The sequence below is a fragment of the Streptococcus equinus genome (assembly GCF_900104225.1).
Lineage (GTDB): Bacteria > Bacillota > Bacilli > Lactobacillales > Streptococcaceae > Streptococcus > Streptococcus equinus_D.
In genome coordinates this window covers 1-56604 of sequence record NZ_FNJK01000006.1, presented here as the reverse complement: position 1 = coordinate 56604, position 56604 = coordinate 1, and the positions used below count along the sequence as shown (strand labels likewise).

The 56604-nt window shown below is 38.0% G+C and carries 53 protein-coding genes, 1 tRNA gene and 1 rRNA gene; 50 read left to right on the top strand and 5 right to left on the bottom strand.

Annotation, left to right across the window (positions count from 1 at the left end; all coding sequences use genetic code 11):
- Positions 1 to 118: 118 nt before the first annotated feature.
- The 6 genes from rrf to BLP98_RS08025 all read left to right on the top strand — a co-directional run bounded on the left by rrf (position 119) and on the right by BLP98_RS08025 (position 3400).
- Positions 119 to 234, top strand: a 5S ribosomal RNA gene (gene rrf / locus BLP98_RS08050).
- 5 nt (positions 235 to 239) lie between these two features.
- Positions 240 to 313: transfer RNA gene (locus tag BLP98_RS08045), tRNA-Asn, on the top strand.
- A 197-nt stretch (positions 314 to 510) separates the two neighbouring features.
- Positions 511 to 1359 (top strand): 4-(cytidine 5'-diphospho)-2-C-methyl-D-erythritol kinase, encoded by an 849-nt coding sequence (gene ispE / locus BLP98_RS08040; protein ID WP_074482779.1) that lies wholly within the window; start codon positions 511 to 513, stop codon positions 1357 to 1359.
- Positions 1360 to 1438: 79 nt separating this feature from the next.
- The gene (locus BLP98_RS08035; RefSeq protein WP_074482778.1) at positions 1439 to 1885 is read left to right on the top strand and encodes a zinc-dependent MarR family transcriptional regulator; all 447 of its coding nucleotides are present in this window, start codon (positions 1439 to 1441) and stop codon (positions 1883 to 1885) included.
- Positions 1882 to 2592 (top strand): metal ABC transporter ATP-binding protein, encoded by a 711-nt coding sequence (locus BLP98_RS08030; RefSeq protein ID WP_074482777.1) that lies wholly within the window; start codon positions 1882 to 1884, stop codon positions 2590 to 2592. The genes BLP98_RS08035 and BLP98_RS08030 overlap by 4 nt, the downstream gene beginning before the upstream one ends.
- Positions 2582 to 3400 carry a metal ABC transporter permease gene (locus BLP98_RS08025; RefSeq protein WP_074482776.1) on the top strand — a complete coding sequence of 273 codons (819 nt, stop codon included), beginning with the start codon at positions 2582 to 2584 and terminating at the stop codon, positions 3398 to 3400. Before BLP98_RS08030 ends, BLP98_RS08025 begins: the two co-directional genes overlap by 11 nt.
- A gap of 76 nt (positions 3401 to 3476) precedes the next feature.
- Here BLP98_RS08025 and tyrS read toward each other — a convergent pair whose 3' ends face one another.
- On the bottom strand, positions 3477 to 4733 hold the full coding sequence (gene tyrS, locus BLP98_RS08020; RefSeq protein WP_074482775.1) for a tyrosine--tRNA ligase: 1257 nt from the start codon (positions 4731 to 4733) through the stop codon (positions 3477 to 3479).
- A gap of 161 nt (positions 4734 to 4894) precedes the next feature.
- Between tyrS and pbp1b the strand changes: the two genes are divergently transcribed.
- The 16 genes from pbp1b (at position 4895) to BLP98_RS07940 (ending at position 22965) form a co-directional block, all read left to right on the top strand.
- A complete protein-coding gene (pbp1b, locus tag BLP98_RS08015) occupies positions 4895 to 7216 on the top strand; it encodes a penicillin-binding protein PBP1B (RefSeq protein WP_074482774.1) in 2322 nt (773 codons plus the stop codon).
- A gap of 345 nt (positions 7217 to 7561) precedes the next feature.
- Positions 7562 to 11134: a DNA-directed RNA polymerase subunit beta gene (gene rpoB / locus BLP98_RS08010; RefSeq protein WP_074482773.1), complete on the top strand. Its 3573-nt coding sequence runs from the start codon at positions 7562 to 7564 to the stop codon at positions 11132 to 11134.
- Positions 11135 to 11308: 174 nt separating this feature from the next.
- Positions 11309 to 14947 carry a DNA-directed RNA polymerase subunit beta' gene (gene rpoC / locus BLP98_RS08005; RefSeq protein ID WP_074482771.1) on the top strand — a complete coding sequence of 1213 codons (3639 nt, stop codon included), beginning with the start codon at positions 11309 to 11311 and terminating at the stop codon, positions 14945 to 14947.
- Between the two features lie 167 nt (positions 14948 to 15114).
- Positions 15115 to 15483, top strand: a complete 369-nt coding sequence (locus BLP98_RS08000) for a DUF1033 family protein (protein WP_074482770.1) — start codon at positions 15115 to 15117, stop codon at positions 15481 to 15483.
- 70 nt (positions 15484 to 15553) lie between these two features.
- A complete protein-coding gene (comGA, locus tag BLP98_RS07995; RefSeq protein ID WP_074482785.1) occupies positions 15554 to 16495 on the top strand; it encodes a competence type IV pilus ATPase ComGA in 942 nt (313 codons plus the stop codon).
- Positions 16419 to 17462, top strand: a complete 1044-nt coding sequence (gene comGB, locus BLP98_RS07990; protein ID WP_200795919.1) for a competence type IV pilus assembly protein ComGB — start codon at positions 16419 to 16421, stop codon at positions 17460 to 17462. Before comGA ends, comGB begins: the two co-directional genes overlap by 77 nt.
- Positions 17462 to 17755, top strand: a complete 294-nt coding sequence (gene comGC / locus BLP98_RS07985) for a competence type IV pilus major pilin ComGC (RefSeq protein WP_074482766.1) — start codon at positions 17462 to 17464, stop codon at positions 17753 to 17755. Before comGB ends, comGC begins: the two co-directional genes overlap by 1 nt.
- Complete coding sequence (comGD, locus tag BLP98_RS07980) at positions 17739 to 18170, top strand: competence type IV pilus minor pilin ComGD (protein WP_074482764.1); 432 nt, start codon at positions 17739 to 17741, stop codon at positions 18168 to 18170. Before comGC ends, comGD begins: the two co-directional genes overlap by 17 nt.
- A complete protein-coding gene (comGE, locus tag BLP98_RS07975; RefSeq protein WP_074482762.1) occupies positions 18124 to 18417 on the top strand; it encodes a competence type IV pilus minor pilin ComGE in 294 nt (97 codons plus the stop codon). Before comGD ends, comGE begins: the two co-directional genes overlap by 47 nt.
- Complete coding sequence (comGF, locus tag BLP98_RS07970) at positions 18401 to 18838, top strand: competence type IV pilus minor pilin ComGF (protein ID WP_074482760.1); 438 nt, start codon at positions 18401 to 18403, stop codon at positions 18836 to 18838. Before comGE ends, comGF begins: the two co-directional genes overlap by 17 nt.
- The gene (comGG, locus tag BLP98_RS07965; protein ID WP_074482758.1) at positions 18810 to 19160 is read left to right on the top strand and encodes a competence type IV pilus minor pilin ComGG; all 351 of its coding nucleotides are present in this window, start codon (positions 18810 to 18812) and stop codon (positions 19158 to 19160) included. Before comGF ends, comGG begins: the two co-directional genes overlap by 29 nt.
- Positions 19161 to 19213: 53 nt before the next feature.
- On the top strand, positions 19214 to 20170 hold the full coding sequence (locus BLP98_RS07960) for a class I SAM-dependent methyltransferase (RefSeq protein ID WP_074482756.1): 957 nt from the start codon (positions 19214 to 19216) through the stop codon (positions 20168 to 20170).
- Positions 20171 to 20223: 53 nt separating this feature from the next.
- Positions 20224 to 21423 (top strand): acetate kinase, encoded by a 1200-nt coding sequence (locus tag BLP98_RS07955; protein ID WP_074482754.1) that lies wholly within the window; start codon positions 20224 to 20226, stop codon positions 21421 to 21423.
- 160 nt (positions 21424 to 21583) lie between these two features.
- A complete protein-coding gene (locus BLP98_RS07950) occupies positions 21584 to 21781 on the top strand; it encodes a helix-turn-helix transcriptional regulator (protein ID WP_074482752.1) in 198 nt (65 codons plus the stop codon).
- Positions 21782 to 21866: 85 nt separating this feature from the next.
- Positions 21867 to 22319 (top strand): ABC transporter permease, encoded by a 453-nt coding sequence (locus tag BLP98_RS07945; protein ID WP_074482750.1) that lies wholly within the window; start codon positions 21867 to 21869, stop codon positions 22317 to 22319.
- A 10-nt stretch (positions 22320 to 22329) separates the two neighbouring features.
- The gene (locus tag BLP98_RS07940) at positions 22330 to 22965 is read left to right on the top strand and encodes a CPBP family intramembrane glutamic endopeptidase (RefSeq protein WP_074482748.1); all 636 of its coding nucleotides are present in this window, start codon (positions 22330 to 22332) and stop codon (positions 22963 to 22965) included.
- A 51-nt stretch (positions 22966 to 23016) separates the two neighbouring features.
- Here the strand turns inward: BLP98_RS07940 and proC are convergent, their stop codons facing one another.
- Both proC and pepA read right to left on the bottom strand, forming a co-directional pair.
- The gene (proC, locus tag BLP98_RS07935; RefSeq protein ID WP_074482783.1) at positions 23017 to 23787 is read right to left on the bottom strand and encodes a pyrroline-5-carboxylate reductase; all 771 of its coding nucleotides are present in this window, start codon (positions 23785 to 23787) and stop codon (positions 23017 to 23019) included.
- 61 nt (positions 23788 to 23848) lie between these two features.
- On the bottom strand, positions 23849 to 24916 hold the full coding sequence (gene pepA / locus BLP98_RS07930; protein ID WP_074482746.1) for a glutamyl aminopeptidase: 1068 nt from the start codon (positions 24914 to 24916) through the stop codon (positions 23849 to 23851).
- Positions 24917 to 25033: 117 nt separating this feature from the next.
- Between pepA and BLP98_RS07925 the strand changes: the two genes are divergently transcribed.
- The 21 genes from BLP98_RS07925 to BLP98_RS07825 all read left to right on the top strand — a co-directional run bounded on the left by BLP98_RS07925 (position 25034) and on the right by BLP98_RS07825 (position 48874).
- Positions 25034 to 25327, top strand: a complete 294-nt coding sequence (locus tag BLP98_RS07925; RefSeq protein WP_074482745.1) for a DUF4651 domain-containing protein — start codon at positions 25034 to 25036, stop codon at positions 25325 to 25327.
- Positions 25320 to 25637, top strand: coding sequence for a thioredoxin family protein (locus tag BLP98_RS07920; RefSeq protein ID WP_074482743.1), 318 nt, complete (start codon positions 25320 to 25322; stop codon positions 25635 to 25637). The genes BLP98_RS07925 and BLP98_RS07920 overlap by 8 nt, the downstream gene beginning before the upstream one ends.
- Positions 25638 to 25645: 8 nt before the next feature.
- Positions 25646 to 26272, top strand: a complete 627-nt coding sequence (gene ytpR / locus BLP98_RS07915; RefSeq protein WP_039697427.1) for a YtpR family tRNA-binding protein — start codon at positions 25646 to 25648, stop codon at positions 26270 to 26272.
- Between the two features lie 89 nt (positions 26273 to 26361).
- Complete coding sequence (locus BLP98_RS07910; protein WP_074482742.1) at positions 26362 to 26757, top strand: single-stranded DNA-binding protein; 396 nt, start codon at positions 26362 to 26364, stop codon at positions 26755 to 26757.
- A gap of 175 nt (positions 26758 to 26932) precedes the next feature.
- Positions 26933 to 27733 carry a Cof-type HAD-IIB family hydrolase gene (locus BLP98_RS07905; protein WP_074482740.1) on the top strand — a complete coding sequence of 267 codons (801 nt, stop codon included), beginning with the start codon at positions 26933 to 26935 and terminating at the stop codon, positions 27731 to 27733.
- A 205-nt stretch (positions 27734 to 27938) separates the two neighbouring features.
- Entirely contained in the window at positions 27939 to 31778 is a 3840-nt protein-coding gene (locus tag BLP98_RS07900) for a GH32 C-terminal domain-containing protein (RefSeq protein ID WP_074482738.1), read from the top strand.
- Positions 31779 to 31914: 136 nt separating this feature from the next.
- Complete coding sequence (locus BLP98_RS07895) at positions 31915 to 32880, top strand: sugar ABC transporter substrate-binding protein (RefSeq protein ID WP_074482737.1); 966 nt, start codon at positions 31915 to 31917, stop codon at positions 32878 to 32880.
- Positions 32880 to 34196 (top strand): sensor histidine kinase, encoded by a 1317-nt coding sequence (locus tag BLP98_RS07890; protein ID WP_074482736.1) that lies wholly within the window; start codon positions 32880 to 32882, stop codon positions 34194 to 34196. The genes BLP98_RS07895 and BLP98_RS07890 overlap by 1 nt, the downstream gene beginning before the upstream one ends.
- Positions 34193 to 34876 (top strand): response regulator transcription factor, encoded by a 684-nt coding sequence (locus BLP98_RS07885; RefSeq protein ID WP_074482735.1) that lies wholly within the window; start codon positions 34193 to 34195, stop codon positions 34874 to 34876. The genes BLP98_RS07890 and BLP98_RS07885 overlap by 4 nt, the downstream gene beginning before the upstream one ends.
- Positions 34863 to 36176: an ABC transporter substrate-binding protein gene (locus BLP98_RS07880; RefSeq protein ID WP_074482734.1), complete on the top strand. Its 1314-nt coding sequence runs from the start codon at positions 34863 to 34865 to the stop codon at positions 36174 to 36176. The genes BLP98_RS07885 and BLP98_RS07880 overlap by 14 nt, the downstream gene beginning before the upstream one ends.
- 146 nt (positions 36177 to 36322) lie before the next feature.
- Positions 36323 to 36751 carry a PTS sugar transporter subunit IIA gene (locus tag BLP98_RS07875; protein ID WP_074482733.1) on the top strand — a complete coding sequence of 143 codons (429 nt, stop codon included), beginning with the start codon at positions 36323 to 36325 and terminating at the stop codon, positions 36749 to 36751.
- Between the two features lie 17 nt (positions 36752 to 36768).
- Positions 36769 to 37263, top strand: a complete 495-nt coding sequence (locus BLP98_RS07870; RefSeq protein WP_074482732.1) for a PTS sugar transporter subunit IIB — start codon at positions 36769 to 36771, stop codon at positions 37261 to 37263.
- A gap of 272 nt (positions 37264 to 37535) precedes the next feature.
- Positions 37536 to 38384: a PTS mannose/fructose/sorbose/N-acetylgalactosamine transporter subunit IIC gene (locus tag BLP98_RS07865; RefSeq protein ID WP_074482730.1), complete on the top strand. Its 849-nt coding sequence runs from the start codon at positions 37536 to 37538 to the stop codon at positions 38382 to 38384.
- Between the two features lies 1 nt (position 38385).
- Positions 38386 to 39219, top strand: a complete 834-nt coding sequence (locus BLP98_RS07860; protein ID WP_074482728.1) for a PTS system mannose/fructose/sorbose family transporter subunit IID — start codon at positions 38386 to 38388, stop codon at positions 39217 to 39219.
- Between the two features lie 26 nt (positions 39220 to 39245).
- A complete protein-coding gene (locus BLP98_RS07855; RefSeq protein WP_074482727.1) occupies positions 39246 to 39530 on the top strand; it encodes a PTS fructose transporter subunit IA in 285 nt (94 codons plus the stop codon).
- Between the two features lie 605 nt (positions 39531 to 40135).
- The gene (locus BLP98_RS07850) at positions 40136 to 42109 is read left to right on the top strand and encodes an ABC transporter substrate binding protein (protein WP_074482726.1); all 1974 of its coding nucleotides are present in this window, start codon (positions 40136 to 40138) and stop codon (positions 42107 to 42109) included.
- Entirely contained in the window at positions 42109 to 42912 is an 804-nt protein-coding gene (locus BLP98_RS07845; RefSeq protein WP_074482724.1) for an ABC transporter ATP-binding protein, read from the top strand. Before BLP98_RS07850 ends, BLP98_RS07845 begins: the two co-directional genes overlap by 1 nt.
- 152 nt (positions 42913 to 43064) lie before the next feature.
- The gene (locus BLP98_RS07840; protein ID WP_074482722.1) at positions 43065 to 44096 is read left to right on the top strand and encodes a hypothetical protein; all 1032 of its coding nucleotides are present in this window, start codon (positions 43065 to 43067) and stop codon (positions 44094 to 44096) included.
- Between the two features lie 169 nt (positions 44097 to 44265).
- Positions 44266 to 44550, top strand: a complete 285-nt coding sequence (gene groES / locus BLP98_RS07835) for a co-chaperone GroES (protein WP_074482720.1) — start codon at positions 44266 to 44268, stop codon at positions 44548 to 44550.
- Between the two features lie 76 nt (positions 44551 to 44626).
- Positions 44627 to 46255 carry a chaperonin GroEL gene (gene groL, locus BLP98_RS07830; protein WP_074482718.1) on the top strand — a complete coding sequence of 543 codons (1629 nt, stop codon included), beginning with the start codon at positions 44627 to 44629 and terminating at the stop codon, positions 46253 to 46255.
- 1002 nt (positions 46256 to 47257) lie between these two features.
- Positions 47258 to 48874: a zinc ribbon domain-containing protein gene (locus BLP98_RS07825; RefSeq protein ID WP_074482716.1), complete on the top strand. Its 1617-nt coding sequence runs from the start codon at positions 47258 to 47260 to the stop codon at positions 48872 to 48874.
- Positions 48875 to 48904: 30 nt separating this feature from the next.
- Here the strand turns inward: BLP98_RS07825 and BLP98_RS07820 are convergent, their stop codons facing one another.
- Both BLP98_RS07820 and BLP98_RS07815 read right to left on the bottom strand, forming a co-directional pair.
- Entirely contained in the window at positions 48905 to 49765 is an 861-nt protein-coding gene (locus BLP98_RS07820) for an RluA family pseudouridine synthase (protein WP_074482714.1), read from the bottom strand.
- A 57-nt stretch (positions 49766 to 49822) separates the two neighbouring features.
- Positions 49823 to 50020, bottom strand: a complete 198-nt coding sequence (locus tag BLP98_RS07815; protein ID WP_074482713.1) for a hypothetical protein — start codon at positions 50018 to 50020, stop codon at positions 49823 to 49825.
- Between the two features lie 174 nt (positions 50021 to 50194).
- Here BLP98_RS07815 and pbp2a point away from each other — a divergent pair, with 174 nt between their 5' ends.
- From pbp2a to BLP98_RS07780, 7 genes are all read left to right on the top strand, one after another.
- Positions 50195 to 52519 carry a penicillin-binding protein PBP2A gene (gene pbp2a / locus BLP98_RS07810; protein ID WP_074482781.1) on the top strand — a complete coding sequence of 775 codons (2325 nt, stop codon included), beginning with the start codon at positions 50195 to 50197 and terminating at the stop codon, positions 52517 to 52519.
- Between the two features lie 51 nt (positions 52520 to 52570).
- On the top strand, positions 52571 to 52723 hold the full coding sequence (gene rpmG, locus BLP98_RS07805; RefSeq protein ID WP_003067827.1) for a 50S ribosomal protein L33: 153 nt from the start codon (positions 52571 to 52573) through the stop codon (positions 52721 to 52723).
- 64 nt (positions 52724 to 52787) lie between these two features.
- Complete coding sequence (secE, locus tag BLP98_RS07800) at positions 52788 to 52964, top strand: preprotein translocase subunit SecE (RefSeq protein WP_074482712.1); 177 nt, start codon at positions 52788 to 52790, stop codon at positions 52962 to 52964.
- 203 nt (positions 52965 to 53167) lie between these two features.
- Positions 53168 to 55039, top strand: coding sequence for a glycohydrolase toxin TNT-related protein (locus tag BLP98_RS07795; protein WP_074482711.1), 1872 nt, complete (start codon positions 53168 to 53170; stop codon positions 55037 to 55039).
- 11 nt (positions 55040 to 55050) lie between these two features.
- The gene (locus BLP98_RS07790) at positions 55051 to 55452 is read left to right on the top strand and encodes a hypothetical protein (protein WP_074482710.1); all 402 of its coding nucleotides are present in this window, start codon (positions 55051 to 55053) and stop codon (positions 55450 to 55452) included.
- A complete protein-coding gene (locus tag BLP98_RS09490) occupies positions 55412 to 56236 on the top strand; it encodes a DUF6572 domain-containing protein (RefSeq protein WP_074482709.1) in 825 nt (274 codons plus the stop codon). Before BLP98_RS07790 ends, BLP98_RS09490 begins: the two co-directional genes overlap by 41 nt.
- Before the next feature lie 16 nt (positions 56237 to 56252).
- Positions 56253 to 56600 (top strand): hypothetical protein, encoded by a 348-nt coding sequence (locus BLP98_RS07780; RefSeq protein ID WP_074482780.1) that lies wholly within the window; start codon positions 56253 to 56255, stop codon positions 56598 to 56600.
- Positions 56601 to 56604: the final 4 nt, after the last annotated feature.

Below are 56604 nucleotides of genomic sequence, written 5' to 3'. Positions count from 1 at the left end.
AGCGGACTAATACTAATAGCTCGAGGACTTATCCAAAGTAACTGAGAAAGATTGACAGCGATTCGGAAACTTGTTAGAATATATAGGTATTCAATTTTGATTGGATAATCAATCATAGTTAAGTGACGATAGCCTAGGAGATACACCTGTTCCCATGCCGAACACAGAAGTTAAGCCCTAGCACGCCTGATGTAGTTGGGGGTTGCCCCCTGTTAGATATGGTAGTCGCTTAGCATTTATCCGCCATAGCTCAGTTGGTAGTAGCGCATGACTGTTAATCATGATGTCGTAGGTTCGAGTCCTACTGGCGGAGTTTTAAAGCGGTAGACGTAGAGAGCAACCTTCGGGTTGCTTTTTTTCTGTCTTAATAATTGTTTAGATAATACCTAATTAGCTTAGCCTATATTTTTCTGAAAATATTTTTTCTTTTTCAATGAACTAAGTTTATTATGGTGGGTTCTTTTCGAATTATTTGTTATAATAGATGTAATATTTTTAAAGGAATGTTTAATGGTTATTATTGAAAAGGCTCCTGCTAAGATTAATTTAGGATTGGATATTGTAGGAAAAAGACCTGATGGTTATCATGATTTGTCGATGGTTATGGTCAGTGTCGATTTGAATGACTATGTTACGGTATCTGAGATTTCAGGTTCAGATATCGTAGTTGAATCTAATAGTCACAAGATGCCTTTAAATGCTAAGAATGATGTTTTTAAGGCTGCTCAGCTTATTAAGGATAGATATGATATAAAGTCTGGTGTGAAGATTGAATTGGAAAAAAAGATTCCTATCTGCGCTGGTTTGGGTGGGGGGTCTACCGATGCTGCTGCGACCATTAGGGCTTTGGATAAATTGTGGAAATTGGGATTATCTAAGTCTGAGATGATTGAGATTGGATTTCAGGTGGGAAGCGATGTTCCTTATTGTCTTGGTGCAGGCTGTGCTTGTATTTCTGGTAAGGGAGAAATCGTAGAGTGTTTGAATACTTCTTTGTCAGCTTGGGTTGTTTTGGTTAAACCTGATTTTGGTGTGTCTACTCGCACGGTTTTTCCTGAGATTGATTGCGAGACAATTTCTCGTGTTGATATCGAATCTTTAAAGAAAGCTGTTTTGGCTAATGATTATGATCAGATTATTTCGCATATGGGAAATTCTTTAGAAGATATTACTATTAAGCGCAAGCCATTTATCCAAAAGATTAAGGATCGAATGATGAAATGTGGCGCTGATGCAGCTTTAATGACTGGAAGTGGCCCAACGGTTTTCGGATTATGTCGTTCAGAGAAGAAGGCAGATCGTTTGGTGAATAGTATGCGTGGCTTCTGTAAAGAAGTTTATAAGGTTCGGATATTATGATAGAAGAGAATCAGGTAATTGATTCTTTTTTTTCTTTTTGATATAATTAACTGGTTAATGATATGAGAGGAGTGTTGATATGCAGCTAGAAAAACAGATTGATTGTCTAGTGAATGAGATTTTATTAAAAGCCGAAAATCAGCACGAGTTATTATTTGGTGCTTGTCAAAGTGGTGTTGAATTGACTAATACACAGGAGCATATTTTGATGCTTTTGTCCCAAGAACGATTGACAAATTCAGCTTTGGCAAAGCGTTTAAATATTAGTCAGGCAGCAGTGACTAAAGCGATTAAGTGTTTAGTAAAAGAAGGGATGCTTGCTCCTGTAAAAAATAAGGATGACGCTCGTGTAACTTATTTTGAGCTAACTGAGATTGCTAAACCGGTCGCCGATGAACATAGTCATCATCATAATGCGACATTATCAGTATATAAAAAAATGATTAGTGAGTTTTCAGATGAAGAGCAAGCTGTTATTTCGAAATTTTTGACTGCTTTTTCAGATGAGCTAGAAGGGTGTAAATGAGATATATTACAGTAGAAGACTTATCTTTCCAATATGATAGTGAACCTGTTTTAGAGGGAATTAATTATCATTTAGATAGTGGGGAATTTGTTACTTTAACCGGTGAAAATGGTGCGGCTAAATCAACTTTGGTAAAAGCTACGCTTGGTATTTTGACACCAAAGAGTGGTCAGGTGACAATTTCTAAAACAAATAAAGATGGTAAGAAATTACGCATTGCTTACTTACCACAGCAGATTGCTAGTTTTAATGCTGGCTTTCCATCAACAGTACATGAATTTGTACGATCTGGTAGATACCCTAGAAATGGCTGGTTCCGTCGTTTAACTAAGCACGATGAGGAACATGTCAAAGTGAGTTTAGAATCTGTTGGCATGTGGGAAAACCGCAATAAGCGTATCGGAAGTTTATCTGGAGGTCAGAAACAACGTATTGTTATTGCTCGTATTTTTGCTTCAGATCCAGATATTTTTATTTTGGATGAACCAACAACTGGTATGGATGCTGGGACAACCGAAAGATTTTATGAATTGATGCATCATAGTGCACACACACATGGAAAATCTGTCTTAATGATTACGCATGATCCAGATGAGGTGAAACGTTATGCTGATCGCAATATTCACTTGGTTCGTAGACAACAGGCACCTTGGCATTGCTTCGATCTTCATGCTCTAACAAAGAAAGGAGCTAATGATGCTGACTGAGATTTTTTCATATGATTTTATGCAACGTGCGATTATGGCAGTGGTTGCTATTAGTATTTTTGCTCCCATTTTAGGGATTTTTCTAATTTTACGTCATCAAAGTTTGATGAGTGATACGCTTAGTCACGTTTCTTTAGCTGGTGTAGCCTTAGGAATTTTGCTTGGCAAATCGACAACGTGGTCTACGGTAATTGTAGTGACGATAGCTGCAGTTGTCTTAGAATATTTGCAGACGGTTTATAAGCACTATATTGAAATTTCAACGGCTATTCTCATGTCACTTGGTCTAGCAGTTGCTTTAATTGTGACAAGTAAGTCAGAGAATGCTGGTAGTGTGAACTTGGAACAGTATTTATTTGGTTCAATTGTGACCATCAATATGGGGCAAGTTATTGCTCTATTTGTCATTGCGGTTATTGTTTTGATTTTGACTGTGCTGTTTATTAGACCAATGTATGTTTTGACATTTGATGAGGAGACTGCATTTGTTGATGGCTTACCTGTTCGTCTAATGTCATTGTTATTTAATATTGTGACTGGTATTGCGATTGCTTTGACTATTCCAGCAGCAGGAGCTCTTTTGGTATCAACGATTATGGTTTTACCAGCAAGTATTGCAATGCGATTAGGAAAAAACTTTAGATCGGTAATTTTTATTGGTGTTTTAGTCGGTTTTGTTGGTATGGTAACTGGGATTATCACATCATATTACTGGGAAACACCGGCAAGTGCGACGATTACGGTTATCTTTGTAGCAATTTTCCTATTGGTAAACTTATTTAATGTTGTTATGCGTCGTCATCGTTAAAAAGAGGGGAATTTCCCCTCTTTTTTAATGCTAAAAAAAAACAGGCACTTGATAGTGTCTGTTTTTGTGGTATTCATTAGTATGTTAACACGAAGTATTTTTTCTTACCACGACGGATAACAGTAAGTTCGTTATCAATTTTATCGTCATCAGAAAGTGTGTAATCTAAATCTTGAATACGTTCACCGTTGATGTAGATAGCGCCATTTTGAACATCTTCACGTGCTTGGCGTTTTGATGGTGAGATTTTAGCGGCAACAAGCATTTCAACAATATTGCGGTTATCTTCATCTTGAACGGCGTAGTTAGGAACGTTGTTAAGACCTTGTTTCAATTCTTTGGCTGAAAGGCTCTTAATGTTTCCAGCGAAAAGTTGTTCAGTGATTTTAAGAGCTTCTTTGTAAGCTTCTTCACCGTGAACAAGTGTGACAACTTCACGTGCTAGGACTTTTTGTGCCAAACGTTCGTGACGTGCAGCGTTAAATTCTTTTTCGATTTCAGCGATTTCATCTAGTGAAAGGAATGTGAAGATTTTCAAGAAGCGAACAGCATCGTCGTCCATAACGTTGAGCCAGAATTGGTACATTTCGTATGGAGATGTTTTGTCAGCATCAAGCCAAACCGCATTTCCTTCAGATTTACCGAATTTTTTACCTGTAGCGTCAGTGATAAGTGGCACTGTCATCACGTGGCCAGTTTTATCAGCTTTACGACGAAGAAGTTCTGTACCAGCAGTCATATTACCCCATTGGTCAGAACCACCAATTTGCAAAGTAACGTTGTATTTATCGTTTAATTCGTAGAAGTCGTAACCTTGCATGATTTGGTAGGCAAACTCAGTGTATGAGATACCTGTTTCAATACGTTTTTTAACTGATTCTTTACTCATCATTGCATTGACAGTAAAGTATTTACCGACATCACGTAGGAAGTCGATGAAGCTAATGTTACCAAACCAGTCATAGTTGTTAACCATAACGGCTTTGTTGTCGCCATTTTCGAAATCAAGGAAACGTGACAATTGATTTTGAATTTTAACAACCCATCCATCAACAGTTTCTTTTGTTTGAAGACTGCGTTCAGCGTCTTTAAATGATGGGTCACCGATAAGTCCTGTAGCTCCTCCAACAAGAGCATATGGTTTATGTCCTGCCATTTGAAGGCGACGTGATGTTAGAATGGCAACCAAGTGACCAAGGTGAAGACTATCAGCTGTAGGATCATAACCAGTATAATAGGATACTTGCCCTTCTGTTAATGCTTTGACAAGGGCTTCTTCATCAGTTGTTTGAAAAACTAAGCCACGTTCTTTGAGTTCTTCGAATATGTTCACGAGCTTTCTCCTTACTTAAAATTTTGAGGGTGATATTTGTGTCTTCTAGCTGGGCTAGATTTTCCCTCAATGATATTGTAGTTTACAGGCTATTATATCAAAAAGCGGTGCCTCTATGCAAGCTTTATCAAAGTTTGGTATAATATTATCGAGGTATTAGAATGAGTAAGAGAAATAAAAATAAGAAAAAAGCAGATCATCAGAAGCTGAACTTGCTTGATTTTGGTTCAGTTTTTTTGAGGACTGTTAAGCTATTAACCGACTTTTTTTATATTGTTGTCATTTTATTTGGCATGCTAGGAGCTGGTTTAGCTTTCGGTTATCTTGCTAGTCAGATAGATGCGGTTAAGATTCCTGATAAGGAGAGCCTAGTTAGTCAGGTAACTTCTTTGACGCGTGTGTCACAGATGTCTTATTCTGATGGTAGTTCGATTGCTGCTATTGATACGGATTTGTTACGTACTCCAGTTGCTAGTGAAGCCATCTCAGAAAATGTTAAACATGCCATTGTGGCAACTGAGGATGAAAATTTTGAAGGTCACGATGGTGTTGTTCCTAAGGCTGTTTTCCGTGCGACTTTGGGATCTGTTCTTGGTTTAGGCGAAACTAGCGGTGGGTCAACATTGACTCAACAGTTAATCAAGCAACAGGTTTTAGGTGATGATCCAACCTTTAAGCGTAAATCACGTGAAATTATCTATGCTTTGGCATTAGAACGTTATTTGAATAAAGATGAGATTCTGACGGATTACCTGAATGTATCACCTTTTGGTCGTAACAATAAAGGAGAGAATATTGCCGGAATTGAAGAAGCGGCGCAAGGTATTTTTGGGGTGTCTGCAAGTGATTTAACCATTCCGCAAGCAGCATTTTTAGCTGGTTTGCCTCAAAGTCCGATTGTTTATTCTCCATATACAGCAGCTGGTCAGCTAAAAGATGCTGAGAATATGGCTTATGGTATTTCGCGTCAGCAAGATGTACTTTATAACATGTATCGTTCGGGCTATTTAACTAAAGATGAGTACAACGAGTATAAGTCTTATGATATTAGCCAAGATTTTATTCAACCAGCATCTGCAACTACAAGCTCTCATGATTTCCTTTACTATTCTGTCCTAGAAGAAGCACAAGAGATTATGTATAACTACTTAATTGAAAAAAATGGTGTTTCTGAACAAGAATTAAAAAATGATGCTACTAAAGAATCTTACCGTAAGTTAGCCTCAGAAACTTTGCAACAGGGTGGTTACACGGTTAAGACAACGATTGATAAGAATGTCTACAATGCGATGCAAAATGCTGTAGCACAGTATGGTGGTGCGCTTGATCAAGGAGGTTCTCAACAGGTCGATGTTGGGAATGTCTTGATGGATAATTCTACTGGTGCTATTTTGGGATTTATTGGTGGACGAGATTATTCAACTAACCAAAATAACCATGCATTCGACACTGCGCGTTCACCGGGGTCAAGTATTAAACCGATTATTGCTTATGGTATTGCTATTGATCAAGGGCTTCTTGGTAGCGCAAGTATTCTTTCTAATTACCCAACGAATTTCTCAAGCGGTCAACCGATTATGCACGGTAATGATGTCGGAACTGGCATGATTAATCTTCAAGAAGCACTTAATGTGTCATGGAATATTCCAGCCTATTGGACTTATCAAATGTTGCTCAATCATAATGTTGATGTTGAGTCTTACATGAAGAAGATGAATTATAGCGTTGATAATTACGCGATTGAAAGTTTGCCTTTAGGTGGGGGGATTGAGACAACTGTTCTCCAACAAGTAAATGCTTATCAGATGATTTCAAATGGTGGTGTTTATCAAAAAGGTTATATGGTCGATAGCATTACTGACAGTAAAGGTAATGTCATTTACCAACATAAGGCAAATCCAGTACGTGTCTTTTCAGAATCAACAGCTAGCATTTTGAATCAACTATTAAAAGATGTTGTCAAAGGCGGGGCAACGACTGAGTTTTATAAAGACTTACAAGGTTTGAATGGTCAAGCAGCGCAAGCGGATTGGTCAGGAAAAACAGGGACAACCGACAATTATACGGATGTTTGGTTGATGCTTTCAACACCAAAAGTAACTTTAGGTGGTTGGGCAGGTAATGACGATAATACTTCGTTAAATCCGATGGCCGGATACAAATACAATGCTCAATATATGGCTGATTTGGTGAATAGTATTTATAATGCTAATTCTAATACGTTTGGAACAAATAAATACAATCTATCTTCAAATGTTATTAAGTCAACGGTTCTTAAAGCAACAGGTTTACAGCCTGGTACAGTAACGGTTAACGGTCGCTCACTTAATGTAAGTGGTGAAACCACAACCAGCTATTGGGCTAAAAATGGTGCGGGTAATATGACTTATAAATTTGCTATTGGAGGAACGGATAGTGACTATGCAAAAGCATGGGATACCTTGCTTCACAATCCTTCGATTAAAACCAATAGCAGTAATTAAAAATACTTGCAAAAATTGAAAAAATAAGGTATAATACTAATAACTATTTGTCGTCTGCTTTAGTTGAAATATTGTCCAACTAAGGTTTGCAGCAGTTAAATCACACTTTTTATGGTCAGATTTAGCTGCTCTTTTTGTGCCTAATTTTAGAAAAAATGCGGTTTGTAACCTATATTTAAAGATTCTAAAAATTCACATCAACGACACACTTGGCGGGGTGTTTTGATAAGCATCCTAACTATAAAGGTCAAAATGAAAAAGTAATGATTGTTCTCGTCGTATGAAGAGAATTGTGGTTATGATGGAGTTTATAGACCTCTGTATTTTAATGAAGGAGTAAAAAACTTGGCAGGACATGAAGTTCAGTACGGGAAACACCGTACACGTCGTAGCTTTTCAAGAATCAAGGAAGTTCTTGATTTACCTAACTTGATTGAAATTCAAACGGATTCTTTTAAAGACTTCTTGGATAACGGATTGAGAGAAGTTTTTGAAGATGTACTTCCGATTACAAACTTTACGGATACTATGGAGCTTGAATTTGTTGGTTACGAATTGAAAGAGCCTAAGTATACGCTTGAAGAAGCTCGTATCCACGATGCATCTTACTCAGCACCTATTTTTGTAACCTTCCGTTTGATTAACAAAGAAACAGGAGAAATCAAAACTCAAGAAGTTTTCTTCGGTGATTTCCCAATTATGACTGAAATGGGTACATTCATCATCAATGGTGGTGAACGTATTATCGTTTCTCAGTTGGTTCGTTCTCCTGGTGTTTATTTCAACGATAAAGTTGATAAAAACGGTAAAGTTGGTTATGGTTCAACTGTAATCCCTAACCGTGGAGCTTGGCTTGAATTAGAAACAGATTCAAAAGATATTGCTTACACACGTATTGACCGTACACGTAAAATTCCATTTACAACACTTGTACGTGCTCTTGGTTTCTCAGGTGATGATGAAATCATGGATATCTTTGGTGACAGCGAACTTGTTCGTAACACTATCGAAAAAGATATTCACAAAAACCCAGCAGACTCACGTACTGACGAAGCACTTAAAGAAATTTATGAACGCCTTCGTCCAGGTGAACCCAAAACAGCTGATAGCTCACGTAGCTTGCTTGTAGCTCGTTTCTTTGATCCACGTCGTTATGACTTGGCTGCTGTTGGTCGTTACAAAATCAACAAAAAACTTAACATCAAGACTCGTCTCTTGAACCAAACAATTGCTGAAAACTTGGTTGACGCTGAAACTGGTGAAATCCTTGTTGAAGCTGGTACAGTAATGACACGTGACGTTATCGATTCAATTGCTGATCAATTGGATGGTGATCTTAACAAATTTGTTTACACACCAAACGATTACGCTGTTGTCACTGAACCTGTTGTTCTTCAAAAATTCAAAGTTGTGTCACCAATTGACCCAGACCGTGTTGTTACAATCGTTGGTAACGCAAATCCAGATGATAAAGCGCGTGCTCTTACACCTGCTGATATCTTGGCTGAAATGTCATACTTCCTTAACCTTGCTGAAGGTCTAGGTAAAGTTGATGATATCGACCACCTTGGTAACCGTCGTATTCGTGCCGTTGGTGAATTGCTTGCTAACCAATTCCGTATTGGTCTTGCACGTATGGAACGTAACGTTCGCGAACGTATGTCAGTTCAAGATAACGAAGTGTTGACACCACAACAAATCATCAACATCCGTCCTGTAACTGCAGCAGTTAAAGAATTCTTCGGTTCTTCTCAATTGTCACAGTTCATGGACCAACACAACCCACTTTCTGAGTTGTCTCACAAACGTCGTTTGTCAGCCTTAGGACCTGGTGGTTTGACTCGTGACCGTGCTGGTTATGAAGTTCGTGACGTGCACTACACTCACTATGGTCGTATGTGTCCGATTGAAACTCCTGAAGGACCTAACATCGGTTTGATCAATAACTTGTCAACATACGGACATCTTAACAAATATGGTTTCATCCAAACACCATATCGTAAAGTTGACCGCGCTACAGGTGTGGTTACAAACGAAATCGTTTGGTTGACTGCCGATGAGGAAGATGAATACACAGTAGCACAGGCTAACTCAAAACTTAACGAAGATGGTACATTTGCTGAAGACATCGTTATGGGACGTCACCAAGGTAATAACCAAGAATTCCCATCAAACATCGTTGACTTCGTAGACGTTTCACCTAAACAAGTAGTTGCCGTTGCGACAGCATGTATTCCTTTCCTTGAAAACGATGACTCTAACCGTGCCCTTATGGGTGCCAACATGCAACGTCAAGCGGTGCCATTGATTGATCCACACGCACCATATGTTGGTACTGGTATGGAATATCAAGCAGCCCACGATTCAGGTGCTGCCGTTATCGCTAAACACGATGGACGCGTTGTCTTCTCTGATGCTGAAAAAGTTGAAGTTCGTCGTGAAGATGGTTCACTCGATGTTTACCACATCACTAAATTCCGTCGTTCAAACTCAGGTACAGCTTATAACCAACACACACTTGTTAAAGTTGGCGATATCGTTGAAAAAGGTGATTTCATCGCTGATGGTCCTTCAATGGAAAAAGGTGAAATGGCCCTTGGTCAAAACCCAATCGTCGCTTACATGACTTGGGATGGTTATAACTATGAAGATGCCATCATCTTGAGTGAACGTCTTGTTAAAGAAGATGTTTATACATCAGTTCACTTGGAAGAATTTGAATCAGAAACACGTGATACTAAGTTAGGCCCTGAAGAAATCACTCGCGAAATTCCAAACGTTGGTGAAGAAGCTCTTAAAGATCTTGACGAAATGGGTATCATCCGTATCGGTGCTGAAGTTAAAGAAGGTGACATCCTTGTAGGTAAAGTAACACCTAAAGGTGAAAAAGATCTTTCTGCTGAAGAACGTCTTCTTCACGCAATCTTCGGTGATAAATCACGTGAAGTTCGTGATACATCACTTCGTGTACCACACGGTGGAGATGGTGTCGTTCGTGACGTTAAAATCTTCACACGTGCTAACGGTGATGAATTGCAATCAGGTGTTAACATGCTCGTTCGTGTTTACATCGCACAAAAACGTAAAATCAAAGTCGGAGATAAAATGGCCGGTCGTCACGGTAACAAAGGGGTTGTATCTCGTGTTGTTCCAGTTGAAGACATGCCTTACCTTCCAGACGGAACTCCAGTCGATATCATGTTGAACCCACTTGGGGTGCCATCTCGTATGAACATCGGACAAGTTATGGAACTTCACCTTGGTATGGCTGCTCGTAACCTTGGTATTCACATTGCAACACCAGTCTTTGATGGAGCAACTTCTGAAGACCTTTGGGAAACTGTTAACGAAGCTGGTATGGCTAGCGACGCTAAGACAGTTCTTTATGATGGACGTACTGGTGAACCATTCGATAACCGTGTATCAGTTGGTGTCATGTACATGATCAAACTTCACCACATGGTTGATGATAAACTTCACGCACGTTCAGTTGGTCCTTACTCACTTGTTACACAACAACCTCTTGGTGGTAAAGCACAATTTGGTGGACAACGTTTCGGTGAAATGGAAGTTTGGGCTTTGGAAGCTTACGGTGCATCTAATGTTCTTCAAGAAATCTTGACTTACAAATCAGATGACGTGACTGGGCGTCTTAAAGCTTATGAAGCCATCACTAAAGGTAAACCAATTCCAAAACCTGGTGTACCAGAATCATTCCGAGTTCTTGTTAAAGAATTGCAATCACTTGGTCTTGATATGCGCGTGCTTGACGAAGACGATAACGAAGTTGAACTTCGTGACCTTGATGAAGGTGAAGATGACGACGTAATGCACGTTGATGATCTTGAAAAAGCTCGTCAAAAACAAGAAACTGAATCAGCAGAAGTAGCTGAAGTTTCTGCAGAAGAAAATAAATAATAGGAAAAAACAATTTGATATGAGAGCTGCAAGTAAATCTTGCCTCTCTTAGTCGGATTGTTTGGATGAGTCCTATAACGATAAATAGTGTCTTGCAGATTAATATTTGTGAGTCATGATAACTAGGAAGTAGCTCAGCTATTTTCAAAAGTACAATAAAGAAAGGTAAAACTAGTGGTTGACGTAAATCGTTTTAAAAGTATGCAAATCACATTAGCCTCACCAAGTAAGGTCCGTTCATGGTCTTATGGTGAAGTTAAAAAACCTGAAACAATCAACTATCGTACGCTCAAACCAGAACGTGAAGGTCTTTTTGATGAAGTTATCTTCGGACCTACAAAAGACTGGGAATGTGCTTGTGGTAAATATAAACGTATTCGTTATAAAGGAATTGTTTGTGACCGCTGTGGTGTTGAAGTAACACGTGCTAAAGTTCGTCGTGAACGTATGGGTCACATCGAATTGAAAGCTCCAGTATCACACATTTGGTACTTCAAAGGAATTCCATCACGTATGGGACTTACTTTGGACATGAGCCCACGTGCACTTGAAGAAGTTATCTACTTCGCTGCTTACGTGGTTATCGATCCAAAAGATACTCCGCTTGAACCAAAATCACTTTTGACTGAACGCGAATATCGTGAAAAAATCCAAGAATATGGACAAGGTTCATTCGTTGCTAAAATGGGTGCTGAAGCCATCCAAGATCTTCTTAAACGCGTTGATTTGAAATCTGAAATCGCTGAACTTAAAGAAGAATTGAAAACAGCAACTGGTCAAAAACGTATCAAAGCTGTTCGTCGTTTGGATGTTCTTGATGCCTTCTACAAATCTGGTAACAAACCAGAATGGATGGTACTTAACATCTTGCCAGTTATTCCACCAGATCTTCGTCCAATGGTTCAATTGGATGGTGGACGTTTTGCTGCATCTGACTTGAATGACCTTTACCGTCGTGTTATCAACCGTAACAACCGTTTGGCTCGTTTGCTTGAATTGAATGCCCCTGGTATCATCGTGCAAAACGAAAAACGTATGTTGCAAGAAGCTGTCGATGCTCTTATCGATAACGGTCGTCGTGGTCGTCCAATCACAGGTCCTGGTAGCCGTCCTCTTAAATCTTTGAGCCACATGCTTAAAGGTAAACAAGGTCGTTTCCGTCAAAACTTGCTTGGTAAACGTGTTGACTTCTCTGGACGTTCAGTTATCGCCGTAGGTCCAACACTTAAAATGTATCAATGTGGTGTGCCACGTGAAATGGCTATCGAATTGTTCAAGCCATTTGTAATGCGCGAAATCGTTGCTCGTGATTACGCAGGTAACGTTAAAGCAGCTAAACGTATGGTTGAACGTGGAGATGAACGTATTTGGGATATTCTTGAAGAAGTTATCAAAGAACACCCAGTACTTCTTAACCGCGCACCGACTCTTCACCGTTTGGGTATCCAAGCCTTTGAACCAGTCCTTATCGATGGTAAAGCACTTCGTCTTCACCCACTTGTTTGTGAAGCCTACAATGCCGACTTCGATGGTGACCAAATGGCCATCCACGTACCTCTTTCTGAAGAAGCACAAGCAGAAGCACGTCTTCTTATGCTTGCCGCAGAACACATCCTTAACCCTAAAGATGGTAAACCAGTCGTAACACCATCTCAAGATATGGTTCTTGGTAACTACTACCTTACTATGGAAGAACCAGGTCGTGAAGGTGAAGGAATGGTCTTCAAAGACCGTGATGAAGCAGTAATGGCATACCGTAACGGTTATGTTCACTTGCACACACGTGTTGGTATTACAGTAGATAGCATGCCAAACAAACCATGGACTGATGAACAAAAACACAAAATCATGGTTACAACTGTTGGTAAGATCCTCTTCAACGACATCATGCCTGATGATCTACCTTACCTTCAAGAACCAAATAATGCTAACTTAACTGAAAAAACTCCAGATAAATACTTCTTGGCACCTGGACAAGATATCCACACTGTTATTGATAGTCTTGATATCAACGTTCCATTCAAGAAGAAAAATCTTGGTAACATCATTGCGGAAATCTTTAAACGTTTCCGTACAACTGAAACATCAGCCTTCCTTGACCGCTTGAAAGACCTTGGTTATTACCATTCAACTCTTGCTGGTTTGACAGTGGGTATCGCCGATATCCCAGTTATCGATAACAAACAAGAAATTATCGATGCAGCCCACAGCAAAGTTGAACAAATCAACAAAGCCTTCCGTCGTGGTTTGATGACTGATGATGATCGTTATGTTGCTGTTACAACAACATGGCGTGAAGCTAAAGAAGAACTTGAACAACGTCTGATTGAAACACAAGATCCTAAGAACCCAATCGTTATGATGATGGACTCAGGAGCTCGTGGTAACATCTCTAACTTCTCACAACTTGCCGGTATGCGTGGTTTGATGGCCGCTCCGAACGGACGTATCATGGAATTGCCTATCTTGTCTAACTTCCGTGAAGGTTTGTCTGTTTTGGAAATGTTCTTCTCAACTCACGGTGCTCGTAAAGGTATGACAGATACAGCCCTTAAGACTGCCGACTCTGGTTACCTTACTCGTCGTTTGGTTGACGTTGCCCAAGACGTTATCATTCGTGAAGACGATTGTGGAACTGACCGTGGTCTTGTTATCCGTGCAATCACTGATGGTAAAGAAGTTACAGAAACTCTTGAAGAACGTCTTGTTGGTCGTTATACTAAGAAATCTGTTAAACACCCTGAAACTGGTGAAGTTATCGTTGGCCCTGACGTATTGATTACTGAAGATATGGCCGCTGAAATTGTTAAAGCTGGTGTTGAAGAAGTAACAATCCGTTCAGTATTTACATGTAACACTCGTCATGGTGTATGTCGTCACTGTTATGGTGTCAACCTTGCTACAGGTGATGCGGTTGAAGTTGGTGAAGCAGTTGGTACAATTGCCGCTCAATCTATCGGTGAACCTGGTACTCAGCTTACAATGCGTACCTTCCACACGGGTGGTGTTGCGTCAAATACCGATATCACACAAGGTCTTCCTCGTATCCAAGAAATCTTTGAAGCTCGTAACCCTAAAGGGGAAGCAGTTATCACTGAAGTTAAAGGTACAGTTGTTGACATCGAAGAAGATGCTTCTACACGTACTAAGAAAGTTTACGTTCAAGGTAAAACTGGTATGGGTGAATACGTGGTACCATTCACTGCCCGCATGAAAGTTGCTGTTGGTGATGAAGTACACCGTGGTGCCCCACTTACTGAAGGTTCTATCCAACCTAAACGTCTCCTTGAAGTTCGTGATACATTATCAGTTGAAACTTACCTTCTTGCTGAAGTACAAAAAGTATACCGTAGCCAAGGGGTAGAAATCGGTGATAAACACGTCGAAGTAATGGTTCGTCAAATGCTTCGTAAAGTTCGTATCATGGATCCAGGTGATACAGATCTTCTTCCAGGTACACTTATGGATATTGCAGACTTCACAGATGCTAACAAAGATGTTGTTATCTCTGGTGGTATCCCTGCAACTGCACGTCCAGTACTTATGGGTATTACTAAAGCTTCGCTTGAAACTAACTCATTCTTGTCAGCTGCATCATTCCAAGAAACAACTCGTGTTCTTACAGATGCTGCTATCCGTGGTAAGAAAGATCACCTTCTTGGTCTTAAAGAAAATGTTATCATCGGTAAAATCATTCCAGCTGGTACAGGTATGCAACGTTACCGCAACCTTGAACCACAAGCTGTTAATGAACTTGAAACAAGTGAAGAAGCTGAAACAGTTGAAGCACCTGAATCAACAGACGCTGAATAATCTGATTTCACATTTGAGTTTAATAAATGAAAAGGCCTAGGAATATTCCTAGGCCTTTTTGCTTGGGAAATATAAGGCTTATTTAGATGATAATGGTTATAAATAAGCAAATCCTTTTTAAAATCCTTTTAATTTTTATATAATAAAGGCCATAAGGAAGTGAAAAAATGTATCAAGTAATCAAAATGTATGGGGACTGGGAACCCTGGTGGTTCTTGGATGACTGGCAGGATGATATCATCGAAGAACAAGTTTTTGAATACTTTGAAGAAGCTGTGTCATTTTATAAATCAGAATGGCAGTCGTTGAGAATGAACCTGCCAAGTTGTAAGTGTCATGATAATTTTCAAGCTGCTTTCTGGGATCAATCAGAAAAACGTTGGTGTGAAAATTGTGGTGACTATCTGCAACAGTATCATTCCCTTTTAATTCTAAAAGATGGGCAAGAATTGTCTCAAGAACATTTTGCTTATCATTTTAATGTTCGAAATGACGAACCTAGTCCCAGACCTCGAAATTGCAAATTCAAACCTTAATCATGGAAATTTTTCCATGGTTTTTTCTTTTTATCAAGATTTTTACGAATATAAGAGTGAGGAGGTTAAAATGATTCAGGAAAAAGCAAAGCAGCTTATTAGGGACGCTGTTGAAAAGAATGCACAAGATATTTATATTGTTCCCAAAACCAATCATTATGAAATATATCAGCGTATTGGAGATGAACGTCAATTTATCCAAGAAGTTGCTATTGATGAGATGACGAGTCTGATTAGTCATTTTAAATTTGTAGCGGGGATGAATGTGGGTGAGAAACGTCGTAGTCAGTTAGGCTCTTGTGATTATGTATTTGCTGATGATGAAGAAATCTCATTGCGTTTGTCTACAGTTGGTGATTATCGTGGACATGAAAGCCTGGTCATTAGACTTCTTTATTCAGGGCGCCATGATTTGCAATATTGGTTTGATGGGGCTAGAAATATTTTAGAAGCGATTGATAGTAGGGGACTTTATCTTTTTTCCGGGCCAGTAGGGAGTGGGAAAACCACTCTCATGTATCAATTGGTTCGGGAAAAATTTCCGGATAAACAAGTCATTACAATAGAAGATCCTGTTGAGATTAAGCAAGAGAATATGTTGCAGTTGCAACTCAACGATGAGATTGGTATGACTTACGATAATCTGATTAAACTTTCGCTCCGTCATAGACCAGATATTTTGATTATAGGTGAGATTCGGGATAGTGAGACAGCACGTGCGGTTATTAGAGCAAGTTTAACAGGGGTTCTAGTTTTTTCAACGATTCATGCTAAGAGTATCCCGGGTGTCTATGCAAGATTATTAGAATTAGGAGTTAGTAGGCAGGAGCTAGAAAATAGCTTACGAGCTATTATTTATCAGCGGTTAATTGGCGGTGGAGGTGTAGTTGATTTTGCCAAAGGAGATTTTGAACATTACTCACCAAAAAGGTGGAATGAGCAAATTGAAAGCCTTGCTAGAGACGGACATATCAGTGCTGAGGAAGCGAAAATCGAAAAAATTGCCTTTTAAAAAACAGCAGAAGGTTATTCAATTATTTAATAATTTATTTAACAGTGGCTTTAATTTAACTGAAATTGTTTCTTTTTTAAGACGAAGTCAACTATTAGCAGAAGTTTATGTGGATACCATGCAGGAATCTTTGTTAAGTGGTGCAAGCTTAGCTGATATGATGACGAAACTCGGCTTTTCAGATACGATTGTAACTCAGATTGCTCTTGCTGATGTTCATGGTAATTGCCAGCAGAGTTTGCTAAAAATTGATGGTTATTTGGCTAGTATGTCAGTTGTTCGAAAGAAATTGATTGAAGTGGCGACTTATCCTTTGATTTTGCTCAGCTTTTTAATTCTGATTATGTTGGGCTTGAAAAATTATTTGCTGCCGCAATTAGAAAATCAAAATATTGCCACTCAGATTATTAGTCATTTTCCTATGATTTTTTTGGGTGGTTTTGCCTTACTAGGCTTAGGAAGTTTTTTAGGATTTTTGTACGCAAAGCGTCTATCACCGATTTACCTTTATAGTCAGCTAAGTCGTTTTCCGATTTTGGGACGCTTTGTCCGCCTTTATTTGACAGCTTATTATGCGCGTGAATGGGGGAATCTGATTGGCCAGGGAATTGAATTAATGGAGATTGTTGAACTTATGCAAAGGCAAAAATCTCGTCTTTTTCAAGAAATTGGAAAGGATATGCAAGAAGCTTTGCTTGCAGGGCAATCTTTTCACCAAAAGGTTTTAGATTATCCTTTTTTCTTGCGTGAGCTTAGTTTGATGATTGAGTATGGTGAAGTCAAATCAAAATTAGGGCGTGAACTGGATATCTATGCAGAAGAAACTTGGCAGAATTTCTTTAGTCAATTAACACAAGCGACACAATTGATTCAACCTTTAGTTTTTGTTTTTGTGGCTTTAATTATTGTTTTAATTTATGTGGCAATGCTTTTGCCAATGTATCAAAATATGGGAGGAAATTTTTAATGAAAAAACTTTGGAAAAAATTACGTCAAAAGTCTGTAAAAGCTTTCACACTCGTGGAAATGCTGATTGTCTTGCTTATCATTGGTGTCTTAATGCTGTTATTTGTGCCTAATTTGAGTAAGCAAAAAGATGTCGTGCATGAAAAAGGGGATGCTGCGGTTGTTAAGGTTGTTGAGAGTCAGATGGATCTTTATGAGGTTAAAACTGGAGATAAAGCTAGTGTAGATGACTTGGTAGAAGTTGGCTATATTACAAAAGAACAAGCCAAAACTTACAATGAAGCTAAGAAGTAAGACGCTAGCAGCTTTTACGCTTATTGAAAGTTTGCTGACCTTAATGATTTCTTGTTTTATAGTCATCATGTTTTCTCATTCGGTTAACTGCATTTTTCAGTCTGTTGAGGAAAAGCTATTTTTCCTCTCTTTTGAAAATTGCTACCGCGATACACAAAAATTGGCTAGTATCAAGCAAGAAAGTCAGACCTTACATATATCACAAGATGGTATTTCAAATGGGATGACTAGCGTTACTTTACCTCAAACAGTGTCTGTAGCCAAAAATTATCAAGTTGTTTTTGATAAATCTGGGGGCAATTCATCTTTAGCAAAACTACAGTTTTATACTGAAACTCAAGAAGTTGATTATCAATTGTACATAGGAAGTGGTAACTATAAAAAAACAGAAACTAAAAGCCTACATACTCCTTGAAGGATTGGTATCTTTAGCCTTGTTAGCAACGATTACTAGTCTTGTTTTGGGGGAGATGGATCACAGTCGTCAACGTATGCAAGAAAGCCTACACCAACAAGAAGTGTTAAATGTGGCAACGATGGCAGTTCAAACAGGACAAAATCACTTGGCAATAAATGGTGTCGATGTTGAAATTGTTAAACATGATGGTGAGATTCATGTTTTTGACGGTCAAAATGAGGTTTTATATGTCAAGAAAAACTAGACTAAAAGCTTTTACCCTTTTAGAAAGCTTAGTTGCTTTGCTGGTCATTTCAGGGTCGATACTGGTCTATAAAGGTTTAACTCAGTCGATTTCAAGTAACGTTCACTATTTATCTGTTAATGAGCAAGACAAATGGTTGCTCTTTTCTCAGCAGTTACGTTCAGAACTTGAGGAATGTCAGTTAGATAAAGTCGCTGACAATAAGCTTTATGTTAATAAAGCTGGTCAACAGTTAGCTTATGGCTTATCTAAGGCAGATGACTTTAGAAAGACAAATGCTTCTGGTCAGGGCTACCAACCTATGCTTTTTGGAGTGACGTCATCTAGTGTGATTCAGGATGGCAATAAAGTAACGATTAAACTGCAGTTGGGTAAAGATATGGAGAGATATTTTGTCTACACTTTTGAAAAGAAAAGTTAAAGCAGGAATTTTATTGTACGCTTTGTTGATGGCAGCTATTTTTGCTTTGTTGTTGCAGTTTTATTTGGGGCGTGTGGTTGCTAGTGAACGTCAGCATCAAGCTCAGATAAAATCTGCTAAAGCTTATTTAATGGCAGAGATTAGCAAAGATTTGGTCAAAGATGAATCTGGACAATATCAATTTGATAAGGGAGTTGTTACCTACCACCACAAAGATGACGTGTTAGTAGAAACAGTGACATTAGAGAGTAAAGAAGAGTTTCATTATACTTTTTACCTTCCTAAGAAAGAAAATCAAGCACCTGAGAAAGAAAGTCACTAGTGCTTTCTTTTCATTTTCAATGTTTTTTGATATTATAAGTTTTGGAGGGGAAAATGAATTTTGAAAAAATCGAAACAGCTTATGGGCTGATTCTAGAAAATATACAGTTAATCGAAAATGAGTTGAAAACACACATTTACGATGCACTTATTGAACAAAACTCTTTTTATCTTGGTGCTGAAGGTGCCAATGAAACAGTAGCGGCAAATAATAAAAAACTACGCCAACTTGATTTAAGCAAAGAAGAATGGCGTCGTGCTTTTCAGTTTATTTTTATTAAAGCTGCTCAAACAGAAGCACTTCAGGCAAACCACCAATTTACACCTGATGCTATTGGCTTTATCTTAATGTTCCTTATTGAGAATTTGACAGCTTCAAAAGAACTTGATGTTTTAGAAATCGGTAGCGGAACAGGTAATCTTGCTCAAACCTTGCTAAATAATTCATCTAAAGACTTGAATTACCTTGGAATTGAAGTTGATGATTTGTTAATCGATTTGTCAGCAAGTATTGCCGAAGTGATGGATTCTAAAGCTCAATTTATTCAAGAAGATGCTGTACGACCACAGATTCTTAAGGAAAGTGATGTCATCATCAGTGACCTTCCAGTCGGCTTCTATCCAAATGATGAAATTGCGAAACGCTATAAAGTAGCAAGTAGTGAAGGGCATACTTATGCGCATCATTTGTTGATGGAACAATCTCTCAAATATCTCAAAAAAGATGGTATTGCTGTCTTTTTAGCACCGGTTAGTCTTTTGACAAGTAAACAAAGCGATTTGTTAAAGGCATGGTTGAAGGATTACGCTGATGTTATTGCGGTGATTACTTTACCAGAATCTATTTTCGGCAATGCGGCCAATGCTAAGTCAATTTTTGTCTTGAAGAAACAGGCTGAACATACCCCAGAAACATTTGTTTACCCGCTTGCTGACTTGCAAAGTCGTGAAGCTCTAACAGATTTTATTGAGAAATTCAAAAAATGGGCTGTTGAAAATATGATTTTTTAAAATAGTTGTGCTAAAATAGAGATATATTATGAAAGCGCTTTAGAGGTAAATTTATGGCGAAAACTATTTCTATTAATGCAGGAAGCTCAAGTCTCAAGTGGCAATTGTACAAAATGCCTGAAGAGGAAGTTATTGCAAAAGGTTTGATTGAACGTATCGGCCTTGCAAACAGTGTTTCTACAGTGAAATTTAATGGTCAGAAGTATTCGGAAACGAAAGACATTCCAGACCATACAGCTGCTGTAAAAATCCTTCTTGATGACTTGATTTCGATGGACATTATTGCTAGTTATGATGAAATAACTGGTGTTGGTCACCGCGTGGTGGCTGGGGGTGATTATTTCAAAGAATCGGCCCTGGTAACAGATAAGGTGATTCAACAGGTTGAAGAATTGTCAATGCTAGCACCGCTTCATAATCCTGGAGCAGCTCTTGGGATTAAAGCGTTTAAAGAAATATTGCCTGATATTACGAGCGTTGTTGTTTTTGATACTGCCTTCCATATGACAATGCCTGAAGTAGCTTACCGTTATCCTATTGCTAATCGTTATTACACTGATTATAAGATTCGTAAATATGGAGCACACGGTACAAGTCATCAGTACGTTGCCCAAGAGGCAGCTAAGGTTTTAGGCAAACCTTTAGAAGACTTGAAATTGATTACTTGTCATATTGGTAATGGAGTCTCTATTACAGCCATTAAAGGTGGTAAATCTGTTGATACTTCAATGGGATTAACTCCACTTGGTGGTACAATGATGGGAACACGTTCAGGAAGTATTGATCCAGGTGTCATTACTTATCTTCTAGAATGTGAGCCAGCGATGGCTGATCCTAAAAAAATTCGTACCATCTTGAATCGTGATTCAGGTTTACTCGGTATTTCGGAAAAATCAAGTGACATGCGTGATATTTTAGCAGGAAAAGCAGAAGGTGATGAAAAATGCCAACTTGCTTATGATATGTATGTTGATCGCTTGAGAAAATATATTGGACAATACTTCGCCGTTTTAAACGGTGCGGATGCTATTGTCTTCACCGCTGGTATCGGTGAAAATTCTAGTGATGTTCGTGCGGATGTCATTTCTGGAATGACTTGGTTTGGTGTCGATGTTGACCCAGCTAAGAATGTTTCAGGTGCTTATGGTGTGATTTCAACAGATCAAGCTCGCGTAAAAGCAGTTGTTATTCCAACGGATGAAGAACTTGTGATTGCGCGTGATGTTGAACGTTTCAAACACCCTACTAATTAGTTATCAAAATATTATGATAAGACCAGAAAAGCTGACCTACGGGTCAGCTTTTTTGATGCTTTTATAAAAAAATGTAAAATAAACTTGACATAAAATGTAAAGCGTACTATACTTTAAATGTAAAGTTAACTTTACTAATGAGAACTCATTGGAGGGATAAATGGAAACAAGAATTCAAGAACTCCGAAAAGCAAATAAAGTTAGTCAAGCTGAGCTTGCTGAGGCATTGGGGGTAACGAGACAGACGATTATTTCTCTAGAAAAAGGCCGATACAATGCTTCTTTAGAGTTAGCACATAAAATCGCTAAATATTTCGGTATGACAATCGAAGAAGTTTTCATCTTTGACGAAGAATAATAGGAGATAGAGAGTATGAAAAGATAAGTTTGGTTTTAAGTAGACGCGTTACGGTTTTTTCACAGAATAGAAAGGAAAATAAATAATGTTATTAAAGGCGCTTCAAAATTGTCAGCAAAAGAAAACATTGGAAGAATATCGAAGTTACTTGATGAAAGTATCGTATGTAATTTTGGGACTTTCGATTTTAGGGATTATATTATCGTTTGTCATTCGAGCTAATGATTTTGCATCAGGTTTATTGCTTGGAAGTGGTAGTAGTGGTTTAATTGTTGCCATCTATTATTGGATAGTTTGTCATCAACCCAAACGCTTAAAAACTGCTTATATTGCTGCATATGATGAACGTAATCAATTTATTTTGCGTATGACAGCAGTATCAATGTTGGTAATGATGTTCTTAATCAATTTTGTCTTGATTATTTTATATGCTTTCTTTAGTGTTGAATTGTCTTACATTACGTTGTTATTGATCTGGTTGTATAGTTTGAGTTTAGGATTTTTAATACTTAGAGGAATTCTTTCAAAGATTTTATAGGGAGAGTGTTATGAAAAAAGTAGTATCATTTTTTAAATATCTTGGTTTAGCGGTAGGATTAATTCTTCTTGAACAATTGCCTACAGTTTTTCTCAGAAAAAATCAGCCGACTTGGCAAGCTTTCATCATTATGGTTTCCTTGTTGTTAGTTACACTGTTAACGGTTTATGTTGCTAAACGTTTGGGATTTTTAAATCATTTAGAGCAATTATTAACCGGGGATGCTTGGAAAAGTATCTTTATGGGATTTTTGGTTATGGTTCCCATCAAAATGCTTGGAGGCATTACTTTATTTTTAGAACATGGTGCAAAAACTGATACGCTTAACCAATCTGTTATTGAGCAACTTGGGATGTCTCCGTTAATGTTATTGGTTTTGACTGTTATTGCAGCACCGATTGTTGAGGAATTTGTTTTTCGTGGCCTTATCGTTAAGCAAGCTTTTAAGTTTTCCAAACTAGGAGTTGGTGTTAGTACTTTTCTTTTTGGAGCTCTTCATATGCCAACGGACATTGGTAGTTGGATTCTTTATGGAGGCATGGGATTGGTGCTCGCTTTAGTTTATCAAAAGACACAAAAACTTGAATATTCAATCGCTCTTCATGCAATCAATAATTTTCTTGGTGTTATTTCGATGATTTTTTAATACATAAAAAGGTTGAGACAATTTGTCTCAATCTTCTTCTATTTTTATCGTTTACAAAGCTTTTGCTTTATCGATTGTGGCATCAATACTTGAAACAACGCTAGCTGTCAAGCCAGTTTTTTCAAGGTCAAGTAAACCTGCGATGGTTGTTCCACCAGGACTTGAGATTTTATCAATCAAATCATGTGGGCTATCAGAACCTTGAAGTAGATTTTCGGCACTCGCAAGGACGGTTTGTGTCACGATGTCGAGTGATTTTTCTTTTGGAATACCGTATTTGACACCTGCTTTAGCGAGGGCTTCGATAAATAGGTAAATGTAAGCTGGGCTTGATCCTGCAAGAGCAGTGAAGGTATCAAAGTCTTTTTCAGGAATATCAAAAGTTGATCCAAAACTGTCTGTGATTTCTTTAGCGGTTGCTAGGAGTTCTGCAGAGACTTTGTCATTAGTACAAATAGCAGTAGTACTTTTAAGAATTTGAGCGTTGAGGTTCGGCATAATGCGGATTAGTGGAAGGTTTGGATCAGTTAATTTACCAAGACGTTCAAGTGTTACCCCTGCTGCCATTGAAAGGATGGGTTGGTGGAAGTGAAGTCCAGCAAGGACTGGTTCAAACATTTGGGGTTTGATACCAAGGACAACCAAATCAGATTGGTCGATAAGTTCTTGATGTGAAAGAGCTGCTTCAACTTCAAGCTGCTCTGCAATTTCGCGTGAGCGAGGAAGTGAAGAACCTGAAATGATGATATCGTGTGATGTTGCATTAAGTCCGTTGATGATGGCAGTAGCCATTTTTCCGACTCCGATAAATCCAATTTTCATAGTAAGACAAAGGGGAAAGTACAAGAGAAATGTTTAATGACCTGAGTCCCCTAGCTCCTTTCTAGTATTTTTTGATGAGGTCAACAGTTGAGCGGTCTAGTTTTTTAACAATAGCTTGGATGAAGGCTTGTGCTTGTAAGAAGTCATCCATAGCATAAAGGCTTTGATGTGAGTGAATGTAACGTGCACAAACTCCGATAGTTGTTGATGGGATACCACCGTTTTTGAGGTGAGCCGCACCAGCATCTGTACCACCTTTAGCAGCGTAATATTGGTATTTGATACCAGCTTCTTCAGCAGTTGTGAGCAAGAAGTCACGCATATCTTTTAGCATTACGTGTCCTGGGTCGTAGAAACGGAAAAGTGTTCCATCACCAATTTTACCTTGGTTACCATAGATGTCTCCGGCTGGTGAACAGTCAACAGCAAAGAAAAGTTCTGGTTGGAATTTTGTAGCAGATACGTGTGCGCCGCGAAGACCAACTTCTTCTTGAACGTTAGCACCAGCGATAAGGGTGTTATCAAGTTTTTGACCTTTAAGGCTTTCAAGCAATTCTGTCACCATAAGCACACCAAAGCGATTGTCCCAAGCTTTAGAGATAACATTTTTTTGGTTTGCTGTGAGGATAGTTTCAGATTTTGGAACAATGATATCACCTGGAAGGATACCAAAGGCTTCGGCTTCAGCTTTGTCTGTAAATCCTGCATCAAAAATGATGTCATCGATTTTTGGAAGTGAAGCAGAGCCATTTGTTCCGCGAAGGAAATGTGGTGGGACTGAACCAGAAACAACTGGAATAGCAGAACCATCACGTGTATAAAGTGTGAAGCGTTGTGAACTTAGGACTAATGGATTCCAACCACCGATACCAACAGCACGCATTGTTCCATCGGCTTTGATTTCGCTGACCATGAAACCAACTTCGTCCATGTGTGCAGCCACCATGATGCGAGGTGCGTTTTCAGCGGCAGAATTTTTGATACCAAAAATACCACCAAGACCATCAGTTTGCACGTCATCAACAAGTGGAGTGATTTTTGAGCGAAGATAGTCACGAACACTGTGTTCGTATCCTGCGATACCATCAAGTTCAGTGACTTCTTTTATTTTTGAAAATAAGTCTGACATAAAAACCTCGATTCTATGGTTTCTATTTTACCACGTTTTCTGACAATTTTTAGATTGAAATAACATTAAATATTTGGACCTTGGTATTATGTGCTGAAATATGCTAAAATAAAGCGTATGAGAAACAAAAAAAGAAGCTTACTGTCACGTTTTGGCCTTGTGGGAGTCGGCGGTATCATTGTTTTGGGAACAATCCTGAAAAAACAACGCGAAGAAAAGCGACAAGAACAGATTAAAAAAGCCATTCGTGATTATTTTAGTCAATTTGGTAGCATTTCGGTGCTCTATATGAATGCTTATGAATCTGATAAGGAGAGAACGACTGGAGGCCTTGTTTTTGAGGATGGTCGAACTTTCCAATTTGTTTACCAAAACGGTGAGATTAGCTACGAGGAGGAGAAAAATGATTAGTCCAAAATCTTATGAAGAAATGGCTAGCTATTTAGAAACTGATGGCAAAGTAGTCTTCTTTTTTACGGCAAATTGGTGCCCAGACTGCCAGTTTATTTACCCAGTCATGCCTGAAATTGAAGCAGAAAATCCAGAATTTACTTTTGTTCGTGTTGACCGCGATGATTTCATGGAAGTAGCCCAACGCTGGAATATTTTTGGTATTCCTAGTTTTGTAGTGACTGAGAATGGCAAAGAAATTGGTCGTTTAGTTAATAAATTAAGAAAAACCAAAGCAGAAATTAACAGCTTTTTAGCTGGATTGAAATAGGAGAGAAAATGATTTTTACGTACAACAAAGAACACGTCGGTGATGTCCTTATGGTGATTGTCAAAGATAGCAAAGGTGCTAAACTTGACTACGAACGTAAAGGTAACGTATCACGTGTTTTCCTTGAAAAAAATGGTGAAACAGTCGCTTGGAATATTTTTGAAGTATCAAGTCTAATTGCAATTGACGGTGTTGGACAAGTGACTTTGTCTGATGAAGATGTTGCTAAGCTTAACGCTGAATTGACAAAAGAAGGCTTTAGCGAACAATTGGAAAATGACCCTTCACCAAAATTTGTTGTTGGTCAAATCAAAGAAATGGTTGCTCACCCAGATAGTGACCACTTGAACATTTGCCAAGTGCAAATCTCAGATGACAAAACTGTTCAAATCGTTGCAGGTGCTCCAAATGCTGCTGTTGGACTTAAAACAATCGTTGCTCTACCAGGTGCTATGATGCCAAACGGAAGCCTTATCTTCCCAGGTGCCCTTCGTGGTGAAAAGAGCTTTGGTATGATGTGCTCACCTCGTGAATTAGCCCTTCCAAATGCTCCACAAAAACGTGGTATCATTGAACTTGATGACACAGCTGTTGTCGGCGAAGCCTTTAATCCAGAAAAACACTGGAAAGGGTAAAATAGAGTGAAATCCTAGGAAACTAGGATTTTTTTGTTGCATCATTTTGTTATTCATTTTTTTTTCGAATAATAAGATAGGAGGTAGTGATGTATAACAAAGTTATTATGATTGGGCGTTTGACGGCGCAGCCTGAGCTTGTGACAACGCCAAATGAGAAATCTGTTACACGTGTAACACTTGCTGTTAACCGCCGCTTTAAATCACAAAATGGTGAACGTGAGGCTGACTTCATTTCACTGGTGGTTTGGGGACGTTTGGCAGAGACTCTTGTGTCTTACGCTGGTAAAGGAAGTTTGATTTCGGTTGATGGTGAACTTCGAACACGTAAGTACGAAAAAGATGGTCATACGAATTATGTGACAGAAGTGCTCTGTCAGTCTTTCCAATTGTTAGAAAGCCGTGCGCAGCGCGCCATGCGTGAGAATAATGTGGCAAATGACCTTGCTGATTTAGTTTTAGAAGAGGAAGAATTGCCGTTTTAATCTTGAAAAAGTCTGAGTTTTTAGCTCAGGCTTTTTTGTTAAAAGTGATGAAAGAAAATTAGATTTTTTCTGGATGTGCTTGTATTTGGAAAAAAATTACTGAAATAATGGAAAAAAACTCTTGGAAAGCCCTTTCAAAAATGCTATACTGAAGAAAATGTGTGGAGAAAGAGCAATGTTTAAAATTATTTTTAGCGATATTGATGGTACTCTCATAAATGACGCTTTGGAAGTGACTTCTAAAACGCGTCAAGCCCTAAGTGATGCTGTCAATTCAGGAGTTTTATTTGTGCCGGTATCGGCGCGAATGCCTGAGGCAATCAAACCAATCATTAAAGATTTTTTACCTGAGGTGCCGATGATTTCTTATAATGGTGCCTTTATTCAGGATGAATCTGGTCAAGTGATTGATAGCTGTCCAATGAGCCCGCAAGCAGCGCAAGCAATTTGCCAGTACTTGGAAAAAGAAGTGGCTGATGTTGCTTGGAATGTTTATAGCGGTGAAAAATGGTTGTCACAAAACCGTATGAACAAATGGATTTCTCGTGAAGAGCAGGTTGTAGGCCTAGCTTCTCAAGAAGCAGACCTAGAAACCATTGGTCACTTACCAGAAGTTCATAAGTTGCTTTTAATGGGTGAACCGGAACGCATGGAAATCCTCGAAGATAAGTTAAAAGAACTTTATCAGGGATTATCAATTGCAAGGTCTTTACCTTATTACATTGAAGTTATGGCAAATGGCATTCAAAAAGGGCGTGCAGTCAGCCTATTAGCCAAACACTACGGTGTTGAAATGTCAGAAACCTTAGCTTTTGGTGATAATTTTAATGATTTGGATATGCTAGAGGTTGCTGGTGAAGCTTATGTCATGGCCAATGCTCCTCAAGAAGTCAAAGAACGCATTGGACACGTTACAGCTAACCACAATCATGACGGTATCGCTCTAATTCTAGAAAAATTTAAACTGGCTCGATAAGATTTGCTTTCTCTTTTTTCACGACTTTTCAAAATCTCGGCACATGGTGTTGGGATTTTTTTAATGACGTTTGCCATTAAAAATTTTGAGTTTTGTCACCTTAACTGAGTGACAATTGTTCTGTGATAACGCTTTCTTGTTTTGGTAATATGTCTTTGTTGGATGTTTAACCTATTTTGGGTGAGTGTAATAGGAGAAAGGACTTATGAAAAAAGAACAAGAAACAAAGTGTATGAACTGGTTCATGCGTAAAAGTGGTAAAAAATGGATTTATGGCTGCAGTGTTCTGGTTTGCGGCTTACTCCTAGGAGGATTTTCAGGAAATATCTTGGCTGATGAAGCCGACACTGCAACTGTTCCAGTTGAACAGCAGGTTCAAACTAGCACTCCTGAGTCATCAGACACTGAGCTATCTCAAGCTTCTATCGAAGAATCTCAAACTGAAGTTGTAGATACTGACACAACAATTTCAGAAAATCAAGCAACAGAAAATGAAACTTTGGTAGAGCCTCAAACTGAAGCGACACAAGAAGCAGTTGCTCAAACAACTGATAATCAAGGCCTTGAATCTGATGTGGTAAGCAAGGAAGAAATTACCGAATCGGCATCGAATTTAATCTCAGATAATCAGTCTGATTCAAAAGCAGATTCAAAGCGTCTTCTTTCTACAAACCTCACTCAAGTTGAGCAAAATAATTATTATACCAATCTTGAAGGTTTGACTTATGACCCAGCAGTTTGGCAAGAACGTGAGGATGGTCTATATAGCAACGCTATTGGAAAAGGTGATAATTTCGCTTATTCCACATCAACTGGTAAGAATTTTGTCTTTCAGACTGATGTGACGTTTCTACAAAATAGCGGAGCAGCCTCACTTGTTTTTCGTTCAAATAATGATGCCAATAATTTGAAGGGCTATGTGGTTAATATTGATGGCAACAGTCACAAAGCAAAATTATGGCGCTGGGCAGAGGCGAATTTGATTGATGAAAAAGACATCACACCAAGCGTTGATAATAAATATGCTCTTAAAGTCGTTGCAGCAAACGGTTGGATTTCTTATTATGTCAACGGTATTTTAGTAGCGAATCTTAGTGATTATACCATGCAACGTAATGATTTAGGACAGACGACCTATATTTCAGATGGTTATTTTGGACTTCTAAATTGGAATGGTGAAATGGTCTTCCAAAATACTTATTATCGTGAATTATCAGATGAAGAATTACCGATTCTTAATGATGTTAAGGTTAGTTCCAAAAATGGACCTGTGGAAGCTAAAGGTCAATTCTTCCCAGAAGGAGCAACTTACATCCAATACGTTTCAAATGAGGCTTCAACAGTTGACTTAAGTTTTGTTGCCAATAATCCGCAAGCGACTATTACGGTTACGGATGAGCAAGGAAATATTTATGAAAATGCCAGTGATATTCCTGTGGCAGTTGGCGTTAATTATTTGACTGTTACAAGTACTTATACAACGGATGATGGTTTTACAGCGTCAGCAACTTATCGAATCAACGTTCATCGCAGACAGCCAGCTTCAGTTTATTACAATGAAGTCTTTCGTGATCAATACCACTATTCTGTTAAAGATGGTTGGGCAAATGACCCAAATGGTTTGGTTTATTATAATGGTGTTTACCACATGTTTTATCAATTTTATGATGATACTCAATGGGGGCCAATGCACTGGGCACATGCAACAAGTACTGATTTGATTCATTGGGAAGATCAGCCGATTGCTTTTTATCCGGATTATAATGGAACCATGTTTTCAGGTTGTATCGTTGTCGATAACCATAACACGAGTGGATTATTTGATGATAATGGTGGATTAGTAGCTTTGATTACGGTAAATGGTGAAGGTCAACGTATCAAATTAGCTTACAGCAAAGATGAAGGTAAAACTTGGCAAAAAGTAGACAAAATTGTGGCGGATTGGGCAAATGATCCACTACAAAATAGAGATTTTCGTGATCCCAAAGTTTTCCGCTGGGAAGACAAATGGTTTATGGTCGTTGCTGGTGGTCCACTTCGTATTTATTCATCTGATAATTTATTAGATTGGTCAGTGGAGTCGACTTATTCAGAGCTTCATACAGAGTGTCCGGATCTTTATCCGATTCAAACAGAAGACGGGATTATTAAGTGGGTTCTTTCACGTGGAGGACGTTATTACAAGGTTGGCGATCTTAAGGAAGTAAATGGTAAATGGACCTTTGTTGCTGATGAGGCTTATCAAACAAGTGATGGCATTATGAATTTTGGAAAAGATTCTTATGCAGCTCAGACCTATTTCACACAAGATTTTGGAACAAGTTCTAACCCAACAATTCCACAGATTATCGAACTTAACTGGATGAATACTTGGGATAATTATTGCAATCTTGTTGCTAATCGCCTTGGGCAAAAATTTAACGGAACGTTCAATCTTAATTTGGCTTTAGGACTTGTCAAAGATGGGGATAAATATGTTTTGACACAGACACCGATTAAAGCTTATGAAAGTTTACGTGATCTTGACCATTGTATCGAGTATAAAGATGTAACCATTGACAAAGATAACAATCTTTTCAAGGATTTCTCTGGAGATACTTATGAAATTGTGGCTCATTTTGTACTAAGTGCAGGGACAACAAAAGTTGGTTTCAACTTGCGTGTCGGACAAGGTGAGCTTACAAAGGTTTACTATGATTTACAAACAGGTAAAATCTACCTTGATCGCAGTCAATCAGGCATTATTCTTTCTGATAAATTTAAAGAAATGGATAGTCAAGTTGTAACGCGTAATGCAGATGGTAGCATTGATTTGCATATCTTTGTCGACCGTGCGAGTGTTGAAGTCTTTACTAAGTATGACACAGTGACTGGTGCTAATCAAATCTTTGCATCACCTCAAAGTTTAGGCCTTGGAGTATTTGTTGAGGGAGATCCTGTTAAGGCAGATATTGCACTTTATCCGATGAATAGTATTTGGACAGAAAAAGTTGCTACAACAGAACCTCAAAGTATTGTTCCAGCTTCAGATACAACAGTCCGATTGAATGTTGGTGATACGACAACTGTGAAAGCTTATGTTTCACCGTCAGGTGCTAGTCAAGATTTACTTTGGGCAATCAGTGACCCGAGTCTTGTAGCAACAGAAATTTCTGGTAATCAAGTCTTAGTTAAAGCCTTAAAGAAAGGGCAAGTAATTGTCAGAGCAAGTTCTAAGGACAATCCTGCGGTTTACCAAGATTTTGTTCTTGATATTTTAGAAAATAACCTTAATACAAATGTCAATGATGCGACTATCGTATCAGGTGATTGGTACGTTGATGGTGAATCTCTCCATGTTGACAATCATGGTGCGAATGATATTTACATGTCGTCACAAAAAGCACCAGAAAATTATCAAATGGATTTGGATGTCAAGTATGGTAGGGGCGTGGTTAATATCTTCTTTGCGTCAGCGAATATTGATCCAGCAAATGCCTATGCTGTTCAATTTGGAGACAATAATATGGTCCGTCTGTTCCGGTTTTATGGTGATACTATTTACGAAGCTCCAATGGCTGCTGCAATCAATGATAATCAGTTCCATCACGTTCGTTTAGTGAAAACAGCTAATATTATTGCTGTTTTGGTTGATAATCAATTGGTTATGAGTTATGCTTTTGACCAAGTAGATGATTACTTTAATGATGCTTACTTTGGTTTAGGCCTTTGGGATGGTGAACTTGAGGTTCAAAATTTCTTTGTGACTGATTTGGATGCAAAAGAACCAAATCCAAAACCAGCTGATGACAAAGAAGCACCAATAAAAGAGGTGACATCATATGAGCTTGCTAAGGCAGAAGTCGCATCTGTTTCTGAAAATGCACAAGTTAGTCCGACAGTGTCTGATCAACCAGTACAAGTAGCTAAAGTAAAATTAGCTTCAGAAAGTGTTTTGCCACAAACTGGGGAAAAAGAAAATCATTTAACAAGTCTAGGAATCTTAGCTGTATTGTCTAGCCTTGTAGCAATCTTAGGGCAAGTTTTCAAGAAAAAAGAACAATAACATAGGGAAAGAGAAAAGTTTCTTTTCTCTTTTTCGCTTTTTCAGGAGTGTATCCCAAATTGTCTAGACATTTTAAACGTGTTATAATAAAACTACGTTTGAGAGTAGTAATTTTTTGTTTAATAAAAGGTATGACATGAAAAATCGAAAAATTTTAGGTATCATCGTAAGCGCTTTTATTGGAGTGTCGGCGATTTTAGGTATCTATTTTTATTATAAATTAGTCCCTTATAATGCTCATCAGGTCAAAATTGGGGCGACCTATATGACCATGAATAACGATTTTTATAAGGTCTTAAATAACGAAATTGATAAAATTGTCGAAGAAAATAACGATATTCTCTATACTAGGGATCCAGCGCTAGATGTTAACAAACAGACGCAACAAATTGAATCTTTTATCAAAAAAGGGGTCAATGTTATTATCATCAATCCAGTTGATGCCAACAATCATAAACTTATCAAAGCGTTGAAAAAAGCTAAAAAAGCAGGTATCAAAATTGTTGTAGTTGATAGTCAGTTATCAGATGATTCATCGGTTGATACGACTATTGTTTCAGATAATTATCAAGCGGGTGTTTTGTGTGCTCAAAATTTGATGCAAACGCAAAGTAGCGCTAAGATTTTGCTGCTTGAGCACCGCAGCGCAGTATCAGCGGTGGATCGTATTAATGGTTTTTTAGATACTATCAAAGGGCATGATGCTTATCAAGTGGTTGACCGAAAAGATTGCCTAGGTCAGACGGAGTTGTCGATGCCACAGGTAGAATCAGTGATTAACTCTGCAGAATCTTTTGATACAGTCATGGCGCTTAATGACCAAGTTGCCATTGGTGCGTTAGCTGCTATTGAAAATATGGGCTTAACAAATCCTGTAAAAATTTATGGAGTGGATGGTTCACCAGATATGAAAACTCTTTTGGCGACAACATCCTCAATCCAAGCAACGGTAGCACAATCACCAATAACCATTGGTGAAAAGGCTGTTCAATCAGGTTATCGTCTATGCCATGGTAAGAAAGTTGATAAAGAAATTGTCATTCCAGTCAAATTCTTAACGAGTGATACGGTATCAACTGAGGATGTAACGGGGTGGCAGTGATGAGAGGATTGAAAAATATTGAGCTGGCTAAACGGGCATTAATCATTATCAATTTTTTAGCTGTCCTTTTTTACAGTTCGATTTATTTATCAGCGACTAAGTATATTATCGAAAGTGATTTGAGTCGTTCCTTGTTAGAAAAAATAAACGTCATTCCAAGTTCACCAGAGCGCATTTTCTGGCTATCAAATGTGTTTTTTGCAGGGCTTCTGGTGGTGATTTTTATTCGTAATTGGCAGTTCGAAAAAGCGACACAAGCCAAGAATTGGTTGGCGGTTATTGAAGTGATGTTACTGTTTGCGACTTTTTTTGCTTTGCAATTATCTTATAATGGCTTGATTTTGCTAGTTTTCATGGATATTTTCTTTTCTTATACGGATTTTTATACTTTCCGAGAAAAGAAATCGTGGTTACTTTTCATTGTTGCTAGTTTTGGGGCGCTTTTGCTGTCAAATTATGATGTCTTATCGCTTCTGGTGAGAACGCCAGACTTGGATGTTTATATTAATTTTTTCCCAGCTAGCACGCGCTTAGCCATTTTATTTATCAAAAATAGTTTAGTGTCGCTAAATATGATTGTTTTCATCATTTCTTTGATGACTTATATTATTTATTCAGTAACTGAAAATCATAAGATTGAAGAAGAATTGCTCATGGCTTCGCAAGCTAATACGCGTTTGAAAGAATACGTAGCAGTGTCTGAGAAGATTACAGAAGATAGAGAACGTAGACGTATTGCGCGTGAAATTCATGATACTATTGGACATGCTTTGACAGGGATTTCAGCGGGAATTGATGCGGTGACAGTCTTGATTGATCTTGATCCTGACCATGCCAAAAAACAATTAAAGAGTGTGTCAAATGTTGTTCGTGAGGGGATTGTAGATGTCAGACGGTCGCTCAATAAAATGCGTCCAGGTGCCCTTGAAAATAGGACTTTGAAAGATGCTCTTGAAAAGATGCTTGCTGAGTATCAAGAGTTGTCACATTTGCAGATTGATCTGAATTATCATTGGGATCACGTGGATTTTGACAAGACGAAAGAAGATGTGATTTTCCGCGTCATTCAAGAATCTGTAACCAATTCTTTACGCCATGGCCGAGCAACAAAAATCAAGATTAGCATGTTAAATGAGGATGACTATGTTCTCTTGATTAAGGATAACGGAACAGGCAGTGAAACGATTACCTACGGCTTTGGTTTGACACAAATGACAGAACGCCTAGCCATTATTGGTGGTCGAGTGGCCTTTTCAGGTAAAGATGGCTTTGCTACAACAATTCATATCCCCAAAATAAAAGGAGAAGAAGAATGATACGAGTACTTATTGCAGACGATCAGGAGCTGATTAGAGAGTCTTTAAAGATTGTCTTATCGGCTTATCCTGACATAGAAGTTGTTGGTGCGGTAAGCGACGGAACTGAGGTCTTGGAGAGTCTACCAAGCAGCAAGTCAGATGTGATTTTAATGGATATTCGTATGCCAAAAATGGACGGTGTTTTATGTACCAAGGCTGTTAAAGAACATTTTCCAAATACGAAGGTGATTATCTTAACCACATTTGACGACGATGATTTCATTTACAGTGCCTTAAAATATGGTGCTAGTGGCTATTTGCTAAAAGGAACTTCGATGGAAGATTTGCACGATGCGGTAGTGACGGTTAATGAAGGACGTGCCATGTTGAATCCTGACATTGCAACCAAGGTTTTCAAGCTCTTCTCGCAAATGGCACAATCCAATTACGCTATTCAAGTAGATGATGATTTGACAAAAGATATTAATAAAATGGAATGGCGCATCATTCAGCAAATTGGTTTTGGTTTATCCAACAAAGAAATCGCAGCGAAATTATATTTATCAGAAGGAACGGTTAGAAATTATTTGTCTAATATCCTTTCAAAACTAAATTTGCGTGATCGTACGCAGCTTGCTATTTGGGCAGTGCAGACTGGTGTTACCTTGAAATCATTTGAGGATGATGATCATGACTAAAGTGAAAAAATACCGTATCTGGATTGCTTTATTATTTGTTCTTATTGCAGGTGTTGGTGGTTACGTTTATTATCGCATGCAGCAAAAAACAGTCCTCAAAATTGGTGTCTATGCTGGTAGTAGCTGGGATGTGCCAAACGGGAATGATTATAAAGTCATTGATAGCGCGATTAAGCGTTTTGAAAAATTGCATCCTAACGTTAAAGTGGTTTATGAAAGTGGGATTTCAAAGTCAGATTATTCGACTTGGTTGACCGACCAGATTGTCGCGGGTACACAGCCTGATGTTTTCATTGTGCCAGAAGATGACTTTAACCTTTTATCTTCAACAGGTGCATTGGCAAATCTGGATAGTAATATCAGCACGAGTTTTTACGATTCGATTTTTTACCAATCTTCTTATCAAGCCGGCGAGTACAATCACACACACTTCGCTTTGCCATTTGAAAGCAATCCAACCATGATGTGTATTAACATTGATTTGCTGAAAAAAGAAGGTATCCAGATTCCAAAATCTGGTTGGACAGTGGATGATTTTTATAAGATTTGTAAACAAGTCACTAAGGATACTGATGGTGACGGGGCGATTGACCAGTATGGCTGTGCAGGTTATGATTGGCAGCAAGCAGTCGCAGCTTACGGAGGAAAGTTGTTTAATGCGACGGGAACGAAGGCTTATTTTGATAGTGACAAGGTTAAAAAAGCTTTGTCATTGATTACGCAATTAAAAGCTTTAAATGGGAATTATGATGTGACTAGTAAAGACTTTGACGAAGGAAAGGTTGCTTTTCTACCTATGTCTTTAGCCACTTACCGTACCTACAAACCTTATCCTTATCATGTAGCCAAGTATTCTACTTTTTCTTGGTCTTGTGTCACCATGCCTGCTAGCAAAAAAGGTGTGGATGCAACCCAAGTGTCGACTTCGCTTTATGCCATTTCTTCGAAAACAAGACACCGCGCAGCAGCTTGGGAATTTTTAAAACTCCTCTGCACGGATAAAGAAACCCAGCAGTCTGTTTTTGATTATTCACAGGGAAGTTCTGTTTTGAAGTCAGTCATGCAAAGTAAAGCTTCTAAGGAAAAATTAAAAGAAGAAGGCTTCGGACCAGATTCTTTGACGGTATCGACTCTAGACTCTATGCTAAGTCAGGGAATTACCAAGCCAACTTTTAAAACTTATAACAGTGTGATTGGGCAAGCTGATTATCTCATTAGCAAAGCCATTGCTGAAAATAGTGTTGAGACGGATTTGTTTTCAATTCAAAAAAGGATTGAGGACAATTTGAATAATAAATAAAGAGAACCAAGCGTGTGCTTGGTTTTTCTGTGTGACAATTGTCATTTTTGAGATGACATTTATCAGCCCAAGCGTGTGACAATCGAGAGTGTGAAAACGCTTAATGACTTGCTAGAATAATAATCAGAGAAGGAGAGATAAAAACTATGAAGTATTTACTACTGGTTAGTCATGGTGGTTTTGCTGAAGGTCTGAAAACATCTCTAGCAATGTTTGCGGGAGATAAAATGGATCAAGTTATCGCTATTGGTTTGAAAGATGGCAAAACAGTTGATGACTTTGCAAAAGACTTTCGACAAGCCATTTCAGGTTTGACAGCTGAAGATTCAGTTGTAGTTCTTGCAGATATTGTTGGCGGAAGCCCACTGACAACAGCTTGCAGTGTCTTGGATGAAGTTGGCAAACTTGATGACGCTATTGTTTTAGGCGGTATGAATTTACCAATGGCAATTACCTCAGCAGTGATGAAAGATATGCTTGAGGGCGATGCTTTTGTTCAAGCTGTGTTGCCAGAAGCTCAAGCAGCTCTTCAAGAATTCAAAATCGTTTCAGACGATGAAGAAGACGATATTTAAGGTAAGGGGAAGAAAAAATGACAGTTTCATTTGTACGTATTGATGACCGTATGATTCACGGTCAAACTGTAACACGTTGGGCAAAAGAATACCCATGCGATGGTTTGATTGCTGTAAACGATGCGGCAGCTAGTAACAAAGTGTTGATACAAGCTTATAAAGGTGCTTCTGATAAGAAAACCTTCGTTTGGTCAGTAGATGCTTTTGGTAAAAAATCACAAAAAGTTTTGGATTCAGATACGCGTTATTTCGTAATTACTAAAAATCCAATTGACATGAAAAAAATCTTGGTGGATCAAGGTTTTGTTCCAAGTGATGTGAAAGAAATCATCGTTGGCCCATGTAATGACCGACCTGGTACTGTCAAACTTGGTAATAACCAATCAATCACTCAAGAAGAGGCAGATGCCATTGAAGCGATTGAAAAAGCTGGCTACAAAGTAAAATTCCAATTGTTGCCAGACGTTTCAATTGGTTACTGGTCAGATTTCAAATCAAAATTTGGTTATTAATGAGCTAACAAAGTAGCTCTTTGTATCTTGTTAATTGAACACGGCTTACGAGTTGTGCAAAAAAGATAGCTTTCCTTGTGTGCAAGCACACAACGTCAACCTCCTTTTTTGCTTTACTCGTCAACGGCCTTTGTATCTTGTTAATTGAACACGAGCTGCGAGCTGTGTCAAAAAGATAGTTTTTCCTAGACTCTAGGGACTCTTCGTCAAACCTCCTATTTTGCCTTTGCTCGCTAACGCTCTTTGTATCTTAATATAGGAGAAGAAGTATTATGACAATTTCTTGGTTTCAAGCGGCCTTGCTAGGGTTGTTTGCATGTTTGTCTTCAATGCCAGGGCTTGGTGGTACAACCATTGGTAACTATACACTTGGTCGTCCCCTTGTCGGTGGTCTTGTCTGTGGGTTAATCCTTGGTGATATCAAAACAGGTGTCATCTGTGGTGTGGCTATGCAATTGGTTTACATCGCTCTTGTCACACCAGGTGGTACTGTTTCAGCCGATGTGCGTGCGGTATCTTACATTGGTATCCCTTTGGCAATGGTAGCCATCCATTCACAAGGTTTGTCAGCTGACTCAGCTGATGCGGCTAACTTGGCTAAATCAATGGGGACTCTTGTTGGTACTGTTGGTACAGTTCTTTTCTACGGAACAGCAACAATGAACCTTGTTTGGCAACATATTGGTTGGCGTGCGGTTGAAAAAGGAAACTTCAAACAACTTTATAAAGTTGACTGGTTGTATCCATGGGTATCACACATTGTCTTCTCATTTGTTCCAACATTAATCATGTGTAAACTTGGTGCGACAGCCGTTACAGCAATGAAAGATGCTCTTCCAATGGATGGTATCCCAATGAAAACCCTCTTCACAGTAGGTGCTTTGCTACCATGCGTCGGAATTGCCATTCTTTTGAAACAAATTGTTGAAAAAGTAACTGACTTTATTCCATTCTTTGTTGGTTTCACTTTGGCAGCATCACTTGGTTTGAACTTGGTATCATGTGCAGTTATTTCATTGATTTTTGCGGTATTGTTCTACGAACTTGAAATGGCAAAACACGCAAAAGCGACAGCTGCAGTAGCTGATGATTTTGATGACGATGATGAGGAGGATATCTAAAATGGCTCAAAAGAAATTAACTAAGAAAACCTTGATGAAATCTTTCCATCATTGGTATTATGGTAACTTGACTTGTTTCTCACAAGAACACATGCAAACCTTTGGTTACTTGACATCAATGCTTCCAATCGTAGAAGAATTGTATGACAAGAAAGAAGACCAAGCGCGTTCAATGCAAACTTACACAGCATTCTTCAATACTGAACCTCAACTTGGTGCCCTTATCGTTGGTATCACAGCAGGGCTTGAAGAAGCGCGTGCTAATGGCTCAGAAGAAGTTGATGATGAAACAATCAATGGCCTTCGTGCAGGTCTTATGGGACCTGTGGCTGGTATCGGTGATTCTCTTGTTGTTGGTACTTTGATTCCAGTTATCTTGGGGATTGCTCTTGGTCTTTCAACTGGCGGTTCACCAATTGGAGCAATCTTTTACATTCTTGTGTGGAACTTGCTGGCCTATTTTGGCATGAAATTTGCCTATTTCAAAGGTTATGAACTAGGTGATAAAGCTGTTGAATTCCTTGTTGGTGCTCAAGGTCAAGCCATTCGTAAAGCCGTCTCTATCGTTGGTGGTATGGTTGTCGGTGGTGTTGCCGCAACTTGGGTATCTGTAAAAACATCATTCCAACTTGGTATTGCTAAAAACCCCTATTTGGTTCTCCAAGATAAATTGGATGCTGTTTACCCAGGTTTCCTTACGGCCTTATTTATCGTCTTTTGCTGGTGGTTGATGGCTAAGAAAAATATTTCACCAATTAAAGTAATGCTTCTTCTTGTTGTGATTGCTTTTGTCGGTGTTCTTGTTGGCTTCTTCAATCCAGGTCTATCTTACTAATAAATCGATTTACTGAAGGAATTATTATGACAAAATCAGAATTAATCAAAGGTTATGAAACTGAAATAGCGTATCAAAAACACATGCTAGAAAATTTAGGCCGTTGGATGACCTTGCTTTTAGCAGTGACAAGTTTAGGATTTTTACTCATTTATTTCTTTAACAAACACATCATTTTGCTAATTCTCGGTTTTGTCTTGATGATTTCTGGAAGCCTTGGAATGCTGCTATTTGGTTACGGCATTTACCATGGTAGAAAAAATATTGCAAAAGTCATCAACGACTTTGAATTAAAACTCCAATCGTTTTAAATTTAATGTGTAAACTCTTTTTAAATACTACTCTAAAATAACAATACAAAAAATTACAATACTTACTCAAACATTCAATAAAAAGCTTCTAGTAGATAATCTCCTTACTAGGAGTTTTTTTACATCTGTTTTTTCAGAATTTTAAAAAGATATTGACAAATAAAAAGAATAAGAGTAGACTAGTTTACAATCAAAAACAATTGATGCAAGTCAATACCTAGCACTCATTGATTTGTAAATCTTAACAGGAGAAGATAGTATGCTTAAAAACACGTCTATAACGACTGAAAAACTGAATCGATACTATTACTTTAGTTTCTTTAGATAGACGTTTGTAGCCAATCATGGATGCAAGCGTCACTCACGTTTGTATCTATGAAGCTAAAGCATTTTGACTGTTTTGAAAAAGCCGATTAGATACTCAAAAATCTAACTGGCTATCAAGTATTTCTACTTTTTTTGCATACGCATAAAAACCAGTTAGTTTTTTGAACTAGCTGGTTTTTATTGTGATTGACTTAGGGATGCTCCCTAGTAGCGACATATGGTTATCTTGTTTTGTAGATACTACGGACAAGTAGGTAAAAAGTAGAGGTAGGTAAATTATGAAAAAACGTTTAACGGCTTTAATGGCTGTGATGTTAGCAGCACTCACCTTGGTTGGGTGTTCATCAGGGAAAAATGCAAATAAAGATGTTGTTCATCTTGGAATTCTTCAATACGTCGAACATCCGTCTTTGACGGCTGCACGCAAAGGTTTTGTAGATGAATTGAAAAAAGAAGGTTATGTTGATGGAAAGAATCTTAAGCTAGATTATGAAAATGCTCAAGGTGACCAATCTAACCTTCAAACCATTTCAACTAACTTGATTTCTAACAATGATTTGGTGTTAGGGATTGCCACTCCAGCAGCGCAGACTTTGTCAAATCTATCAACAGATGTTCCAGTAGTCTTTACAGCTGTTACAGATCCTGTATCAGCTAAACTAGTAGATACTATGGAAACTCCTAACGGTATTGCGACTGGAACGAGCGATATGTCTCCTATCTCAAAACAGGTAGAATTGTTACAAAAAGTTATGCCTGATGTGAAAAAAGTTGGGATTATGTACACAACTAATGAACGTAATTCAGAAGTTCAAGTTGAAGAAGCGCAAAAAGAATTTGCTAAAGCAGGCATTGATGTCATTACCAAAGGGATTTCATCAACTAATGATGTTCAAGATACAGCTAAAAGCTTGATGAGTCAGACACAAGTTCTTTTCATCCCAACAGATAATATGATTGTCAGCGCCATTTCATTACTTACAGAACTATCAAAAGAAATGAAAGTTCCAGTTGTTGGTGGTTCTGCAGACGTGGTTGACCAAGGTGTTCTTTTCACTTATGGTGCCAATTACGAGGCACTTGGTCGTCAAACGGCTAAGTTAGCTGTTCGTATTATTAAAGGTGAAGATGTAAGTAAGGTTGCTGCAGAATATCCTAAAGCTCTCAATGTTGTTGCTAATGATGATATGGCTAAAACGCTTGGTATCGATTTAAGCAGCATTGAAAATGAAACAACCGATGCTTCTTCTGAAGAGACAACAAAAACAAGCACATCAACTAGCAGCCACACAAAATCTGCTACAGCCAACCAGTCAAGCAAGTCAGATAAATCAAACTCAAATGCTTGGATTGATATCATTTTAACAGCTATTTCACAAGGTCTCTTGTGGGCTATCATGGCTATCGGTGTGTTTATTACTTTCCGCATTTTGGACATTGCTGACCTTTCTGCTGAAGGATCATTCCCACTTGGTGCAGCTTCAACAGCTATCATGATTGTCAATGGCATTAATCCATTGCTTGCGACAATTGGTGGTTTTGTGGCTGGTATGTTAGCTGGTGCTGTTGCTGGCTTCTTGCACACCAAGATGAAAATTCCAGCGCTCTTAACAGGGATTATTGTGTTGACAGCTCTTTATTCTGTTAACCTTTTGGTTTTGGGTAGTGCCAATGTGTCACTAGCTGGTCAAGAAACTCTTGTAACAGTGATGACGTCAGCTCTCAGCCTTTCAAAACTTTACGCCGTGATTTTGATTGGTGTTATCTTTGTAGCTTTGGTCATTCTATTACTTGTGGTCTTGTTGAACACACAAATGGGACTTGCTCTTCGTGCGACAGGTGATAACCTTGCTATGGGTGAAGCTAACGGGATTAAAGTTGACCGTATGAAGATTCTAGGTTACATGATTTCAAATGGTTTGATTGCTCTTGCTGGTTCACTCTTAGCGCAAAATAACGGCTACGCTGATATGAATATGGGAACAGGAACAATCGTTAATGGCTTGGCTTCAATTATTTTGGCTGAAGTGATTGTTAAATACTTGCCACTTGGTAAACGCCTCTGGTCAATTGTTCTTGGATCAATTCTATACCGCTTGGTACTTGTTATTATCCTAGCCATGAATGTGGATGCCCAAATGCTTAAATTGGCCTCAGCAGTTCTTCTTGCTTTGATTCTTTATGTTCCAGAAATTCGCAATAAACTACACATTAAACCCTCAAAAACATTGACTCCAGGAGGTAACGACTAATGGCACTTTTAAGCTTATCAAATATTCATAAAACCTTTGAAAAAGGGACAGTTAACGAAAATCACGTTTTACGTGGCTTAAACTTGGACATCGAACAAGGTGATTTTATCTCAGTTATCGGGGGAAATGGTGCTGGTAAATCAACTTTGATGAACTCTATCGCAGGTGTGGTTGAGATTGATGAGGGAGATATTGTTTTAGATGGTCAATCCCTTCGCAAAGCATCAGTTGCCGCACGTTCAAAAGACATTAGCCGTGTTTTCCAGGACCCTCGAATGGGAACGGCAACTAATCTAACCATTGAAGAAAATATGGCCATTGCTTACCGTCGTGGTAAAAAGCGCAGCTTCTTCAAAAAATCAATCACTGAGGCAGAACGTCAACTTTTCAAAGAGAAATTGGCTGAGCTAGGATTGGGACTAGAAAACCGTATGAAAACCGATGCAGCTTTCCTATCAGGTGGTCAACGCCAAGCGCTCACACTTGCCATGGCAACTTTAGTACGACCAAAAGTTTTGCTTCTTGACGAACACACAGCTGCTCTCGATCCCAAAACGAGCGATATGGTCATGCAACTGACTAAGAAAGTCGTTGAAGAGCAAGAACTCACAACCTTGATGATTACCCACAATATGGAACACGCTATTGAGTATGGTAACCGTTTGGTTATGCTTTACCACGGTAAAATCGTCGTTGACGTTCGTGGCGAAGAAAAGAAAAACTTAACTGTTGCTCAACTCATGGACCTCTTCCATAAAAACAGTGGTCAAGTCCTAAATGACGATGCCCTAGTGTTGGGGTAATAAGTAGAAACTGGGTGATTCTTCCTGATGATAACAGTGAAGAATCGCTCGTTTTTTTGTTTTTTAGAAATGTAGTACTAAATAATTACTTTTTCAGTATTTACTTGACATAAGGCCTGATTTTAGTAGGATATATGGCAAGGAGGAGATTTATGCTAAGAAAATTAAAAGCATTGTTTAAAGCTAAAAAAGTGGAAACAAAATCAGAGGCACTAGAAGAGCGAATGGAAAGAATTGCTCGAGAAATTGCTGATTTATCTGAAGTCTATGTTATATTATCAACTAGTCAGGCGGATATGCAAAATGGATTAAGTATTCCTTTTGTTGGAATTCACAAAGAATCAAAAATCCTTTTCTTTTTTGATAGTTATGAAAAAGCTAAAAACTATTTGGATAAAAATGGTTATGAAGTTTTAGAAGGTATCCATGCAATTGGTAAACTGACTAAAGACTCTCCGCTTCATTCTTTTCAAAACGTTTTAAATATTGCTTGGGGATTGGGAGTAGACTGGTTTGAATTTAACCCAATGGAGCCAGACGCTAATGGATTTAACATTGGTTGGTTTTTACAAGAAATGAATTTAATGACAGAATTAACTGTTTTGGCCAGTGGTGACAAGATTAAGGAGCAGATGGAAAATGGTGACACATCGATATCACTGCACTTTAATCCGATTCCTATTGTTGATTTTAAAAATCCATTTGCTATCTCAGAAGAACGAGAAAAACAATTACAGCAAGGTATTTTTGCTGATCATGGAGATTTTAGTGAAACCATCGTTTATTACTGTGAACAGTGTTCTCTTTGTGAAACTTGCTATTTAGTCGAATTTTTAAACCTGGTTATTTTGCCAAAAGCTAGAGAGATGCAAAAAGAAGATGATTTGAAGTATTTTGACTATATTCGCTCAATTATACAAATTGCTATTGAAGTAACTTTGCCAAGTCAAAAACTTTTTGTTCTTAAAGATAGAGAGAGTCAAGAAGTTCTTATTAAAAATAATAATTTGTATGTGTTGTATACGGATTTATTCAAGTATATGGGACATTATGATTATCAAGCAGTTACCTTAGCAGAAGTAGCAGAGATTATCAGAGAAAAAGGTGTTGAAAATATTTGTGTAACAAATGGCCCAGGTCCAGTCGCTTTAATTTCAGCTAAAGGCATTGAAAAAGACTATTAGTTAATTGATAAATTAAAAAAGAAAAGCAACTTTGATGTATTGGAATCAGAGTTGTTTTTTAGTGTTTTTTTCTTGACTATTTCTGACCAAGTGTTAGAATAGTTTTTGTAGATGTTAGCACTCTAATATAAAGAGTGCTAATCATAATAAAAATATTGGAGGCAAAAGCATGTTGAAACCATTAGGTGACCGTGTGGTCTTGAAAGTTGAAGAAGAAAAAGAACAAACAGTTGGTGGTTTTGTCCTTGCTGGCGCAGGCAAAGAAAGAACTCAAACAGCAACTGTTGTAGCTGTTGGTACTGGTGCTCGTACATTGACAGGTGAATTGGTCGCACCAAGTGTTGCAGCTGGAGATAAAGTTATTATTGAAAATGGTGCTGGTGTCGAAGTTAAAGATGGTGACGATACTGTTACTATCGTTCGCGAAGCAGAAATTTTAGCTGTATTAGCATAAGATAGATAAAAATAGTTTTTGGCTATTGAGTTTTATTTAGAAAATTTATTAGTAGAAATCAAATAGAGGAATAGATATGGCAAAAGATATTAAATTTTCATCAGATGCGCGTGCAAGTATGATGCGCGGGGTAGATATTTTAGCGAATACTGTTAAAGTAACCTTAGGCCCTAAAGGTCGTAACGTTGTTCTTGAAAAATCATTTGGTTCACCACTTATTACAAATGATGGTGTGACAATTGCCAAAGAAATTGAACTAGAAGACCACTTTGAAAATATGGGAGCAAAACTTGTTTCAGAAGTTGCCTCAAAAACAAATGACATCGCTGGTGATGGTACAACAACTGCCACAGTATTGACACAAGCTATCGTTCGCGAAGGTCTTAAAAACGTGACTGCGGGTGCTAACCCAATTGGTATCCGCCGTGGTATCGAATCAGCTGTTGCTGTAGCAGTTGACGAATTGAAAGAAATTGCTCAACCAGTTGCTAATAAAGAAGCCATTGCTCAAGTTGCTGCCGTTTCATCACGTTCTGAAAAAGTTGGTGAATACATTTCAGAAGCGATGGAAAAAGTTGGTAACGATGGTGTTATCACTATTGAAGAATCACGTGGTATGGAAACAGAACTTGACGTTGTTGAAGGTATGCAATTTGACCGTGGTTACCTTTCACAATACATGGTTACTGACAATGAAAAAATGGTAGCTGACCTTGAAAACCCATACATCTTGATTACAGATAAGAAGATTTCAAACATTCAAGACATCTTGCCACTTCTTGAAGAAGTGCTTAAAACAAGTCGTCCACTTCTTATTATCGCTGATGATGTTGATGGTGAAGCTCTTCCAACACTTGTTCTTAACAAAATCCGTGGTACTTTCAATGTTGTAGCTGTTAAAGCTCCAGGATTTGGTGACCGTCGTAAAGCGATGCTTGAAGATATCGCCATTTTGACTGGTGCTACAGTTATTACAGAAGATCTTGGTCTTGAATTGAAAGATGCTAACATGTCAGCTCTTGGTCAAGCTGCCAAAGTGACTGTTGATAAAGACAGCACAGTTATTGTTGAAGGTGCTGGTGATGCGACAGCTATTGCTAACCGAGTTAACGTGATTAAATCACAACTTGCTTCAACAACATCTGAATTTGACCGTGAAAAACTTCAAGAACGCTTGGCTAAATTAGCTGGTGGTGTTGCTGTTATCAAAGTTGGTGCGGCTACAGAAACAGCTCTTAAAGAAATGAAATTGCGTATTGAAGATGCTCTTAACGCTACACGCGCTGCCGTTGAAGAAGGTATCGTTGCTGGTGGTGGTACAGCTCTTGTTAATGTCATTTCAAAAGTTGCTGAACTTGACCTTGAAGGTGACGAAGCAACAGGTCGTAACATTGTCCTTCGTGCCCTTGAAGAACCAGTTCGCCAAATTGCTTTCAACGCTGGTTATGAAGGTTCAGTTATCATTGAACGTTTGAAAAACTCAGAAGTTGGTACAGGATTTAACGCTGCTAACGGTGAATGGGTTGACATGGTAGAAGCTGGTATCATTGACCCAGTTAAAGTTACACGTTCAGCTCTTCAAAACGCTGCTTCAGTAGCAAGCCTTATCTTGACAACAGAAGCAGTTGTTGCTAACCATCCAGAACCAGCTGCCCCAGCTCCAGCCGCTCCAGGTATGGATCCATCAATGATGGGCGGATTCTAAACCAAAAACTAAATAGATTATAAAAAACACCTCATTTGAGGTGTTTTTATAATGTTATGGAGTTTATGTATATAAATACAAAAAAACGATTTTCATATTTGCGAATTTTCTAAAAAGCTTTTTTTCCGTGGTATATTATACGTGTAAGTATTTTAAGTAGTGCTTACGGAGCAATATTATTCTTGGTTAGGCAAGATGTTTGACATATGAAGGGATCAATTGTTTGGGAGCTTTTGATTTTTGGGAGTCATATGTTATAACAAGTATTGTTTCAAGGGAATGGATTTTTATCCAGGAGAGTTAGCAATATGCTAATCATGACATCTGAATCATTTGATTGAGATGTATAAGTCATATCTTTTTTTCTTATTGAGCGACACCGTCTGTAGTATTAGTAGTATTATACGTTCAATTCAAAATTAGTACATTTCCGAGAGATATGACATGAGATAGGGTTTATTGAGAATGCCTAAGCTCTTTGATTGTTCACACATTAAAACCTTGGTATTCTTATAGACTTATTTATTTTGACATCGTATTTTCAGTTGGGGGCAGCTGAAAATATGCTGGTGCAGCTTGACTGTATAACTTTCTGAAAAGACTGACAGCTACACTAAAAAACTTAAGGAAAACGAACTCTTTTGATTTGGTGGAGTTCGTTTTTTCTTTTTCTGAAAAAAGCAAATGCTGAAAAGATAAAAATAATCGTAAAAAAGCTGTGTCTGTAGTATACTAAAGTTAGAAAATGCTGGTTTAGTTTTATATATGCTTACTGGATGAAGGGAGTAGGCTTATGATGTTTTGGTTAGGTGTTACAGGTGCGGTTTTAGGTGCGATTTATCTTGTTATCATTGATAACAAAGATGATTTCTGAATAGTAAAAGGTGGTTTTTTAGAGCCGCCTTTTTTAGTTGTAATATGGTGTGATTTTTCTGTAATAGGTGTTTAAAAAGTTTTTGGTATAATGATAATTCAAGATTCGTTAAGATAGGGAGACTTAAAATGAAAAAGTTTAAACACACGTTAAAACGTAAAAAAATTTGGATTCCTAGTTTGATTTTAGCAACATTGCTAATCGTTTTTGTGGTGTGGGGAAGTTTTCACTATTCCAAAAAACAAGTGATTCGAGATTATGTCTCAGCGTATCAAAAATCTGGAGATACTTTTGATAATATCAAGGGTTATATTGTCTGGGCAGATAATAATGAAAAAGTGACAACTGATGAGGCCAAGTATGCCACATTTAGTAAGCTTTCAAAAACAGAAGCTGATAAGCTAAGTAGTGAGTTGGAGAAAGCTGATGCTTCTGATGATGCTTATGTGAAGAAAATCGGTCGTAAGTTTTTGATTTTCCCAAATTATCGCATAGCCTTGAAACCTTTGAATTTGACCATTAAGACTAATGTCAACAAGGTTGATGTTTTGCTAAATAAAAAGAAAGTTGCAATCAGTGATTCAGATGATTACCAAGTCAATCTTGAGCGTTTACCTATTGCAGATTATACCGCAAGTATTTCAGGTAAATACAATGGTAAACCAGTTGAACTTAGCAAAGCCTATGATGGCAAGAATACTTTGCTAGATTTGTCAGTTAGTTTTAAGAACTTTAAAGTAACTAGTAATTTAGTAGATGGCGACCTTTATTTTGATGACACGCGTGTAGGTACTTTGGAAAATGGTGAATATGAGGTTAGTGACTACCCATTAACCGATTCTGCGCAAGCTTATGTTAAGAAAAAATTCTCAGACGGGGATTTAAAATCGCAAAAACAAGCTCTCTCAAGTATTTCTGATGGGGATACGGTGGCTTTAAATGTCGATAATCTTTTAGATAATGAAACTGCTGGTAAAGTATTGGTATCTGCTTTTGATCAAATGATTCTCTATTTGAACGCTGGTCAGGATTCGCCAACAGTATCCACTGTTTTTGAAGATGGTGGGAACAATGAGTTTTATAAAGGGCTAAAAGAAAGTATCAAGGCTAAGATGCAAACAGACAGCCGCAAGGCGACAAGTTTAACAGTACCTAATATTACCTTGACTAGTCTATCTCAAGTTGGTAAAGAAACTTATGTCGTAGGCTTTACGGCAACTTATGATTTCCATTATGATTCATCAACAGATCCTGAAAAGCAAACTTCTGGAGAAGTGATTCAAACCTTAGAAGGTAAATTGACCTTGAAGAAAGTAGGAACGAGCTATGTGGTTGCTAATTCAGGACAAAAGAGCATCACTGTGACCAATGAAGATAATCAAATAAAAGTCGATTCTCTCTTCCCAGAAGCCATGTTAGGAACGTGGAAAGTTGACGATAAGAATGATACCTCATTTACTTTTGATGCTGATGGTACAGTTACTCAAACAACTAAAAATAATAAGAAACAAACCAAGATTACTGCTATCGAAGATAAGGGAAATAACGTTTACCACTTTGTTTATGGAGACGATGCTGACACAAGCGTCTTTGTAGTGAGTGGTTTAGGTGGTGTAGGCGTTAAGTATACTTTCGGTATTAAAGTAGATGGTAACAAGCTTACTCTAGTGGTATGGCAAGCCAATAAAGATGCTGATTTTGATTATAGTAAACCAATGCTTGGAAAAACTTTAAGTAAGAAATAAAGTAAAAGCGTACCGGAACGGTACGCTTTTTTAATGTAATCCAGCTTCAAATGTTTTGGATTTAGCTTCAACACTGATTTTTTCAAGAGTAAATGGGTGTGTGAAGCTGAGTTTATGCGAGTGGAGCATGAGGCGCTTAGCAGGAGTGTTACTGTATAATGGATCACCGATGATAGCATGACCATGTGCGGATAAATGTACGCGAATTTGATGCGTGCGTCCTGTTTTTAGGCGGCATTTGACCAGCGACCCTTTTGGAAAGACCTTGAGGCGGTCTACAATAGTTAAGGCCGTTTGGCCATTTCTGCGGTCCACAACACGTTTTCTGCGATCATGTCGATCACGTCCAATTTTATCTTGGAAAACCTGATGTTTTGGCTCAAATTTTCCTTGAGCTAGTGCCCAGTATTCACGTGAAATGTCTTTATTTTCTAGCAGACGATTGAGAATTGGCAGAACAAAGGGGTTTTTAGCAAACATAACTGCTCCGCTAGTTTCCATATCTAAACGGTGGATGACGTAGCAAGTTTGTCCAACATAGGCTGAGACGTGGTTGAGCAGAGCAATTTCATTTGGCTCATTACCGTGCGTTTTCATGCCTTCTGGCTTGTTAACGATAATGAGATGTTCATCTTGGTAAAGACAATCAACCAAGTCGGCTTGTCCGAAAGGAATCTCTTTTTGAGGATAATCTTCGTCATCAAAAATTAAATGAATCTTGTCGCCGGTTTTCACCAGACTTTGCCAATTGATGCTTTCGCCGTTGATTAGTAAGTGTTTTTTTGTGCGCAAAAAGTGGCGAATTTTTCGTGGAATAAGCAAATGCTCTTCTAACAGTTCCTTAACGGTACAATCTGGGTAAGGATTTTTAAGCGTAAATGATAAAGTCATAATGTTATTATAGCATGAGTGCAAGTAAAAACGCACCATATCAGGCGCGTTAGTGGTTTATTTTTGGTCGTTTTCGTGCAACCAATCATGGTATTTTTCTAAAAGGTTAACTGCCATTTGTGTCGCGACAGCCATTGAATAAGCTTCTGTGCCTTCAGCTTCACTTTCAGAAACTTCGAGTTTTGTTTCATCATAAACAGCTTTTAAACTATCGTGTGATAATGTTTTTTTGAATGCTTCAAATCCTTTGTTCATGGTAAAATCCTTTCTAATACTCAAAACGAGTATCATGGACAAGAGTAACAACCAGATTAGTTGTGAACGTTTTATTGATACTTTTATTTTACCATAAAAGAGATGAAAACGTTGTATCCAAGATGAAATCCCTTTTCATCTGACGATTTTAAAAAGAACTGTTATAATGTGGGTATGACAAAATTTAAAATGATTAAAGAAAAAGTTCTTTCTTTTTTAAATCAAGTAAAGAAAGAACTGCCTTTCAAAAATCACACCAGCCAGGACAGTGAAAAAGAAGATAGTTTGGATGATTATCTGGCTGATGATTTAAGTGACTTTGAAACTGAAAACATTGAAGAGCCAAAAGCTCCAACTTACCAACGTAGTAAAGGATATCATGAAAAGGCGAAGAAGCAACCAGCTTGGCTGCAAAAAATTTCTCGCTTTATGCCGTCGCCCAAGAATCCCATTAGACGTTTTTGGCGTCGTTACCGAGTTGGAAAAATCCTACTAATCTTAGTTGGAATTGCAGTTCTAGCAATTGGTTCTTATCTTTTTGCGGTTGCCAAATCAACCAATGTCTCTGATTTACAAGATGCCTTGAAAGCTACAACAGTTATCTATGACAAAGATGACAATCAAGTCGGTTCTCTTTCAGGGCAAAAAGGAACTTACGTTGAGTTAAATGCTATCAGCGATAACATGAAAAATGCAGTTATTGCTACAGAAGACCGTTCATTTTATAAAAATGGCGGGATTAATTACTCACGATTCTTCTTGGCTTTGTTTACCATGGGACATTTTGGTGGTGGGTCAACCATCACACAGCAATTGGCTAAAAATGCTTATTTGACTCAAGAACAAACCGTTACACGTAAGGCAAAAGAATTTTTCCTAGCGATTGAATTGACTAAAAAATACAGCAAAGATGATATTTTAACCATGTATCTTAATAACGCTTATTTTGGGAATTCTGTTTGGGGTGTTCAAGATGCCAGCCGCAAATATTTTGGAACGGATGCTGCGAATTTGACAGTTGAACAATCAGCTATCTTAGCGGGGATGCTAAAAGGACCTGAAATTTACAATCCTTATTATTCTATAGAAAATGCGACTAACCGTCGCAATACCGTCTTAGGTGTTATGGTGGATGCTGGTAAGATTACACAAGCAGAAGCTGATCAGGCTAAGCAAGTCAATATTGCTAGTGAGTTGAATGATACTTATACTGGTAACTCAGATGATTATCAATATGGTTCTTATTTTGATGCGGTGATTCAGGAAGCTGAGAAAAAATATGGCTTGTCTGAAAATGATATTGTCAATAACGGTTATAAGATTTACACAGAGTTAGACCAAAACTACCAAGCTAACATGCAAGCTGTTTTTGATAATACGGCTTATTTTCCAGTGTCTGATTATGATGGTCAAACTGCTCAAGGTGCAAGTGTGGCGATGGATCCATCAACTGGTGCAGTGCGTGGTTTGGTAGGTCGTGTTAGTCCAAGTTCAGCAACTTTCCGTAGCTTTAACTACGCGACACAAGCCTCACGTAGCCCAGGTTCAACTATTAAACCTCTGGTAGTTTATTCACCAGCTGTTGCTTCAGGCTATGCTATTACGACTGATTTGCCAAATACTCCTAGAGATTATGATGGTTATTCACCAACTAACTATGCAGGAATTGAAACAGCGGACCTTCCAATGTATCAAGCTTTGGCAAATTCATACAATATCCCAGCCGTTTACTTGCTTCATAAAATCGGTGTAAGCAAGGGAATGAGTTATGGTCAGAAATTTGGTCTTAACATGAAAAATGTTAAGGAAGAATTGGGTGTGGCCCTCGGTGGTGGAGTGACAACCAATCCACTTGAAATGGCTCAAGCTTACTCAACATTTGCTAATGGTGGCGTAATGCCTAAAGGACATTTGATTTCTAAGATTGAAAATGCCAGCGGCGATGTGATTGCAGAGTTTAAACCATCAACGAAGCGCGTGATTAGCAAGTCTGTGTCTGATAAGATGACAAGCATGATGCTTGGAACTTTCTCAAATGGTTCAGCTGTTAATGCCAATGCTTATGGTTACACTATTGCTGGTAAGACAGGTACTGTGGAAGCCAACTTTAATGCAGATTTGACAAGTGACCAATGGGTTATTGGTTACACGCCAGATGTGGTTATCGCACAATGGATTGGTTATGATTCGACAGATGAAAACCACTACTTGACTGATGCAAGTTCAGGTACAGCTTCGACAATCTTTAGCGCCGTAGCAAGTAGCATTCTGCCATACACTGCAGGAACTGAATTTACCGTTGAAAATGCTTATAGTCAAAATGGTTATGACTTGGTTTATAGCGCAAATGGTCAAACAAGTACAAGTCAATCCTCAAGTTCTGATAACATTCTTGATAAAGTTCAAGAATCAGCTCAAGATGCAGGAGATAAGATTGGACGTGCGGTAAAAGATGCTTGGGATAGCTTTTCAAGTTGGTTTAATAAGCAGACTAACTAAGTTACTTGCCAAGTTACGAAAAACATGATAAAATAAGGTCTCGGAGGAATTATGGCACAGAAAAAAGCAAGTTTAGCTTGTACAGAATGTGGAAGCCGTAACTACTCTATCGGAGTTAGTAGCAACCCCAAACCTGTACGATTAGAAGTTAATAAATATTGTAAACATTGTAAAAAATACACGCTACACAAAGAAACACGATAATTGGTAGCGGTCATTCTCAGCTTTAGAGTAATGAGCGAGATGATAGAATAAGGAGGAGTCGCCTGTGGCATTCATTAAGGGAGTTTTTACGATTTTAAGTGAAACAACTTGGCCAAATCGTAAACAACGTTGGAAAGATTATATCTCTGTACTTGAATATACAGCATTCTTTACCATTGTTATTTTCATTTTCGATAAATTGCTCTCACTGGGAGTGATGGATTTGTTAAATCGATTTTAAAATGTAGCCGTAGCTTTAAGCTACGGTTTTTTTTGTTTTATTTTTTAATAAAAGTTGTCTAAAAATTAAAACAAAAAGAGAAATATGATATAATCAGTGTTAATTACACACAGGGATTTAGGGAGATTTTTATGTTAAATTTAGGAATTATCGTAGAAAATACCCTCCTTTTGAATATTCTCTTTTCAAAAGGAGGTGACTAAATGGGCTTTCATGTTTCTCTTGATGAGTTAAACAAAGCAGCTGATAAGTTAGGGCAGGAAGCTGGAAAGCTAGAATCACAACTGGACACCGCAAAAAACAGTGTCAATAAAATTATCACTTCTGAAGCTCTGACCGGAAAAACAGGACAAGCCATCTATCACCAGCTTAACAACGTCGATGCCGCCATTATCGTCGGGTTAGAAGATACGACAAAATTGCTAGCGAGTGACCTGTACAGCTTAATTTCAGAGTTTCAATCTAGTGTCGGAGAAAGCTCTGCTACGGCTGTTTTGGATGAGGATTACCTCAATCAACTCAAAGACAACCTGAACAATTTTAAAAATCAACACGGCGAGCAAGAAACAAATATCTCAGGGATTTATTCTAGTATCAGTGATTTGATTTCCCTTTCTGGTCCTACAAGTACCTATGATGCGGACAGCGATGCGGCTAGTCAGCTCTTGACCAACACCATTGATAAAGTCACTAGCTTTGATAGTGCTGGCAGTGAACTCAGTTCTGAAAGCATGTTAACAGCTATTGATAGCAAGGTGAACCAAGTCAGCCAAGTCGTTGATTTGCCGTACAGTGACAGCCAGTACTTAAGCTTTGTCAATGACGCCGACTTTGCCAAAGGCATCAATACAGTCGATAAACAAATCAAAGAACAAGAAAAACTGGCTAAAGAAGAGGCTGAAAAAGAAGCCAAAAAACAATGGGCCAAACAGCATCCGATTGAAGCGCTGTTGCAATTTACCACTGAAGAGACAACTAATTTCTTCGAATGGGCGAACCAAGAAGTTCTAGGCTCAAATTTATTGCCGACTGAGAAAATTGAGATGTCATTAGCTTTAGGATTTGCCTCAAAAGCCTGTGAAACTGTCGGGGACTTAGCAATCGGTGCCGTTCAAATAATAAATTTAGAACAAGAAGCCCTTCTAGACTTAGAAAACAAATATGTTTTACACCGAGAAACACCTCAATGGATTAAAGATGACCTTACAGGTACTTGTGATAATGTACAAGCTGTAATTGGACTTGCCGGGGATTTAATTAAACGCGACCCTAAAGCTTGGAAGGCTGTCTATAAAGGTATTGAAGATTCTGCTAGCGAAGTCATTCATAACATCGCAACAGGAAACACCTTTGAAATCAGTGGCTACGTCTTTGACGTTGCCACACTGGTCGGCCCTGCTGCTGTTGGCAAACTCAAATACGCCGAAGAAGCAGGCAACCTTGCCAAGCTCGCCGAAGCCGGTGACGTCGCCTCAACCGTTGGTAAAGTTGAAGATGGGGTGAAAGTTGGAAAAGCTTTATCATTCGAGAAACTAATGTCCGCCGAAGATGCTCAAAAGTATGTTCAGTGGAACAAGTATGCTGAGGCGGGAATAGAGCCTGAAGGGCGAATAAAATTAACCGACTGGCTATATGCACCTGAAGATAATTTTTACCTATCGCATAAAAATATTTATGATAATCCAGATTTTGTTAATCAATTAACAGGTGAGTTTATATACCCTGGAACACCTGAAAGTGCACTAGGAAAAATAGATGGTAGCGTTCATGTAGATGGTTTTCTTAATGGAAGATTTGATAATATAACATTACAGCCAGGGACAATTATTGATAGATATGGTAGTAATTCTAATGGACGGTATTTTTCACCTATTGGCACTAATTTTGAGAATCGAGCACTCCCTCCATTTATGATAAACGAACCGTACCGGAAGTATATTATTTTGAAGCCTATAAATTCAAAAGCTGGTATAATTGCACCATGGTTTAATCAACCTGGAATGGGAATACAGTATTATACTGAATTATCTGTAAAAGATTTAATTGATAGAAACTATATAAGAATTTTAAAATAGAGGAAATATTGATGACTCATTTAAAAGAATTAATCCAACAAAACTTATTAGATAATCTAAAAAAAATTGACGTTTACCAATTAGAAGATGACGATATTATTCTTGATGAAAAACCAGAACTATTTTTTTCAGATAAACGAACAATTTTTATGGACGAAAATAGATATCATATAATATCAAAAGAACGAGGAAAAACCACTTTTGATAAAATTTTTGATAGTTTAGACGATTTAATATATGAGCTCTTAGATTACTATGTTATCCAAAAAGCAAGTGATATTGCATGGGAAGCAATTAATGGTGATTTTTCTCTTTATGAAAAAAAATGTAATGAGGAAAAAATTAGGTTATTTACTTTAATCAGTCCTGAGTATGGGAAACGCAAAAAAGATGAGATCCAAAAATGGCAATAAAATGAACGAAAATTACTTACCAATCAAAGAAAGTTTAGGATATAAAAATGTAAAAACAGCGTTATGGAATGTATTTCAGATTGATTTAGATAAGCTTCCTATTCGTGAAGGTGAGTATGAAAACTTTAGTTTTGATCTCACTTATAACAAAATTCCCTTAACAATCGTAGTAGCTGCAACTGGAAAAAATCGACAATTTGAAATTGGAGAAGGTGGAAAGATAACAATTGTCTTGCCTGACCCTGGTTATCCGACAACATCTTTTTTAGATACACAGTTTTTTCATCGTGTCATTAAGGATCCAATAATTAAAAAACGTATAAAGTACCTTTTCGGTAAAAGAGAAGAAGACATCGAGTTTGTATTTAAAGTCTTAAAAGATTATCTTGAGTCTGATGAGTCTAAAAAACTACTAGAAAAAAACGTTAACGCAGAAGAATATTTAAAATTAAAGAAAATACTTGACAATAATCTTTCAATATCTGGTATTGATCACTGGGAGATTGAAAATCAACAGTTAAATCTCTATGTCATTGATCTAGGACCTTGGGATAAGTTAATTGAACAAGATCACATTCGAATGCTTCGAATAAAATTAAGAGATTATCTCGATTTCATAAAATCAAAGGAATACATCGAACATTGTGGAACTAATTTTACTAAAATTAATTTTGGAGTAGCATTGAAATACACTCCTCCAAAAGCAGCATGGGACTTTTTTAACAAGACTGCCAAAAAACTTGCCGATGAAGGGATTAGCTTGGAAATTATTTTAGATGACTAAATTTGAGGATATTGGTATGCAAGCAAATAATATGTTAGAACTCGCAAGAGAAACAAGAAAAAAAGTTAGACAAAGTTTTGGAAGTCGAGTAGAGACTATTACTGTCTATGATGTTGTCGATGTTCCGAATCATCATATGTTTAAACTTAATTTTGCAGCTTATGATTATTTCTGGATTCAATTTAACTATGAAAACGGACTTTGCGGTTTTTCACTAGTTTTTAATGACCAATTTGGAACATCTTTGGGGAAAAGACTAGCTTACAGCGAGATTGCAGATTGGGACAGTTATCTTAAAGATATCATGGAAGAAATTGAACTTCGTATACCAGATAAATTTTTAAAAGCTAAAGGATGGCTATAACATT

Coding starts and splice junctions, on each gene's coding strand:
- ispE (WP_074482779.1), top strand. CDS start 511: ATGGTTATTATTGAAAAGGCTCCTGCTAAGATTAATTTAGGATTGGAT.
- BLP98_RS08035 (WP_074482778.1), top strand. CDS start 1,439: ATGCAGCTAGAAAAACAGATTGATTGTCTAGTGAATGAGATTTTATTA.
- BLP98_RS08030 (WP_074482777.1), top strand. CDS start 1,882: ATGAGATATATTACAGTAGAAGACTTATCTTTCCAATATGATAGTGAA.
- BLP98_RS08025 (WP_074482776.1), top strand. CDS start 2,582: ATGCTGACTGAGATTTTTTCATATGATTTTATGCAACGTGCGATTATG.
- pbp1b (WP_074482774.1), top strand. CDS start 4,895: ATGAGTAAGAGAAATAAAAATAAGAAAAAAGCAGATCATCAGAAGCTG.
- BLP98_RS08000 (WP_074482770.1), top strand. CDS start 15,115: ATGTATCAAGTAATCAAAATGTATGGGGACTGGGAACCCTGGTGGTTC.
- comGA (WP_074482785.1), top strand. CDS start 15,554: ATGATTCAGGAAAAAGCAAAGCAGCTTATTAGGGACGCTGTTGAAAAG.
- comGB (WP_200795919.1), top strand. CDS start 16,419: ATGAGCAAATTGAAAGCCTTGCTAGAGACGGACATATCAGTGCTGAGG.
- comGC (WP_074482766.1), top strand. CDS start 17,462: ATGAAAAAACTTTGGAAAAAATTACGTCAAAAGTCTGTAAAAGCTTTC.
- comGD (WP_074482764.1), top strand. CDS start 17,739: ATGAAGCTAAGAAGTAAGACGCTAGCAGCTTTTACGCTTATTGAAAGT.
- comGF (WP_074482760.1), top strand. CDS start 18,401: ATGTCAAGAAAAACTAGACTAAAAGCTTTTACCCTTTTAGAAAGCTTA.
- BLP98_RS07960 (WP_074482756.1), top strand. CDS start 19,214: ATGAATTTTGAAAAAATCGAAACAGCTTATGGGCTGATTCTAGAAAAT.
- BLP98_RS07955 (WP_074482754.1), top strand. CDS start 20,224: ATGGCGAAAACTATTTCTATTAATGCAGGAAGCTCAAGTCTCAAGTGG.
- BLP98_RS07950 (WP_074482752.1), top strand. CDS start 21,584: ATGGAAACAAGAATTCAAGAACTCCGAAAAGCAAATAAAGTTAGTCAA.
- BLP98_RS07945 (WP_074482750.1), top strand. CDS start 21,867: ATGTTATTAAAGGCGCTTCAAAATTGTCAGCAAAAGAAAACATTGGAA.
- BLP98_RS07940 (WP_074482748.1), top strand. CDS start 22,330: ATGAAAAAAGTAGTATCATTTTTTAAATATCTTGGTTTAGCGGTAGGA.
- proC (WP_074482783.1), bottom strand. CDS start 23,787: ATGAAAATTGGATTTATCGGAGTCGGAAAAATGGCTACTGCCATCATC.
- pepA (WP_074482746.1), bottom strand. CDS start 24,916: ATGTCAGACTTATTTTCAAAAATAAAAGAAGTCACTGAACTTGATGGT.
- BLP98_RS07925 (WP_074482745.1), top strand. CDS start 25,034: ATGAGAAACAAAAAAAGAAGCTTACTGTCACGTTTTGGCCTTGTGGGA.
- BLP98_RS07920 (WP_074482743.1), top strand. CDS start 25,320: ATGATTAGTCCAAAATCTTATGAAGAAATGGCTAGCTATTTAGAAACT.
- ytpR (WP_039697427.1), top strand. CDS start 25,646: ATGATTTTTACGTACAACAAAGAACACGTCGGTGATGTCCTTATGGTG.
- BLP98_RS07910 (WP_074482742.1), top strand. CDS start 26,362: ATGTATAACAAAGTTATTATGATTGGGCGTTTGACGGCGCAGCCTGAG.
- BLP98_RS07905 (WP_074482740.1), top strand. CDS start 26,933: ATGTTTAAAATTATTTTTAGCGATATTGATGGTACTCTCATAAATGAC.
- BLP98_RS07900 (WP_074482738.1), top strand. CDS start 27,939: ATGAAAAAAGAACAAGAAACAAAGTGTATGAACTGGTTCATGCGTAAA.
- BLP98_RS07895 (WP_074482737.1), top strand. CDS start 31,915: ATGAAAAATCGAAAAATTTTAGGTATCATCGTAAGCGCTTTTATTGGA.
- BLP98_RS07890 (WP_074482736.1), top strand. CDS start 32,880: ATGAGAGGATTGAAAAATATTGAGCTGGCTAAACGGGCATTAATCATT.
- BLP98_RS07885 (WP_074482735.1), top strand. CDS start 34,193: ATGATACGAGTACTTATTGCAGACGATCAGGAGCTGATTAGAGAGTCT.
- BLP98_RS07880 (WP_074482734.1), top strand. CDS start 34,863: ATGATCATGACTAAAGTGAAAAAATACCGTATCTGGATTGCTTTATTA.
- BLP98_RS07875 (WP_074482733.1), top strand. CDS start 36,323: ATGAAGTATTTACTACTGGTTAGTCATGGTGGTTTTGCTGAAGGTCTG.
- BLP98_RS07870 (WP_074482732.1), top strand. CDS start 36,769: ATGACAGTTTCATTTGTACGTATTGATGACCGTATGATTCACGGTCAA.
- BLP98_RS07865 (WP_074482730.1), top strand. CDS start 37,536: ATGACAATTTCTTGGTTTCAAGCGGCCTTGCTAGGGTTGTTTGCATGT.
- BLP98_RS07860 (WP_074482728.1), top strand. CDS start 38,386: ATGGCTCAAAAGAAATTAACTAAGAAAACCTTGATGAAATCTTTCCAT.
- BLP98_RS07855 (WP_074482727.1), top strand. CDS start 39,246: ATGACAAAATCAGAATTAATCAAAGGTTATGAAACTGAAATAGCGTAT.
- BLP98_RS07850 (WP_074482726.1), top strand. CDS start 40,136: ATGAAAAAACGTTTAACGGCTTTAATGGCTGTGATGTTAGCAGCACTC.
- BLP98_RS07845 (WP_074482724.1), top strand. CDS start 42,109: ATGGCACTTTTAAGCTTATCAAATATTCATAAAACCTTTGAAAAAGGG.
- BLP98_RS07840 (WP_074482722.1), top strand. CDS start 43,065: ATGCTAAGAAAATTAAAAGCATTGTTTAAAGCTAAAAAAGTGGAAACA.
- groES (WP_074482720.1), top strand. CDS start 44,266: ATGTTGAAACCATTAGGTGACCGTGTGGTCTTGAAAGTTGAAGAAGAA.
- groL (WP_074482718.1), top strand. CDS start 44,627: ATGGCAAAAGATATTAAATTTTCATCAGATGCGCGTGCAAGTATGATG.
- BLP98_RS07825 (WP_074482716.1), top strand. CDS start 47,258: ATGAAAAAGTTTAAACACACGTTAAAACGTAAAAAAATTTGGATTCCT.
- BLP98_RS07820 (WP_074482714.1), bottom strand. CDS start 49,765: ATGACTTTATCATTTACGCTTAAAAATCCTTACCCAGATTGTACCGTT.
- BLP98_RS07815 (WP_074482713.1), bottom strand. CDS start 50,020: ATGAACAAAGGATTTGAAGCATTCAAAAAAACATTATCACACGATAGT.
- pbp2a (WP_074482781.1), top strand. CDS start 50,195: ATGACAAAATTTAAAATGATTAAAGAAAAAGTTCTTTCTTTTTTAAAT.
- rpmG (WP_003067827.1), top strand. CDS start 52,571: ATGGCACAGAAAAAAGCAAGTTTAGCTTGTACAGAATGTGGAAGCCGT.
- BLP98_RS07795 (WP_074482711.1), top strand. CDS start 53,168: ATGGGCTTTCATGTTTCTCTTGATGAGTTAAACAAAGCAGCTGATAAG.
- BLP98_RS07790 (WP_074482710.1), top strand. CDS start 55,051: ATGACTCATTTAAAAGAATTAATCCAACAAAACTTATTAGATAATCTA.
- BLP98_RS09490 (WP_074482709.1), top strand. CDS start 55,412: ATGGGAAACGCAAAAAAGATGAGATCCAAAAATGGCAATAAAATGAAC.
- BLP98_RS07780 (WP_074482780.1), top strand. CDS start 56,253: ATGCAAGCAAATAATATGTTAGAACTCGCAAGAGAAACAAGAAAAAAA.